The organism is Burkholderia sp. AU30280 (assembly GCF_020420125.1).
Taxonomy (GTDB): Bacteria; Pseudomonadota; Gammaproteobacteria; order Burkholderiales; family Burkholderiaceae; genus Burkholderia.
Window position 1 is genome coordinate 286,167 of sequence record NZ_JAIZRY010000004.1, and the last position, 56,557, is coordinate 342,723.

Genomic DNA, 56,557 nt, shown 5'->3' on the forward strand with positions numbered 1-56,557 from the left:
ACAGCACCGTGATCGCACAGGCGCCGAAGCTTGCGCCGCATATCGACGGCATGCGCGCGAACATCGCGGCCGATCTCGGGCTGCCGCTCGACCGCGTGAACGTGAAGGCGAAAACCAACGAGAAGCTCGGCTATCTCGGCCGCGGCGAGGGCATCGAGGCGCAGGCCGCCGCGCTGCTGGTCAGGCAGGGCGGCTGACGCCCGGCGGTTGCGGCGCGCGGTTCGCTCCGCGCGCCGTGCTGCGGAAATGAAAAATGCCACGCTGGTGCGTGGCATTTTCGTTTGGAGCGACGGCCGCGCCGGTATGGCTGCCGGTCGCGCGGCGAGACCGCTCGAGCAGCCGTTTACTCGCCTTCGGCGGCGATCACCTGCGCGGCGGCGTTGATCACCGACGCGATGCGGCCGACGTCGCGCAGCTGCGTGACGGTCATCCCTTGCTCGTTCTTCAGCAGCGCATAGTGCGACTTCACGCAGAAGTGGCACTTGCCGACGATCGACGCGGCGAGCGCGTACATCTCGAACTTGCGCTTGTCGACGCCACCGTGCGTGGCATACGCACCCATCCGCAGCTCGGCGCGTTGCGTCTTCAGGTCGGCATCGTCGGCCATCTCGACATACGGATACCAGGTGTTGTTCATCCCCATCAGCGCGGCTGCCGTCAGCACGGCGTTCGTCTCTTCGGGCGACAGGACGCCGGCTTCGCGGATCGTCTTGATGAGCACCGTGCTCTTCGCCGCGATTGCCGCCGCCAGCGCGACGCCGACCGCGTCGGTGCCTTCGAGCGACGAGCGCGAGATCGTGCCGTCGAGGTTCAGGCGAATGTCCTTCGCGTAGTCGGGAATACGTGCCTTAATCGAGTCGATGAATTCCATTGATATCTCCTATGGGTTGGCCGTTAAAAAAGCCCGCAGGCAGGACGTGCGCCGCGGGCTTCGTGCATCGATGCGCTTACAGCGTTGCGCCGCCGACTGCACGGTTGCACGGGCACAGTTCGTCCGTTTGCAGGCCGTCCAGAATCCGCAGGACTTCTTCCGGGCTGCGGCCGACGTTCAGGTTGTTTACCGAAACGTGCTGGATCGTGTTGTCCGGATCGACGATGAACGTTGCACGCAGCGCCACGCCGGCTTCCTTGTCGCGCACGCCGAGCTGGTCGATCAGCTCGCCCTTGACGTCGCCGAACGAGTAGTGGTTCAGCTTGTCGAGGTCCTTGTGCTCACGGCGCCATGCGAGCTTGACGAATTCGTTGTCCGAGCTGCCGCCCAGCAGGATGGCATCGCGCTCTTCGAACTGCTTCGTGAGCTTCGCGAACTCGACGATTTCCGTCGGGCACACGAACGTGAAATCCTTCGGATAGAAGTAGATGATCTTCCACTTGCCCGGGAACGATGCTTCGGTGACGGTCTCGAATGCCGACTGCCCGTTTTCTTCGTGATGGTTGAAGCCCGGCTTCGCGGCTACGACGGTGAAAGCTTCGAGTTTATCGCCCACGGTTTTCATGCGGATACTCCTGTATGAGTTGGGAAGAAGACTGAGTCAAGCTACCTCGGTGCTGCAACGATGATGTGACAGCCTGGGCAAACTATAACACTATTAGTAAGGCGCTTCAATAGATTTTAGCTAACGATCTTCATAGTTTTTTTCAACCGGATCGATAGTGTGCAGCGCAAGAAGCGTGCGCGAGCGCGTCACGCAGTCGCACGCGCCTTGCCGGCGCCGGGGAATTCGAGCGTGACTTCGAGGCCTGCTTCGGGGTTGCGGTTGCGCAGGCGCAGCGCGCCGCGGTAGCGGCCGACGAGGCGCAGCACGATCGCCATCCCGAGGCCCGTGCCGTCCGCCTTGGTGCGGGCGGTGTCGACGCGGTAGAACGGCCGCATCACGAGCGGCAGTTGATCCTCGGGGATGCCGGGGCCTTCGTCGCTCACCGACAGCTCGACGCGGGCGTGCGACACGCGTGTCTCGAGCGTGATGTGCGACACGCCGTCCTGCTTGCTCTGGCCGTACTTGCGCGCGTTCTCGACGAGGTTGCCGATCACGCGGCGCATGTCGGTCTCGTCGGCTTCGATCACCGCGCTCGGCGCGAGCCGCGTGCGGATCTCGACGCCATCCTCGCCTGCTACGCGCGCGGCGACTTCCTGCGCGATCGACGACAGGTCGACGGGTTCCGGCTTGCGTTGCGACGGGCGCGCATAGTCGATGAAGGCCGCGATGATGCGGTCCATCTGTTCGATGTCGTCGACCATCGCGTCCTTGGTCGCCTGATCGGACGGGCTCATCTCGGTTTCGAGCCGCAGCCGCGCGAGCGGCGTGCGCAGGTCGTGCGAGATGCCCGCGAGCATCAGCGCGCGATCGGCCTCGAGCTGCTCGAGGTCGCGCACCATCTGGTTGAAGCTGCGGTTGGTGTCGGCTGCGACGCCCATCCCGCGCTCGGGCAGCAGTTCGGGCCTCTGGCCCGAGCCGATCTGGCGCGCGGCGAGCGCGAGCCGCGAGAACGGCCGGTTCACGAGGCTCGTGATGAACGCGGAGCCGAACAGCGACAACGCGAGCGCGAACAGGCCCCAGCCGGCCCACTGCAAGCCCGTGACGTTGTCGAGCTGGTCGCGGTCGAGCGCGACCCAGTAATCGTCGTCGTCGATCTTGAAGCTGATCCACACACCGGGAATGTCGTTGACCGACTGAGCGATCACGGTATCGTCGCCGAGGCGGCTGCGGATGTCGTGTTCGATCAGGCGGTTCAGCGATTCGTCGGGCTGCAGCTTGAACTTGTCGGTCTTCTCGCGCGGGTAAACGCGCACGCCCTCGTTGCTCTCGAGATCCTGCAGCAGCGCGCGCCGCAGATCGGGATCGGAATAGAGCAGGGCGGTGCGCGTGAGCTTCACGACCGCGACGAGCTGCAGCGCGACGCGCTGCGCCCGCGGCTCACGTTCGATCACGCGAAAGCTCTGGAACCACGCGGCGAGACTGACCGAGATCAGCAGCGCGATCAGCAGGAAGGTGCGCCAGAACAGCCCGCCGAACGCGAGCTGCAGGAGGCGCCGGTCGATACGCATGGGACGGGCCGTGGGCGGGCGAAACCGGGAAGGAGAAAGGTCAGGCGGCGCCGTCCGGGATGAACACGTAGCCGAGGCCCCAGACGGTCTGGATGAAACGCGGGCTGCCCGGATCCGGTTCGATCAGCTTGCGCAGGCGCGAAATCTGCACGTCGAGGCTGCGGTCGAACACTTCGTATTCACGGCCGCGCGCGAGTTCCATCAGCTTCTCCCGCGACAGCGGCTGGCGCGGATGACGCGCGAACACCTTCAGCACCGAGAATTCGCCGGTGGTGAGCGGAATTTCCTGGCCGGACTTCGTCAGCGTGCGCGTGGCGAGGTTCAGCGAGAACTCGCCGAACTCGAACACCTCGGTGGTTTCCGACGGGGCGCCCGGCAGTTCGGCCGGCGCCTGGCGACGCAGCACCGCATGAATGCGCGCAACGAGTTCGCGCGGGTTGAACGGTTTCGGCAGGTAATCGTCGGCGCCCATCTCGAGGCCGACGATGCGGTCCACATCCTCGCCCTTCGCGGTGAGCATGATGATCGGCGTGCGGTCGTTGCTGCCGCGCAGGCGGCGGCAGATCGACAGGCCGTCTTCGCCCGGGAGCATCAGGTCGAGCACGAGCAGGTCGAAACGCTCGCGGACCCAGAGCTTGTTCATTGCGGTCGCGTTTTCGGCGACGTAGACATTGAAACCCTGCTCGCCGAGATAGCGGCGCAGCAGATCGCGCAAGCGCGGGTCGTCGTCGACGACGAGAATCTTGGAGGGGTTTTTCGTTTCCATGATCGGCATCTTATCGCGAATGGGAATTGACGCACGGCCGCGTATTTTCGGGCGTTACAGTCGGTTACAAAATTTACCCGTAGTGTCGCGCGGAGTAAAGGCAGGCTATAGAGATTCCTTTACTCGAAGCCGAAATTCGGTAGATACTCCCCTGCACTCCATCTTTCATCTTTGCACACCCGAATTCCGCAGGGTTTTTCAAGTACCAGAGGTAACCGGTTGCCGCGTGACGAAGGGAACAAATCGACCAAAGAAGCGAGGACGGTCATGCGATCTGCCCGGATTGCACTGATGCTGACGATCGCGCTTGCCGGTCCGTATGCGTCGAACTTCGCGTATGCGCAGCGCCCCGAGCAGGGCGCATCGTCGCGCAAGCTGCCGCGCGGCAAGGCGCCGCAGGCCGATCGTACCGCCGAGATGACGGCCCGTTCCGCCGTGCCTCCCGATCTCGAACAGCGCCGCCGCGACGGGCACATGACGCCCGAGGAGCGCCACCTTTTGCGCCAGCACATCGAGGACGCCGTTCGCGAGCTGTACAAGCGCTGACGCGCTGTCTTTCGCCCTGCGCGAAATCCTTCGCGCTGAAAAGATTCGTAGCAATTTTCCCGTCAACTTTCGCCTGCCGATTGCCGTTGTACCGGCATCCGCACCGCCGGTGCGCTCCGGGAGTCCATGACGATGAAAGCGAACGCTGCCGCACCGGCGCCGTCGCCCGCCATGCAGTCGCCGCTCGACGCCGACGATGCATTGTTTTTCCTGAGTCGTACCGGCTTCTCTCCCGCGCCCGCCGATGTTGCGCGCGTCGTCGGCATGACGCGCGCGCAGGTCGTGGCCGATACGCTCGGCAACGTTCGCCTCGACCCCGTCACGACGTGGCCCGACTGGATCGCCGAGCTGCCGCCGACGCGCGCGCAGCGCCAGGCGCTGACCCCCGACATGCGGCGCGACGAGCAGCGCGAGCGCAACGTTCGGTACGATGCGTTGCGCGCGGCATGGGTCAACGAGATGGTCGTCACGCCGTCGCCGCTGACCGAGCGCATGACGCTGTTCTGGCACGGGCACTTCACGTCGGGGCAGGACAAGGTGCCATACCCGCAGACGATGGCCGCGCAGAACGCGCTGTTTCGCCGCGAGGCGCTCGGCAACTTTGGCACGCTGCTGCACGCGGTCGCGAAGGATCCGGCGATGCTGCAGTATCTCGACGGCGCGAGCAATCGCAAGGGGCGCCCGAACGAGAATTTCGCGCGCGAGGTGATGGAGTTGTTCACGCTCGGCGAAGGGCATTACACGCAATACGACGTGACCGAAGCCGCGCGGGCGATGACGGGCTGGACGGTCGATCCCGATACGCTGCGCTTCGCGGTGCGGCCGGATTGGCACGATGCGGGCGACAAGACGATTCTCGGCGAAACGGGGCCGTTCGACGGCGACGGGTTTCTCGACATCCTGCTGAAGCGGCCGGGCACCGCGCGCTTCATCGCCGCCAAGCTGTGGCGCGAGTTCGTGTCCGATACGCCCGACCCGGGTGCGCTCGACGCGGTGGCCGAACGGTTTCGATCGAGTGGTTATGACATTCGCGCGGCGCTCGCCGCGCTGTGGTCGACCGACGCCTTCTGGGATCCGCGCAACCGCGGCGTGCTCGTCAAGTCGCCGGCGGAATTCGTCGTCGGGTCGGTGCGGCTGTTCGACGTTTCATACGGCGATCCGCAGATGCTCGCGAACACCGTGCGCACGCTCGGGCAGAACCTGTTTTACCCGCCGAACGTGAAGGGCTGGCCGGGCGGCGCGCTGTGGATCAACAGCACCACGCTGCTCGCGCGCAAGCAGTTCGTCGAGCAACTGTTCCGCGCGACGGAGACGGCCGGCATGCACCCGCCGGCGCATCCGATGGTGCCGCCGCCGAATGGCCGCGCGCATGCGATGCCGGTGGTCGAGACGGCGTCGGCAGCCGGCATGCGTGGAGCGCCAGCCAAGTCCGCACGCGCCGGCCTGCGTTTCGACCTCGAACGCTGGCTTGCACAATATCGCGCACGGCCGCAGGCAACCGCGGGTTTGTCGACCGAGCTTCAGTTGCAGCACGCGGTGCTGCAGTTGTCGCCGGTCGCGGCGATCGACACGGATTCCACCGGCAGCGCGTATCTCGAAGCGCTGCTGATGGATCCGGCCTATCAACTGAAATGATTCGAACGACGATGAAGCGGGGAGCCGGTGTGGCAAAGGTGCCGGGCGGCGAACCAAAGGATGCGCGATGAACCGACGTGATTTTCTGACGCTGACGGGCGCTGCGGCCGCGGCCGGCGTGTCGATGTGGCAGGCGCCTGCGATGGCGGCTTCCGTGGCGCAGGCGGCGCACCAGCCGGCGGCCGGGTATGCGAACGTGCTGATCCTCGTCGAGCTGAAGGGCGGCAACGACGGCCTCAACACGGTGGTGCCGTATGCGGACCCGCTGTATTACCAGTTCCGGCGCAGCATCGGCATCAAGCGCGAGCAGGTGCTGCAACTCGACGCGCACACGGGGCTGCATCCGTCGCTTGCGCCGCTGATGCCGCTGTGGCGCGACGGGCAGGTCGCGGTCGTGCAGGGCGTCGGCTATCCGCAGCCGAACCTGTCGCATTTCCGCTCGATCGAGATCTGGGATACGGCGTCGCGTTCGGACCAGTACCTGCACGAAGGCTGGCTCACGCGCACGTTTGCGCAGGCGCCCGTGCCGCCCGGTTTCGCGGCGGACGGCGTCGTGCTCGGCAGCGCCGAGATGGGGCCGCTCTCGAACGGTGCACGTGCGATCGCGCTCGTCAATCCCGCGCAGTTCATTCGTGCGGCCCGGCTTGCCGAGCCGTCGTCGCTGCGTGAACAGAACCCCGCGCTCGCGCACATCATCGACGTCGAGAACGACATCGTGAAGGCGGCCGACCGGCTGCGCCCGCGCGGCGGGATGCGTGAATTCCGGACGGCGTTTCCGGCCGGCGCGTTCGGCACGTCGGTCAAGACCGCGATGCAGGTGCTGGCCGCGTGCGAGACGTCCGGGCCCGGCGCGCAGGACGGCGTCGCGGTGCTGCGCCTGACGCTCAACGGCTTCGATACGCACCAGAACCAGCCGGGGCAGCAAGCCGCGCTGCTCAAGCAGTTCGCGGAAGGGATGAGCGCGATGCGCGGCGCGTTGATCGAACTCGGCCGCTGGAACCAGACGCTCGTGATGACGTATGCGGAATTCGGGCGGCGCGTGCGGGAGAACCAGAGCAACGGCACCGATCACGGCACGGCCGCGCCGCATTTCGTGATGGGCGGGCGCGTGGCCGGCGGGCTGTATGGTGCGCCGCCGGCGCTCGGGCGGCTCGACGGCAACGGCAACCTGCCGGTCGCGGTCGATTTCCGCCAGCTCTACGCGACCGTGCTCGGGCCGTGGTGGGGGCTCGATGCGACGCGCGTGCTGCAGCAGCGCTTCGACACGTTGCCGTTGTTGAAGGCGTGAGGCGCCCGGGTCAGCGTCGGCGCGCGGTGCGCCACGCGACCCACAGCTTGCGGATCGGCGTCAGCGCGATGCGCTGGTGCAGTACCTGGAAGCCGTCGCGCTCGATTTCGTCGAGCAATGAGCCGGCCAGGGCGATCTGTGCACGCAGCGTGCGCTGCGCGCGGCGTTCGGATGCGGGGATCGCTGCTTCGGCGGCCATCAGCGCTTCGCGCGCGCGGGCCGTCTGGAATTGCAGCAATTCGGTGAAGGCCGGGCTGTAGCGACGGTTCAGCAGATCGGCCGCGGTCACGTTGTAGCGCTGCAGTTCGTCGATCGGCAGGTAGATGCGGCCGTGGCGCGCATCGTTGCCGAGTTCCTGCACGAATTGCGCGAGCATCAGCGCGCGGCCGGCGTCCGCGGCCCACGGTTGCGGGTCGGCCGGGTTCGCGGCGCTGGCGCGCGCGACCAGCGACGCGAAGGTGCCGCCGACCTGGGCGATATAGCGCTGCAGGTTCGCGAAATCGAGGTAGCGGGCCTGTTCGAGATCCATCCCGTAACCGTTGACGAGCGTGCGCAATGCGTCGGCCTCGGCGGCGATCGCCGGATGATGCTGCGCGAGCGCCTTCGTGACCGGGTGCGACGGCTGCCCGTCGGCCAGCGCCGCGAGTTCCTTGTGCCACCACGCGAGCTTCGTGTGCCCGATGGTCGGGTCGCTGGTTTCCTTGACCGTTTCCTCGAGTTCGCGACGCAGCGCGAATAGCGCGGTCAGGCGCGGCTGCGAGGCGAGCGGCGCCTGGCGCAGCGCGTAGTAGACGCTGGAGCCCGCAGGGGCGGCCTTTTGCTGACAGTAGTCGTCGAAGTTCACGGGCGGAATCGGGTGGGGGCGGGTTCGGGGGACGCGCGGCGGCGCGATGCCGAAACGTCGAGCGCGGCATTCTAGCACCGCTGCACGACGGGTGTCGGCGAGGGCGAGACAACGCCGCGCGGATCGGGTAGAATCTCGCGCTCGCCTGATCGGGCGTGTCGGTTACAGGCCGGCGCGGTGTCCCGGGCGCGTGGAAACGCATCTTGCGTGCCGCGTGGTCAGGCGACGGAAAATCCGCGTGAGTGGCGAAATTGGTAGACGCACCAGGTTTAGGTCCTGACGCCCGCAAGGGTGTGCCGGTTCGAGTCCGGCCTCACGCACCAGAAGTCGAACGCGCCTCCGTCAGGGGCCGTTCATCAAGAAGCGCTGTCGGTCGATTGACCGCAGCGCTTTTTTCGTTGATGTCGTCGCCTTTCCCGGCACGCGAGCCTGGGCAAGCGGTGCACGAAAATTCGTGCCGCGTGTAATGTCGTGTTCACTTCCCATATAAGAAACGCAATTACGCCGAAGACCACCGATGAAAAACACCGTCCGCATTCCGATGTCCGTACTGGCGCTGATGCTGGTCGCGCCGGCTTTTGCCAATACGCCTGCCGAGAACATTGCATGGAGTGCCAGGCCCGCGCAGACGGTTTCATCGTCGTCGGCGTGCTCTGCGTACTCGGGGCGGGTGATGACGAGCGGCGAGACGTTCTCCACGGAAAACGTACTGAAAGCCCTCGGCACGTCGCTGGCCGGTGCCGCGCTCGGCATCGTCACCGGCGGATATCAGGGCGCAGTCTCCAATCCGTGCCCGCGCCCGGGCCTGTGACCGGCCCTCAGGCGAACCGCGGAGATCTCCGCCTCATCTGAAACAAGCACGACACCCAGCGCCGCGCGTCGCCCGACCCGCGGCGCTTCGTCGTTTCAGGCGCGCTTATTCCCAGAAACTCCGGATCGCTACCGCCACGATCACCGGCACCGAGAAGACCAGCGGTATCGCGAAATACTGCGCTTCGCGATCGACCACCCAGCTATAGATCACCCACGCCGCGCCGATCGCGAACGTGATGAGGCCGACCGTCACGGCGGCGATGTTCAGGACCAGCTTCGAGGGCTGGCGGCGCGTCTTGGCATCGTCATTGTTGTCGCGCGGGGACGGTTTCATCGGAAGAGTGCGGCTTCGGGCCGGAACGGGGATAAAAGCACAGGAAACCCCATCCGCACCGATCGCGCAAGAGGGCCGGCGCAGGCCGGCCCTCGTCGCGTCTACCAGCGCGTGCTACAACCCGAACGACACCGCCAGTTCATCGAGCAGTTCGCGCTGGAACGCGACGAACCGCTCGCCAGGCTGCTGCGCGATCGCGAGGTCGAGCATCGGATCGGCGACGTCGGTGCGAATGCCGGCCAGCTCCTCGGCGATCGCGAGCCCGCAGAACGGCACGTACGCTTCCGAATAGCCGCCTTCGTGAACGATCGCGAGCCGCCCGCCGCAATGGCGTTGCGCGGCATCCTTCACCGCGCGCGTCATGAACCGGTAGCTGTCGGTATGCAGTTGCATGCGCGCGAGCGGGTCGACTGCGCTGGCGTCGAGGCCGCTGGCGACCACGATCAGCTCGGGCCGGAAACGCTCCAGCGCCGGCAGCACGATCCGTTCGAACGCGTAGCGATACGCATCGTCGCCGCCGCCCGCGAGCAGCGGCACGTTCAGGTTCGCGCCGACGCCCGCGCCCTGGCCGCGATCGTCCGCGCCGCTGTAGCCGGGCGGGAAGCAGCGGTCCTGGTGCAGCGAGATCGTCAGCGTGTCCGGATCGTCGTAGTAGATCGACTGCGTGCCGTTGCCGTGATGCACGTCCCAGTCGATCACCGCGACCCGCTCGATGCCGTGTTTCGCGCGGGCAGCCTCGATCGCGATCGGGATGTTCGCCAGCAGGCAGAAGCCCATCGGGCGATCGCGCAGGCAGTGGTGGCCGGGCGGCCGCGACAGCGAGAACGCGTTCGCCGCACGGTCGCCGACGACCGTATCGACAGCCGCGATCGCGAGGCCGGCCGACAGTGCAGCAATCTCGTAGCTACCCTTGCCGAACGGCGCGAGATCGCCGAGGTCGCCGCCGTTTGCGTCGCTGAGTGCGCGGAACGCGTCGAGATAGTGCGCGGGATGAATGCGCAGCAGGTCGGCGGTCGAGGCCGGTTCGGCGCCGCGCAGGTCGAGCTGAGCGGCCAGACCCGAGGCCTGCACCAGCGACAGGAAACGGCGCTTCGAATCGGGCGATTCCGCGTAGCCTGCGCTCGACGGCGGCTGGACCCAGCCGCCGACCGGGAAGAACAGCGCATGCGTGCCGCCGGTATGCCAGAAAGTGCGTTCGTCGGTGAAGAAGGCAGTGCGATTCATGGATGTGCGTGACCTGTCACGGTTGGGAGGAAACGGAAGGGCGCGTGCGCCGATCGATGCGGCGCAGCGCGGCGAAAGACACGATCGCGACGGCCGTCGCGGCCGCGAACAGCGCGTGCATCGTGCCGCCGGCGTCGAGCATCAGCCCGGCCAGCAGCGGGCCGGCCGCGAGGCCCGCGCCGATCACGAAATTGAGCGTGGCGACGAGGCGGCCCGATGTGTCGATCTGCGCGACGGTCGCGAGGATGAACGGCAGCACGAACGTCCACGCGAACTTGAATGCGAAGATCGCCGCGCTGTAGCCGCCGGCGTGTCGCATCACCGCGAGCGCGACGAGCGAGGCGGCCAGCAGCGCGTAACCGGCCGCGAGCATCGCGCGCCGGGCGAGCCGGCCGCCTGCGCACGACGCGAGCGCCGCGCCGGCAATGCCCATCACGCTCGCGATCGCGAGTACGTTGCCGGTCGACTGCGGATCGAGTCCGGCTTCGTTCGCGGCACGGCTTGCGAACGTCCACACGCTGCCGATCGCGAGATAGAACGTCAGTACCGCGCCGATCGCGAGCACGACGAAACTATGCGGCGTATGTGCCGCCGCGCCGCGCGTGTTTTGCGCAGGCGCGGTTCGCGCGCCCAGCGATGACGGAAAGCCGCGCGACAGCGGCGCCGCGAGCAGCGCGAGCGCGGCGAGCGCGACATACAGCGCGCGCAGCCCGAACGCCGCGAACACGTGCGGCAGCGCGAACAGGCCGATTGCACCCGCGATCAACTGGCCGACGACCCACAGGCCGTACACACGGTCGTTGTTCTCGCTCGTCGCGGCGCTCGTCATACAGAGCACCATCAGTGAGCCGCCGCCGAGCGCGGTGACGGCGCGCAGCGCGAGCAGCGCGACGAAGCCCGGCATCCACAGCGCGGTCAGCAGGTTGCCCGCGCCGAACAGCGCGATGGCGAACGCCGCGACGCGGCGCGCGTCGACCCGGCCGAGCCACAGGTACGACGGCACGGTCGCGAGGCTGAACGCGCCGAGTTCGACGAAGAAGTAGGTGCCGATCTGCGACGCGGACAACCCGAGCTGCGTCGCGAGCTGGCCGGCGACGGCGGGCGCCACGAGCAGCAGCAGTGGCGTGATGGCCGCGAACACGACGAGCGCGACGAGCGTCGAGCGCGCGAAGGTCGGCGCGCCGCTGTCGGGCGGGAGTGCGGCATCCGTAGAAAGGGTTTTCATGGCGGGATCTCGTGGGGGGAATCAGAACAGGTGATAGATGCCGACCATCGCGCCGAACTGCGATGCGCCGGCGAGCGGCGTCGGGTCGTATTCGTAGACGGTCTGCGAACTCTGGCCGCGGTTGCGCGCGTAGCCGAGGTTCACATAGGCGACGGTGCGTTTCGACAGCGCGTACGTGGTGCTCGCGATGAACAGCGTCGGGTGGCCGATCGCCGGCGTGCGCGAGTCGGTGTGGTAGACACCCGCGTTCAGGCCAATCTCGCTCGACATCTGATAGCGCGCACCGCCCCAGACGATCGTGCGCGCCGCGTCGAGGTCGCCGGTCAGGCGTTCGACGCCCACATAGACGGTGAGCGGCAGTGTGGCGAACGCATAGCGCGCGGCGAGCGTGCCGAGTTCGCGGCGGCGCGCCGACGTGTCGTCGGCCGCGGAAACGTCGCCGTGCGCCTGATGCAGCACCGCGCTGACCGACAGGCCGTTGCTCGTGTACTGGCCGCCGAGTTCGAGCACGCGTCCGGCACGCGTATTGCCGGCGACGCCGGACGTCGCGGCAAGCGCCTCCACGTCGAAGCCGGCGAACGTCGGTGACTGGTACTTGACCGCGTTGTCGATGAAGTTCGCGTTGATCGGCACGATGACGCCCTGGCCGCTGTACGACGCGTACCAGAGCGGGTCATAGAACAGCGTCTTGTCGAACAGCACGCTGAACTGCCGCCCGAGCGTGACGGTGCCGACCGGCCCCGAGATGCCGACGTACGCGCCGCGGAAGAACGCATAGCCGGGCACGGTTGCGGTGCCGTCGTTGAGGTTGAGGCCCTGTTCGAGCTTGAACAGCGCTCGCCAGCCGCCACCGAGATCCTCGTGGCCTTTCAGCCCGATCTGCGAAGGCAGGATGCCGTAGTTCTGCAACTGCACGGCCGAGTGGCGCCCGTCGGCATGCGTCAGGTATTGCACGCCGGCATCGAGCGCGCCGTACAGCGTGAGACTCGACTGCGCGTGCGCGGCAGCGCTGCACGCGGCAAGTGTCGCGACGGCCGCGGCCGTACGGATGAAGCGGGTTTTCGTCACGTTGGGTTCTCCATACCGTCCTGCATCGGTTTGTCGTTGGTGTTGTCGCGACGCAGTGTCCGCAGCGGGAAAACCTTCGAACAGTCGTACAGATGAACGGTGTGGAAAACCCGTGGTGCACGGCATGCACGCGGCGGGCTGCGGTGGCGCGGCGTGCTGCGGGGCAGCAACGTGCCGTGCACCGTTCAAATGGATGGGGTTGACGCCCGTTCCGATGCCGTGGCCTGTCAAAAAAGCCGGTCGCTATAATCGACCGGTGTCGTTGCGTGCATCAGCAGCCCGATCGGGCAGGGGAGCGGAAGGTGAGGATCACGACGGATTTCGGGCAGGATCTCGATGCGCTGCGCGACGTGCCGGCAGCCATCGTGCTCGACGACTTCGCGTGGCCGCCGCTGCCGCCCCGGCGTGCCGATTTCGACGGCGTTACGCACGGCGACGCATCGCAGCGCGAACTCGGGCTGATGCTGCTCGACCTGTACGCGGTTGCCGCCCGGTCCGGCATCGGCGAATTCGAATACCGCTTCTTTTCGCTGCTGCAGGCGCTCATTCCATTCGACGCCGCATGGACAGGCGTCGCGACCCATGTGCCGACCGGCCCGGTGATGCACAACAGCTTCCTGTACCGTCTGCCGCACGCGTTCTTCAGCGACTGGAAGCGCGTGCGCGATTGCGACCCGCTTGCGCACCGCACGCTGCGCGGCGCGCACGGCCACGCGGTGCGTTTGTCGGTCGTCGAGCCGGGGCTCGATGCCCGGTTTCGCGATTGGTGCGTGAAGTACGGGCTCGCGCAGCTGATGTGCGTGTGCACGCTCGATCGCCGGTTCGGCCTGACGACGTTCATGTCGATCTATCGCCAAGGCCTGAATCGCCCGTTCGGCGACGACGATGCGCGCCGTTTCGAGGAAGTGATTCCGCATCTCGCGGCGGCGCTGACGATCAATCGCGCCGCGCAGCTCACGCGCGAGCGCGGCGATACGGTCGCGCCGGCGGCGCGCGCACTGTGCGACAACTTCGGCGTGCTCCACCATGCCGATCACGGTTTCGACGACGTGCTGCGCACCGAATGGCCGGCGTGGGTCGGCGCGCGCGTGCCGGAGCCGCTCGTCGCGCACCTGCGGCGCCAGTCGGGCCAGCCGTTCGTCGGCGACGCGCTGCGAATCCAGTGCGTGCCGGTTGCGGGGCTGTTCCAGATCGAGGCGCGGCCGCGCTCGCTGCTCGACCGGCTGAGCCCGCGCGAACTCGCGGCGATCCGCTATTACGGCGCAGGGCGCTCGCACAAGGAAGTCGCGCAACAGATGGCGATTTCGCCGACGACCGTGCGCCACTACCTGCGCTGCGCGTACCGCAAGCTCGGCATGCACGACAAGAGCCAGATCGCCGGCGTGCTCGGCGCGCCGGGCGGCACGGCCGACGACGAGCCGGTGGAAGCCGGTGACGAGCGGCGCTGAATCGCGCTGAGTCGCACGACCGCCGCGCATTGCACGCGCTCGCGCGAATGGTTGTGCCCGCAACCATTGCGCGTTATGCTCGTCAGCTCCCAGCAGACGGAATTCCATCATGAACGACACGAATTCAGGGTCGGTGCGCGCGGCGGTGGTCGGGGTCGGCGCGATCGGCGGGTTGCTCGCGGCCGCGTTGTCGCGGGCCGGCATGACCGTGAGCGCGTATGCGCGCGGCGCGACGCTCGACGCGTTGAACACCCACGGCGTGCGCGTGATCGACGAGGCGGGCGTGACATCGTCGGTTCCGATGCGAGCGAGCGACGATGCGGCCGCGCTCGGCGTGCAGGACTACGTGGTGATCGCGCTGAAGGCGCAGGCGCTGCCGGCGCTGGCCGCGCGCATTGCGCCGCTGGTTGGGTCGGACACCGTGATCGTCGCGGCTATGAACGGGCTGCCGTGGTGGTTCACGCACGGGCTCGAAGGGGCGCTTGACGGCGTGCCGCTCGATGCGGTCGATCCGGCCGGCGCGGTGTCGGCGGCGTTGCCGCCCGCGCAGGCGATCGGTTGCGTCGTGCATCTGTCGTCGAGTACCGACGCGCCGGGCGTCGTGCGCCGCGGGCGCGGCAACCGGCTGATCGTCGGTGCACCCGATGCGCGGCTCGACGCGGCTACCGCCCGGTTTGCCGCGGCGCTCGCGGCGGGTGGCTTCGACGTCGAGTCGACGCCCGCGATCCGGACCGAGATCTGGACGAAGCTGTGGGGCAACATGAACATGAATCCGCTGAGCGCGCTGACGGGGTCGACGGCCGAGCAGTTGCTCGACGATCCGTTCACGCAGGATCTCGCGTTGCGGATGATGGAGGAGGCGGCCGCGATCGGCGCGAAGCTCGGCCTGTCGACGGGGATGAGCGGGCCCGAGCGGATCGCGGTCACGCGCAAGCTCGGCGCGTTCAAGACGTCGATGCTGCAGGATTTCGAAGCGGGGCGCGCGCTCGAGATCGGGCCGATCCTCGGCGTGTTTCCCGAACTCGGGCGCAAGCTCGGCGTGCCGACCCCGTATTGCGACGCGGTGCTCGGGCTGCTCCGGCAGCGCGCGACGAACAGCGGGTTGTAGTGCGGGCGGGGCCGCGGCATGCGCGACGCCGGTGACGCGAAACGTTGCGATCCGCTTGCAAGTGCGCAGCGCATGACGCAAAGCGGGCCGCCCGCGTCGCTGGTGAGGCGACCGGGGCAGCCCGTCGAAATCATCGGATCAATACAATGCTGCGGGCGCGTTGCCCGTGTTGCCGCTCAGTCGTCCCGCTCGGTCGCGTGCGCGACCACCTTGTCGAGCAGCCGCTCGAACGTCTGGCGTTCGCTGTCGGACAAGCACGCGAGCAAGCCGTCGTTCCACTTGCGTACGATCGGCATGATCTTGCGATGCAGCGCGCGGCCGTCGGCGGTCAGTGCGATCAGCACGATCCGGCCATCTTCCTCGCTTGCACTGCGTTCGAGCAGCCCCTGGCGCAGCAGCGCCTCGGCTGCCCGGCTCGCCTGGCTCTTGTCGAGATTGGTGTGGCGCGCGAGATCCATGATCGAGAACGGGCCGAAGGCGCCGACGGCGGCGATCACGCGCGCCTCGGGCAGCGAGATGTCGAGCTTGTGCCGGTACACCTCGCCGATCCCGCGGTCGGATCGCTTCGTGAGCGCGTGGAGGCGATAGGTCAGAAACTGATCGAGCCCGGCTTGACGGCCTTTCATGTCGAATCCTGAAGAAAAAGGGCGGGCCCGATTGTTCCTGTATCGCGCGCTCGGGTCAACGGTCAGTGTGCGCCGTACTTCAGGCGTGTCAATTGCTCCGCTTCGTTCGCGAGCAGGCTGGCCGCGTCGCGGATCGCGACGTCGAGCGTGATCGGCCCGGGAGCCGGCGAGAAGCAGCCGGAAAAATGTTCGGACAGGCGGGGCAGCGCGGCCGGGTCGATTGCGCCGGACAGCAGCGACGCGGGCACGCCGGCAGCCTGCGCATGGCGGCACGCGATGAACGGCGCTTTCCCGTGCAGCGTCTGCACGTCGGAGCGGCCTTCGCCGGTGATCAGCCAGTCCGCACCCGCGAGCGCCGCGTCGAGCCCGACCTGACGCGCGACCACTTCGGCGCCGGCTTCGAACTGCGCGCCGAGCATGTGCAGCGCGAAACCGAGGCCACCAGCGGCACCGGCGCCCGGCAGGTCGCGGCTGCGATGGTCGAGCGCGGCTTCGAGCAGGTCGGCGAAGCGGGCGAGGGCCGCGTCAAGGGTCGCAACCTGCTCGGGCGTCACGCCCTTTTGCGGGCCGAACACGGCGGTCGCGCCGTGCGCGCCCGTCAGCGGGTTGTCGACGTCGGACATGCCGATGAATTCGGTTTCCTTCAGGCGCGGGTCGAGCCCCGACGCGTCGATGCGTGCGATGTCGGCGAGCCGCGACGGAACCGGCTCGACCGGCTGGCCGCCGGCGTCGAAGCATTGGAGGCCGAGGCCCGCGAGCAGCCCGGCGCCCGCGTCGTTGGTGCTGCTGCCGCCGAGCGCGACGAAGAAGCGGCGCACGCCTTCGTCGAGCAGCGTGCGGATCGCTTCGCCCATCCCGCGCGTGCTGCGCGCGTCGACGGGCACGCTCATGCCGACCGGATCCGTGATGCCGACGATTTCGGCTGTCTCGACGATCGCGGTGTGCGCGTCGATCACGCCGACCGCCGCGTCGCGTGCCGCGAGCGATGCGCCTGCCACCCGCAGCGCGCGCCGCGTGCCGCCGCCTGCCAGCATCGCGTCGAGCGTGCCTTCGCCGCCATCGGCCATCGGGCAGCGGCGCACGACAGCGTCGGGCCGGGCGCGGCGAATGCCGGTGGCGATCGCGTCCGCGACCTGTTCGGCGGAAAGCGAACCTTTGAACGAATCGGGCGCGATGACGACGACAGGCGCGGACGGGTGATGCGGCATGGTGTCTCCGGACGGCGTGATTGGTGTGAGGAATAATTGGGGCCGCGACGGCGGCGCACCCTTAGTTGGAGCTTACAGGATGGCGGGCCCGTGGAGGATACGGCGTTCGGCATAGCGGCGATCCGCGTGCATTGCCGTGCGAAGGGCTGTTGGCGCGGCGCAGACGCATGCGCGTCGCGCCGATCTGGCGGTGTGATGAAAATTGTTTGCTAGAATAGTCGATTCTTCCGGCCAAAGCCGTGCTCCGAGCCGCTTGCGCTAGCCATCCGGCGCGTGCAGGGATGGCGTGGCGCTCCGGCGCGGCGAGTGGATGTGACGCACATCACGCCGCAGGCAGGCACGGCAAGGAAAACCCGATTTGCTCGAATAATTTTAGGACGATTGAAGCCATGGCTAACGTTGTTGAGAACCTCGGCAAGCTTGAACGCCGTGTGACGATTTCCCTGCCGAAAGACACCGTGCAGAAGGAAATCGACGCCCGTATCCAGAAACTCGCGAAGAACGTGCGCATGCCGGGTTTCCGCCCGGGCAAGGTGCCGCTGAAGATGGTCGCGCAACAGTACGCGGGTCAGGTCGAAGCGGAAGTGCTGAGCGACAAGATCGGCCAGGAATTCTTCACGATCAGCCGCGCGGAAAACCTGCGCGTCGCTGGCCAGCCGAGCTTCGAGCCGAAGCAGGAGCAGGCTGAAGATGCATACGCGTTCGACGCGACGTTCGAGGTCTACCCGGAAGTGAAGATCGGCGATCTGGCGACGGCTGAAGTCGAACGCTCGACGACGTCGATCGGCGACGCTGAAATCGACCGCACGCTGGACATCCTGCGCAAGCAGCGCGTGCACTACCACGCACGTGGCGAAGCCGGCGAGCACGGCGACGGCGGCGCGGACACCGCAGCGAAGAACGGCGACCGCGTGACGGTCGACTTCGTCGGCAAGATCGACGGCGTCGCGTTCCAGGGCGGCACGGCCGAAGATTTCCCGTTCGTGCTCGGCGAAGGCCGCATGCTGCCGGAATTCGAAACCGCGGCGCTGGGCCTGAAGGCCGGCGAATCGCGCACGTTCGACCTCGCGTTCCCGGAGGACTACCACGGCAAGGACGTCGCGGGCAAGACGGCGCAATTCACGGTCACGATGAAGAAGATCGAGTGGCCGCACCTGCCGGAAATCGACGCCGAATTCGCGAAGTCGCTCGGCATCGAAGACGGCGACCTGACGAAGATGCGCGCCGAGATCAAGGAAAACCTCGAGCGTGAAGCGAAGCGCCGCACGCAGTCGATCGTCAAGAACCAGGTGATGGACGCGCTGCTGAAGATCTCCGAACTCGACGTGCCGAAGGCGCTGATCGAGCAGGATCAGCAACGTCTCGTCGAAATGGCTCGCCAGGATCTGGCGCAGCGCGGCGTGCCGAACGCGAAGGACGCACCGATCCCGGCCGAGATGTTCGCCGAGCAGGCCGAGCGTCGCGTGAAGCTGGGCCTCGTGCTGGCCGAGCTCGTGAAGTCGAACGGCCTCGAAGCGAAGCCGGAACAGATCCGTGCGGAAGTCGACGAGTTCGCGAAAAGCTACGAAGACCCGAAGGAAGTGGTCCGCTGGTATTATTCCAACCAGCAGCGCCTCGCCGAGATGGAAGCGTTCGTCGTTGAGAGCAACGTCGTCGATTTCGTGCTGGGCAAGGCAAAGGTGACGGACAAGGAAGTGAGCTTCGAGGCACTCGCGAGCGCATCGGCGCAAGCGTAAGTGTCGCTCTAGCGGCGTGCCGGCTGTCGGAGCGACGGCCCGCACGCCGTTTTCACGTCAAGCGCACGGTTGCCATTAATATGGCGATTGAGCGGGCGGCTTCCCTCCGTTCAATTTTCCAATCGAACAAGGTTCATTGAATGATCACTCGCGCTGAATTGCTGGACATGCTTGCTTCGAACGCGCCGCAGGGTTTCGAGGCGCAAGCGCTGGGGCTGGTGCCGATCGTCGTCGAAACGAGCGGCCGCGGCGAGCGTTCGTACGATATCTACTCGCGTCTCCTGAAGGAGCGCCTGGTGTTCATGGTCGGCGAAGTGAACGACCAGACCGCGAACCTCGTGGTCGCGCAGTTGCTGTTCCTCGAGAGCGAGAATCCCGACAAGGACATCAGCCTGTACATCAACAGCCCGGGCGGGTCGGTGTCGGCCGGCATGGCGATCTACGACACGATGCAGTTCATCAAGCCGGACGTGTCGACGCTGTGCATGGGCCTCGCGGCCAGCATGGGCGCGTTCCTGCTGGCGTCGGGCGCGAAGGGCAAGCGCTTCGCGCTGCCGAACTCGCGCGTGATGATCCACCAGCCGCTCGGCGGCGCACGCGGCCAGGCGTCCGACATCGAGATCCAGGCGCGCGAAATCCTCTACCTGAAGGAGCGGCTGAACCAGTTGCTCGCGCAGCACACGGGTCAGGACGTCGAGCGCATCGCGCGCGATACCGACCGTGATAACTTCATGTCCAGCGAAGACGCGAAGGCGTACGGACTGATCGATCAGGTGCTGCTGAAGCGCCCGTAAACTTAAGTGGGGTGCCGCCCCGATTCACGCGGCGCCCCTGCTATGTTCCGCACGCCCTGAGCCTCTGCGGCAAGCGCATCCGGCCGGCTCCGGTCGCGCCCTAGGCGCGGCGTTCGGAGCATTCGGCGTATCATGTCATTTACCTGTCCGGAGGCTCTACATTCATGGCGGACAAAAAAGGTTCGAACAGCGAGAAGCTGTTGTATTGCTCGTTTTGCGGGAAGAGCCAGCATGAGGTGAAAAAACTCATCGCGGGCCCGTCGGTGTTCATCTGCGATGAATGTATCGACCTCTGCAACGAAATCATTCGCGACGAGGCGGCTGCCGCCGGCGTCGAGGCCAGCCTGTCGCGGTCGGATCTGCCGAGCCCGCAGGAAATTCGCGACATCCTCGATCAGTACGTGATCGGCCAGGAGCGCGCGAAGAAGATCCTCGCGGTGGCGGTGTACAACCACTACAAGCGCCTGAAGCATCTCGACAAGAAGGACGACGTCGAGCTGTCGAAGAGCAACATCCTGCTGATCGGCCCGACGGGCTCCGGCAAGACGCTGCTCGCACAGACGCTCGCGCGGTTGCTCAACGTGCCGTTCGTGATCGCCGATGCGACGACGCTGACCGAAGCCGGCTACGTCGGCGAGGACGTCGAGAACATCATTCAGAAGCTGTTGCAGAACTGCAACTACGAGGTCGACAAGGCCCAGCGCGGGATCGTCTACATCGACGAAATCGACAAGATCAGCCGCAAGTCGGACAACCCGTCGATCACGCGCGACGTGTCGGGCGAGGGCGTCCAGCAGGCACTGCTGAAGCTCGTCGAGGGCACGATGGCGTCGGTGCCGCCGCAGGGCGGCCGCAAGCACCCGAACCAGGATTTCATCCAGGTCGACACGACCAACATCCTGTTCATCTGCGGTGGGGCATTCGACGGCCTCGAAAAGGTGATCACCGATCGCACCGAGAAAACCGGCATCGGCTTTGGTGCGACGGTCAAGAGCAAGCAGGAGCGCGACGCGGGCGAAGTGCTGCGCGAAACGGAACCGGAAGACCTGATCAAATTCGGTCTGATCCCCGAATTGATCGGCCGCCTGCCGGTGGTCGCGACGCTCGGCAAGCTCGATGAAGCCGCGCTGATGAAGATCCTGGTCGAGCCGAAGAACGCGCTCGTCAAGCAGTATCACAAGCTGTTCGCGATGGAGCGCGTCGAGCTGGAGATCCGGCCGGGCGCACTGCAGGCAGTCGCCCGCAAGGCGATCCGCCGCAAGACCGGCGCGCGCGGTTTGCGTTCGATTATCGAACAGGCATTGCTCGACGTGATGTACGAACTGCCGACAATGAAAGGGGTCAGCAAAGTCATCATCGACGAGAACGTCATCGATGGCGACGGCAAGCCTTTGCTGATCTACGAGGACACGCCGAAGGTGGCGGGTTCGAACTGACCGGCTTGCCGACGATGTTCTGCGAAAAAGGCCGTTCATGAGACCGTGGGCGGCTTTTTTTCGTTTATCTTGTGGGTAACTCTGACTCGACACGCGGTGGTTACTTTTTTACCGAATATTTCCCGCACTTGAAGGCTTGCAATTCGTTGTGGCGGCCTCAATTACCGAACAATTGATTCCACTCATGGGGAAATGAAATGTCAGGCACCCAACTTCTTCCGCCGGAACGCATCACGCTCCCGCTGCTGCCGCTGCGGGATGTCGTCGTTTTCCCGCACATGGTGATTCCGCTCTTCGTGGGCCGGCCGAAATCGATCAAGGCCCTCGAAGCAGCGATGGAAGGCGGCAAGCACATCATGCTCGTCGCCCAGAAAACCGCGGCCAAGGACGAACCGACCGAAAAGGACATGTACGAGGTCGGTTGTATCGCCAACATCCTGCAGATGCTGAAGCTGCCGGACGGCACCGTGAAGGTGCTCGTCGAAGGCCTGCAGCGCGCGAAGGCGTTGTCGATCGAAGAGCAGGAAACGCAATTCTCCTGCGAAGTGATGCCGCTCGAGCCCGATCACGCCGACAGCGCTGAAACGGAAGCGCTGCGCCGTGCGATCGTGTCGCAGTTCGACCAGTACGTGAAGCTGAACAAGAAGATCCCGCCGGAGATCCTCACGTCGCTGTCGGGCATCGATGAAGCAGGCCGCCTCGCCGACATGATCGCCGAGCGCCTGCCGCTGAAGCTCGACCAGAAGCAGCACATCCTCGAGATGTTCCCGGTCATCGAGCGCCTCGAGCACCTGCTTGCGCAGCTCGAAGCCGAGATCGACATCCTGCAGGTCGAGAAGCGCATCCGCGGGCGCGTGAAGCGTCAGATGGAAAAGAGCCAGCGCGAGTACTACCTGAACGAACAGGTCAAGGCGATCCAGAAGGAACTGGGCGAAGGCGAAGAGGGTGCCGATCTCGAGGAACTCGAGAAGCGCATCAACGCCGCGCGCATGCCGAAGGAAGCCAAGAAGAAGGCCGATGCCGAGCTGAAGAAGCTGAAGCTGATGTCGCCGATGTCGGCGGAAGCCACCGTCGTGCGCAACTACATCGACACGCTGATCGGCTTGCCGTGGCGCAAGAAGAGCAAGGTCAACAACGACCTGTCGAACGCCGAGCAGGTGCTCGACGAGGACCACTTCGGCCTCGAGAAGGTGAAGGAACGGATCCTCGAGTATCTCGCGGTGCAACAGCGCGTCGACAAGGTCAAGGCGCCGATCCTGTGTCTCGTCGGGCCCCCGGGCGTCGGCAAGACCTCGCTCGGCCAGTCGATCGCCCGTGCGACGAACCGCAAGTTCGTCCGGATGGCGCTCGGCGGCGTGCGTGACGAAGCCGAGATCCGCGGCCACCGCCGTACGTACATCGGTTCGATGCCGGGCAAGATCCTGCAGAGCCTCACGAAGGTCGGCGTGCGCAATCCGCTCTTCCTGCTCGACGAAGTCGACAAGATGGGTATGGATTTCCGCGGCGATCCGTCGTCGGCGCTGCTCGAAGTGCTCGATCCGGAACAGAACCACACGTTCGCCGACCACTACATCGAAGTCGACTTCGACCTGTCGGACGTGATGTTCGTCGCGACGTCGAACTCGCTGAACATCCCGCCGCCGCTGCTCGACCGGATGGAAGTGATCCGTCTGTCGGGTTACACGGAAGACGAGAAGGTCAGCATCGCGCAGCGTTACCTGTTGCCGAAGCAGAAGAAGAACAACGGCCTGAAGGAAGGCGAGATCGAGGTCACCGAGCAGGCGATCCGCGACATCATCCGCTACTACACGCGCGAAGCCGGTGTGCGTTCGCTCGAGCGGGAAGTGTCGAAGATCTGCCGCAAGGTCGTGAAGATGCTGCTGCTGAAGAAGGCATCGGGCGCGATCAAGGTCGACGGCGAAAACCTCGATACGTTCCTCGGCGTACGCAAGTACGACTTCGGCCTTGCCGCGAAGGAAAACCAGGTCGGTCAGGTGACGGGCCTCGCGTGGACGGAAGTCGGTGGCGATCTGCTGACGATCGAAGCCGCGGTGATGCCGGGCAAGGGCAACGTGATCCGTACGGGTTCGCTCGGCGACGTGATGAAGGAGTCGGTCGAAGCGGCACGTTCGGTCGTGCGCTCGCGTTCGCGTCGTCTGGGCATCAAGGACGAAGCGTTCGAGAAGCAGGACATCCACATCCACGTGCCGGAAGGCGCGACGCCGAAGGACGGTCCGTCCGCCGGCGGTGCAATGACGACCGCACTGGTATCGGTGCTGACGGGTATCCCCGTGCGTGCCGATGTCGCGATGACGGGCGAAATCACGCTGCGTGGTGAAGTCCTGCCGATCGGCGGCCTGAAGGAGAAGCTGCTTGCAGCGCATCGCGGCGGCATCAAGCTCGTGCTGATCCCGGAAGAGAACGTGAAGGATCTCGCCGAGATTCCGGACAACGTGAAGAACGCGATCGAGATCGTGCCGGTCCGCTGGATCGACAAGGTGCTGGAACTCGCGCTCGAGCGTTCGCCTACCCCGCTGCCGCCTGAAGAAGAGGCGAAGGCGGCGGCACCGGTCGCCGATGCAGCGAAGGATGCCGGCTCGACGGAATTCGTCAAGCACTAAGCGTTGGGACGCCGTCCTTTCTGACGGTTGTTCACGAAACCCGCGGCTTGGCCGCGGGTTTTTTTATGCGTAGCCGAATCGCGTGCGCGAACGCTAAAAAATTCGCGTCAGGGCTTTGCAAAATGATCGGGGATGAATTAAACTTGCGGGCTCGCTGGTTGTTGATGCCGAAACGCAGATCGCAGCCAGAACGAATCGGAAACGGGTGCTTAGCTCAGCTGGTAGAGCGGCGCCCTTACAAGGCGTAGGTCGGGGGTTCGAACCCCTCAGCACCCACCAGTTTCCCGATTCAGCCAGACCAAGGAGCGGTAGTTCAGTCGGTTAGAATACCGGCCTGTCACGCCGGGGGTCGCGGGTTCGAGTCCCGTCCGCTCCGCCAGAAAATGAAAAAGCCCGCCATGCGCGGGCTTTTTCATTTGCGTTTCCGGTTGCGTCCGCTCGCGTGACTGCGGGGACGGAGGAAGCCGCCTGCGCAGCTTTCGGTGGGACTCGAAGGGCTGCGCTCGCAAGTGCAGCCGCGGCCTGCGGGATGCAGGCGACCCGTCCGGTTGCGCGATGCGCAACACGACTCCGCCAAACAAACGACGATGCCCGCCTTGCGCGGGCTTTTTCATTTTGCGCGCCCGATTGTCGCGTGGCACTCGCCACCAACACGTCTGCTTTTCTCCCGTCCCACCCCGTATGTTGTAATATCGGACGTTTTGTCCAATTTTCCCGTCACGCATGCTCGATTTCTTCCGTAATCACCAGCGCCTGATGATGGCGCTCCTGCTCCTGATCGTGTTGCCGGGGCTGGGTTTCGTCGGGATCCAAGGCTTCCGCGGCTTCTTCGACGATAGCGCGAACGTCGCGGCAGTCAACGGGCACAAGATCACGCGGGTCGAATTCGACGGCGCGTTCCGCCAGCAGATCGACCAGGCGCGTCAGGCGCTCGGCGGGCAGTTCGACATCAAGATGTTCGATACGCCCGAGCACCGCAAGCAGGTGCTCGACGGCCTGATCCAGCAACGCGTGCTGGCCGACGAGACTCAGCGTCTGCACCTGACCGCCTCCGACAACGCCGTGCGCGAAGCGCTGATGAGCGACCCGATGATCGCGTCGCTGAAGAAGCCCGACGGTTCGATCGACGTCGAACGCTATGCGCAGTTACTCGCGTTCCAGGGGATGACGCCTGAGCAGTATCAGGAACGCGTGCGCTACAGCCTCGCGCTGCAGCAGATTCCGGCCAGCATCGTGTCGAGCGCATTCACGCCGAAGAGCCTCGCGCAACGCCTGTCCGAACTCGCCGCGCAGCAGCGCGAAGTGCAGGCGCTCGTGCTGAAGACGAGCGACTTCGCAGCGAAGGTCCAGCCGACCGATGCGCAGCTCGCCGCGTACTATGACGCGCACAAGCAGAGCTTCGCGACGCCGGAAACCGCGACGATCCAGTACCTCGTCTATTCGCCGGCCGCAGCGGCCGCGAGCGCGCAGCCGACCGATGCGGACATCAAGAAGTTCTACGACGACAACCCGACACACTTCCGCACCGAAGCGCAAGTGCGCGTGAGTCACATCTTCATCGCTGCGCCGGGCAGCGCCAGCGCAGCCGACAAGGCAGCCGCAAAGGCGAAGGCCGAGCAACTGCTGGCCGATGTGAAGGCGCATCCGGACCAGTTCGCGCAGATCGCGCAGAAGAACTCGCAGGACGCACCGTCGGCCGCGAAGGGCGGCGATCTCGGCTTCATCACGCGCGGCTCGACGGCGGGCGGCAAGGCGTTCGACGATGCTGCGTTCGCGCTGAAGCAGGGCGACGTGAGCGGCATCGTGCAGTCGGATCTGGGCTTCCACATCCTGAAGGCAACGGAAGTGAAGCCGGCGGCCGTCAAGCCGTTCGCGGAAGTGAAGGACCAGATCGCGGCCGACCTGAAGCAGCAGTACGCGTCGAAGGCATTCACGGACAACGCGGAAGGCTTCACGTCCACCGTCTACGAAAAGGCGAAGACGCTTCAGCCGGCCGCGGACAAGTACAAGCTGACGATCCAGACGGCCACCGTCACGCCGACGCCGAATCCGCAACTGCCGCCGACGAGCCCGCTGAACAATCCGAAGTTCCTGGCCGCCGTGTTCGCCAACGACTCGGTGAAGAGCCAGAACAACACGCAGGCGATCGACGTCGGCAACAACACGCTGATCTCGGCGCGCGTGACCGACTACAAGCCGGCCGCCGTGCCCGCGCTCGATGCGATCAAGGACGTCGTGCGCCAGAAGGTCGTCGCCGAGCAGGCCGCGGAACTCGCGAAGAAGGACGGTGCGGCGAAGCTCGCCGAACTGCAGAAGTCGAAGTCGACCGACGGGTTCTCGGCCGCGCAGAAGGTGTCGCGCACGCAGTCGCAGGGCCTGACGCCGGCTGCACTGAGCGCCGTCTACAAGGTCGACGCGAAGACGCTGCCGGCTTACGTCGGTGTCGATCTCGGTGCGGATGGCTATGCGATCTACCGCGTGAACGCGGTGATCCCGGGTTCGGCGGTCGACCCGCAGCAGCTGGCCGCCGCGCAGCAGCAGATGGCGCAGGTCGACGCGCAAAGCGAAGGCGAAGCGTATCTCGCCGCGCTGCGCGATCGTTCGAAGGTGAAGCTGTACGGCTCGACGGCCAGCCAGTCGCAGGATGGCGACAACTGAGCGTCGTTTCGCACGCAACAAAAAAGAGCCCCGCTTCATGCGGGGCTTTTTGTTTTCCGGCGGGACGGCGTCAGCCGTGCGGCTTGCCGAGCAGCGGCTTCAGCGCCGGCCAGACGTTGTCGAGCAGAATGCCCTGCGCCTGCCGCGCGGGATGCATCTGGTCGGCCTGGAACATCTCCGGCTTGTTCTCGATGCCGGCCAGCAGGAACGGTACGAGCGGCACGCCGAGATCCTTCGACAGCCGCGTGTAGACCGCGTGGAACTTCTGCGTGTAGTCGGGGCCGTAGTTGGGTGGCACATACATGCCGACCAGTACGACCTTGGCCTGTGCCTGCCGCGCGCCGGCGATGATGTCGCGCAGGTTCTGCTCGGTCGTTGCGAGCGGCACGCCGCGCAGCGCATCGTTCGAACCGAGTTCGACGACGACGACCGACGGCTTGAGCCGCTGCAGCACCGCGGGCAGCCGCGCGCGGCCGCCGCTCGTGGTGTCGCCGCTGACGCTGGCGTTCGCGACGCTATAATCGATTCGCTCGGTCGTGAGGCGTTGCCGCAGCAACGCCACCCAGCCGGTGTCGCGCGGCAGCCCGTATTCGGCCGACAGGCTGTCGCCGAGCACGACGATCACGGGCTGTCCCGATGTCGCGGCCGGTGTCGTCGCGGCGCGTGCCGGGACGGTGGTGGCCAGCAGGGTGCCCAGCAGCGCGGCGATTGCCGCGCATCCTTTCCAGCGAAATGTCGTGTCCATGTTCAAGATTACCGATCCGATCATCGAAGTCCATGACGTGTGCAAGCGGGTCGCCGACGCAACGGGCGAGCTGACGATCCTCGACGGCATCACGCTCGCCGTGGCACCGGGCAGCAGCCTCGCGATCGTCGGCGCGTCGGGGTCGGGTAAATCGACGCTGCTCGGCCTGCTTGCAGGGTTGGACAGCGCGACGAGCGGCACGGTTCGCCTGCTCGGTCGCCCGCTCGACCAGCTCGACGAGGATGCGCGCGCGGCGCTGCGCAACGGCGCTGTCGGGTTCGTGTTCCAGTCGTTCCAGTTGATGCCGCACCTGACGGCGCTCGAGAACGTGATGCTGCCGCTCGAGCTGCAGGGGGGCATCAGCGCGCGTGAAGCAGCCGATCGTGCCCGGGCGCTGCTCGTGCAGGTCGGTCTCGGCGAACGCACCGCGCATTATCCGAAGCTGTTGTCCGGGGGCGAGCAGCAGCGTGTCGCGCTCGCGCGCGCATTCGTCACGCGCCCGGCGATCCTGTTCGCCGACGAGCCGACCGGTAGCCTCGATGCGGCCACGGGCCATGCGGTCATCGACCTGATGTTCGAGCTGAACCGCACGCATGGCGCCACGCTCGTGCTCGTCACGCACGATGTCGAACTCGCACGCCGCTGCGCGACGACCGTGACGCTCGACGCCGGACGCATCGTCGCACCGCAAGCCGCGCAGCGCGGCGCCTGAATTTTTAGGCCGGCCGTGCAGCCGGGGCTGCGTGGCCGGCATCGGTAAGACGCCGATACCTCAGCGCTTCAGCGCCGCACGGGCGCGCTCGATCAGCGCGGTGGTCGACGAATCGTGCTTCGCTGGATCGAGCGACTCGGCCGACAAGTCGGCTTCCACCACCTTGCCGAGGATCTTGCCGAGCTCGACGCCCCACTGGTCGAACGGATTGATGTCCCACACCGTTGCCTGCACGAGCACCTTGTGTTCGTACAGCGCGATCAGCGCGCCGAGCGTGCGCGGCGTCAGCGCGTCGACCAGCAGCGTCGTCGTCGGGCGGTTGCCCGGGAACGTCAGGTGCGGCGCGAGCGCCTCCTTGCCCGGTCCTGCGACCTCGCGGGCTTCGTCGAGCGTGCGGCCGAGCATCAGGGCCTCGCTCTGCGCAAAGCAGTTCGCCAGCAGCTTCGGATGATGGCTCGCGAGCGGATGCTCGGGCGTCAGCACCGCGATGAAGTCGATCGGCACGATCGTCGGCCCTTGATGCAGCATCTGGAAGAACGCATGCTGGCCGTTGGTGCCCGGCTCGCCCCATGTGACGGCCGACGTCGGGTAGTCGACGAAGGTGCCGTCCAGGCGCGCGGATTTGCCGTTGCTCTCCATTTCGAGCTGTTGCAGGTATGACGGCAGGTAGTGCAGCGCTTCCGAATACGGTGCGACGAGATAGCTCTGCGAACCGAAGAAATTCCTGTACCAGATGCCGATCAGGCCGAGCAGCACGGGCAGGTTGCGCTCGAGCGGCGCTTCGCGGAAATGACGGTCCATGTCGTTCGCGCCCGCCAGCAACTCGTCGAACTGCTCGGGGCCGATCGCGATCATGATCGACAGGCCGACGGCCGACCACAGCGAATAGCGGCCGCCGACCCAGTCCCACATTTCGAATACGTTGTCTGCGGCGATGCCGAACTTCACGACTTCGGCCGGATTCGCCGACACGCCGACGAAGTGCTTCGCGAGCGCGTCCTCGGGGCAGCCGCGCGCGACGAACCAGTCGCGCAGCGAGCGTGCGTTCGTCATCGTTTCGAGCGTCGTGAAGGTCTTCGACACGATGATCGCGAGCGTTTCCTCGGGGTCGACCTGTTCGAGCACGCGCGCCAGATCGGCACCGTCGACGTTCGACACGAAGTGCGTGGAGATTTCAGGCGTCGCAACGTGGTGCAGCGCATGCACGACCATCTTCGGCCCGAGATCGGAGCCGCCGATGCCGATGTTGATCACGTGGCGGATGCGCTTGCCGGTGTAGCCCGTCCACGTGCCGCTGCGCACGGCGCGCGCGAAGGTCGCCATCTTCGCGCGCTCGGCGCTGATCTGTGCGTGGAACGGCGCCTGCGGATCGGTCGCGCGCAGCGCGGTGTGCAGCGCGGCACGGCCTTCGGTCGGGTTGACGATCTCGCCCGCGAACATCGCGTCGCGGCGGGCTTCGACGCCCGCGTCGCGCGCGAGCTGTACGAGCAGGCGCAGCGTATCGTCGTTGATGCGGTTCTTCGAGAAATCGGCAGCGAGGCCGCCGCCCGCGAGCGTGAAGCGTTCGGCACGCGTCGGCGTGCGGTCGTTTTCCGGCGCGAACCAGTCGCGCAGGCGAGCATGGCGGATTTGCTCGAAGTGGGATTGAAGGGCAGTCCAGGCGGGGAGCGAATTCAGCGTCATGGCGGTTCGAGTGAAGCGTGAATCGGGAGGAATGCCGCGCCGGCTCATCGGGATCGTACGGCCGGCGGACGAGAGGGCCCGCCGTGCGGCGGGGCAGTCAGTATAGCGGCCTTATGCGTCGGCGCGCGGCGGCGCATAAAAAAGGCGATTGATCAGCGTGCGCACCATCGGCGCGAGTTCGCCGGCCGCGAGTCCGGCGGGGCCCGTGCCGTGTGCGGTCAGCGTGTCGGCCGCGAGGCCGTGCAGGTAGACGCCCGCGAGCGCCGCTTCGTACGGGGCGACGCGCTGCGCGAGCAACGCGCCGATCAGGCCGCCGAGCACATCGCCGGTGCCGCCCGTGGCGAGCGCGGCGTTGCCGGTCGGATTGATCGTCACGCGGCCGTCGGGCGCCGCAATCACCGTGCCCGAGCCTTTCAGCACGATGTTCGCCACATAACGAGCCGCGAGCGCCTGCGCGGCGGCCACGCGGTCGCGCTGGATCGTCGCCGTGTCGCTGCCGAGCAACCGGGCGGCTTCGAGCGGATGCGGCGTCAGCACGCACGGATTGCCGCGCGTACCGCGCGTGGCGACGGCTGTCGCGAGATCGGCATGTGTCGCGACGAGGTTCAGCGCATCGGCATCGAGCAGCGTCGCGGCATCGTGTGCGAGCACGTCGCGCACGAGCGTCGCCGCAGCCTCGCGCGTGCCGAGCCCGCAGCCGGCCGCGATTGCGGTCATCGCGCCGAGATCGAGGCCGTCGGCCGGATGCAGCATCAGTTCGGGGAACGGCGGGTCGTACGGCGGCGCGCCGGCGCAGAGAAAGCCGACGTGAACCTTGCCGGCGCCGGCGAACAGCGCGGCGCGGGCGGCCAGGATCGGCGCACCGCACATGCCCGTGTCGCCGCCGAGCACCGCGAGACTGCCGAACGTGCCCTTGTGGGACGCGAATGCGCGCGCGGGCAGGGCGGCGGAGAATCGGGCGGGCGCGTTCAGCACGATGGCCGGCGCGGTGGGCGGCGCGACGTCGAGCGATGCGACGTCGATCTCGCCGGCGAGATCGCGGCCTTCGCCGGTGTAGAGGCCAGGCTTCGCGGCGATGAAGGTGAGCGTATGGGTGGCGGCGACAGCGACGCCCGCGCCGACGATCTGGCCCGTATCGCTGTCGAGCCCGCTCGGCACATCGAGCGCAAGCACGTGGCCGCCGCTGCGCGCATGCGCGGCGATGCGCGCGGCCTGCTCGGCGAACGCGCCGTCGAGCGCGCGGCCGAGACCGATGCCGAACAGCCCGTCGACGACCCACGCATAGCCGTCCAGCGACGCGGGTGGCGTGGCCGACAGCGGCACGCCGGCCGCGCGCGAGAGGCCGAGCGCCCATTGCGCATCGTCCGGCTTCACCGGCATCGGCATCCACGCTTGGGTCGCGACGCCAAGCTGCTGGAGGTGGGCGGCGGCAACGAGCGCGTCGCCGCCGTTGTTGCCCGGGCCGACCGCGAACCATACGGGACGGTCATCGCCGGCCACGCGCGCCGACAACCAGTGTGCGGCGGCGGCGCCGGCGCGGCCCATCAGCGTATGCGGCGGCAGCGCCGCCGCGGCGTCGGCTTCGGCCGTGCGCAGGTCGGCGACGCGCAGCAGCGCGATCGGATCGGAATCGGGGAGTGGGCGGGTAACGGTCATCGCGGGGTCGTGGCGGCTGGCAAGGAGGCCGCCGGGGACGGGCCCGCGGCGGTCAGGTCGTGAAGCGCGCGGCGCGCAGCGCGGCGAGCGTGTCGGCGGGCCAGTGCTGCACGTCGCCGCCCAGATAGTCGGTCACCACTTTAGCAGACCCGCACGCGAGCCCCCAGCCGGCCGGGCCGTGCCCGAAATTGACGAACACGCGCGGATGCGGGGTCGGACCGACGACAGGCAGGCCGTCCGGCGACAGCAACTGCGTGCCTTGCCACGACAACGCGGCCGAGATCCGCGCGGCGCCGGGTACCCAATCGTGGACGGCCTGCCCGAGCAGCGCGAGCGCGGCCTCGGACAGCGGCTCGGCGAGCGGCTTCGCGGTGTCGGGCAGGCTCTGCAGCACGGCGCCGCCGCCGACGCGCAGCCGCTGGTGGGTGCGCGTGATCGAGATCCGCTTGATCGAATCGATGACGTTCAGGTGCGGTGCGTGTTCTTCATAGGCGACCGGCGCAGTGAGCGTATGGACGCGCACCGGGTGCAGCGGCAGGCGCCAGCCGAGCCGGTCGAGCAGCGGCAGGCTGCCGGCGCCGGCGGCGACCACGATCGCATCGGCGGAAATCACGTCGACCTCGCGTGCGTTCGACGCGCGCCGGTCGCCGGTCGGGGCGAGCTCGACTGCGGCGCGGCCGGTGTCGGCGCGGATCGCGGCGACTTCCGCGCCGAAGCGGAACTGCACGCCATGCTCGTCGAGCGTCTGCTTGACCAGTTTCGCGAACAGCGGGCAATTGCCGGTGCGTTCGGTCTCGAGCAGCACGCCGCTGGCGAAGCCGGGTTCGGCCGGCACCGACGGCTCGAGCACCGCGCATTCGTCGGCGGAGAGCAGGCGGTACGGCTGGTCGTGCGTGCGCAGCAGCTCGAGCGCGGGCTGCATCGCTTCCCAGTCGCGCGGGTCGCGCACCACGTGCAGGATGCCGGGCTTCTGCTCGAATTCGAGTTCGAGGCGCATCTCGATGTCGGCGAGCGTGTCGCGCGATGCATCGATCAGCGGGCGCAGCCGCGCGTACTGGGCGGCGAACGCGTCGGGCTCGCGCAGCGTGCCGAGCTGCTTGACGAAACGGCGCACGCCGCCGTTGAAGCCCGGCTTGTAGACGATGCCGCTGTCGCGCGGCTGGCGCTGGCGCATGAAGGTCGGGCCGAACCAGACGTCGAGCGGGCTCGGCAGCAGCGCGCCGCCGTCGCCGTAGGTCGCACCCTGCGCGACGGTCGCGTGGCGTTCGACCACGCACACGCGATGGCCGGCCGCGCGCAACTGGTAGGCGGTGGCGACGCCGCTGATTCCGCCGCCGATGACGATGACATCCATGGATTGCTTCGATGACGGGTGGCGCGCGTGCGCCGCCTGGTGAAATTCGCTGAGGGCTCCGGCCCGGTGAACCCGGAATGATAGCGCCAAAATCGCGGGAGCCGGCGCCGGGCGAGCACGGACCGTGCAGCCGCGCCACGGCCGCCAGCTGCCTCGCCCGCGCGGGGCGGCCGGTGCGCGGCGCGTACCGCGGCACCGTTGCGGTGCATGCGGACTGCCGATCGGCCGGTCTGGAGCGACCGACTTCCGGGTATAATTACGGCCTTCCTTTCGCCCCACGTCGCCACCTCGCGCGACTCATCGACGTCAGTCCAGCCCATGGCTCACTTCTCGTGTTTTCCCGGCGCTTCGGCCCTCTCCGATTTCCGTCAAACCCGTCTGCTCGACACGCTCAGGCAAATCGACGCCAACATTGTCGCGGTGCGCGGGCAGTTCCTGCACTTCGTCAATGCGGCCGAGCCGCTGTCGGCCGACGACAGCGCGCGCATCGACGCGCTGATGCACTACGGCGCGCCGTTCGAGCCGGCGGCCGAGAAGGGCACGGCCGAGACCTTCGTCGTGCTGCCGCGCTTCGGCACGGTCTCGCCGTGGGCGAGCAAGGCAACCGACATCGCGCAGCACTGCGGCCTCACGCACGTGCGCCGCATCGAGCGCGGCGTCGAGTTCACGGTCACGCTGAAGTCGGGCCTGCTCGGCGGCAAGAAGGCGCTGTCGGACGACGCGCGCGCGGCCGTCGCGGCCGCGCTGCATGACCGGATGACCGAAAGCGTGGTCGCGGCACGCGACGACGCGAAGCACCTGTTCGATGAACTGCCGGCCAAGCCGCTCACGCGCGTCGACGTGCTGGGCGTCGGCCGCGGCGCGCTCGAGCGCGCGAATGTCGAGCTGGGCCTCGCGCTCGCCGACGACGAGATCGACTATCTGGTCGACGCATTCCGCAAGCTCGAACGCAACCCGACCGACGTGGAGCTGATGATGTTCGCGCAGGCGAACAGCGAGCACTGCCGCCACAAGATCTTCAACGCGCAGTGGACGATCGACGGCGAAGCGCAGGACATGTCGCTGTTCGCGATGATCCGCAACACCGAGAAGCTGAGCCCGCAGGGCACGATCGTCGCGTATTCGGACAACTCGTCGATCATGGTCGGCGCCGAAGCGGAGCGCTGGTTCCCGCGCAACACGGGCGCGGCCGGCGAGCCGGGCGAGCGTTATGGCCGCCACACCGAGCTCACGCACACGCTGATGAAGGTCGAGACGCACAACCACCCGACGGCGATCTCGCCGTTCCCGGGTGCGGCGACCGGCGCGGGCGGCGAGATCCGCGACGAAGGCGCGACGGGCCGCGGCGCGCGCCCGAAGGCCGGCCTCACGGGCTTCACCGTGTCGAACCTCGATCTGCCCGACGCACGCCAGTCGTGGGAAAACGCGCGCGACGCGGCGCAGCCGGTCGGCGAACGCAACCCGAACGAGGTGCACGGCCCGTACGGCCGCCCGGACCGCATCGCGTCGCCGCTGCAGATCATGATCGACGGCCCGATCGGCGGCGCCGCGTTCAACAACGAATTCGGCCGCCCGAACCTCGGCGGCTATTTCCGCGTGTACGAGCAGAACGTCGGCGGCCAGGTGCGCGGCTATCACAAGCCGATCATGATCGCGGGCGGCCTCGGCAACATCGCGGATCAGCATACGCACAAGCACGACGTGCCGGCCGGCTCGCTGCTGATCCAGATCGGCGGCCCCGGCATGCGGATCGGCATGGGCGGCGGCGCCGCGAGCTCGATGGCGACCGGCGCGAACACGGCCGAGCTCGACTTCGACTCGGTGCAGCGCGGCAACCCCGAAATCGAGCGTCGCGCCCAGGAAGTGATCAACGGCTGCTGGCAGCTCGGCGCGGAAAACCCGATCCTGAGCATCCACGACGTCGGCGCGGGCGGCCTGTCGAACGCGTTCCCTGAGATCGTCGACGGGGCGGGCAAGGGCGCGCGCTTCGAGCTGCGCAAGGTCGCGCTCGAGGAATCGGGCCTGTCGCCGCGCGAAATCTGGTCGAACGAAGCGCAAGAGCGCTACGTGCTGGCGATCGCGCCGGCCGATCTGCCGCGCTTCGAGGCGATCTGCGCACGTGAGCGCTGCCCGTTCGCGGTGGTCGGCGTCGCGACCGACGAACGCCAATTGAAGCTCGTCGACGACGAAGCGACGGGCGCCGATGAATACCCGGTCGACATGCCGATGGAAGTGCTGCTCGGCAAGCCGCCGCGCATGCATCGCGACGTCACGCGCGTGGCGACCGAGCGCGCGCCGGTCGACATGACGGGCATCGCGCTGTCGGCAGTCGCCGTCGATGTGCTGAAGCACCCGACGGTCGGCAGCAAGTCGTTCCTGATCACGATCGGCGACCGCTCGGTCGGCGGCACGTCGGTGCGCGACCAGATGGTCGGCCCGTGGCAGGTGCCGGTGGCCGATTGCGCGATCACCGCGCTCGACTATGCGGGCTTCAAGGGCGAGGCGATGACGATGGCCGAGCGCACGCCGCTCGCCGTGATCGACGCGCCCGCATCGGGCCGCATGGCGGTCGGCGAGGCGATCACGAACATCGCGAGCGCGCCGATCGCGTCGCTCGACAAGCTGAAGCTGTCGGCGAACTGGATGGCCGCGTGCGGCACGGCCGGCGAGGACGCCGCGTTGTTCGACACGGTCAAGGCGATCGGCATGGAGCTGTGCCCGGCGCTCGGGATCGGCATCCCGGTCGGCAAGGATTCGCTGTCGATGAAGACGAAGTGGGACGAGCAGGGCGTCGCGAAGGAAGTGGTGTCGCCGGTGTCGCTGATCATCTCCGCGTTCGCGCCGGTCGAGGACGTGCGCCGTCACCTGACGCCGCAACTGCGCCGTATCGCCGACGCGGGCGACAGCGTGCTGATCGCGATCGATCTCGGCCGCGGCAAGAACCGGATGGGCGGCAGCATCTTCGCGCAGGTCACGCAGCAGGTCGGCGACACGACGCCGGACGTCGACGATGCGGAAGACCTGAAGCGCTTCTTCAACGCAATCCAGTCGCTCAATGCGCAAGACAAGCTGCTCGCGTACCACGATCGCTCGGACGGCGGCCTGTGGGCAACGGTGTGCGAAATGGCGTTCGCGGGCCACGCGGGCGTGTCGCTGAATGTCGACATGCTGACGCTGGACCCGAATCACGAATCCGACTACGGCGATGCGAAGGACTGGGCGAAGCAGACGAGCGGCCGTCGCGAAGACCGCACGCTGCGCGCGCTGTTCTCCGAGGAACTCGGTGCCGTCGTGCAGGTGCGTGCGACCGACCGTGACGCGGTGCTCGGCGCGCTGCGCGAGTTCGGCCTGTCGGCGTGCTCGCACGTGATCGGCTCGGTCAACGATCGTGACGTGATCGAGGTGTACCGCGACGCGAAGAAGATCTTCGACGCACCGCGCACCGAGCTCCATCGCGCATGGAGCGAAGTGAGCTGGCGCATCGCACGCCTGCGCGACAACCCCGCGTGCGCCGATGCCGAATACGACACGCTGCTCGACGCGGCCGATCCCGGCATCTCGCCGGTGCTGAGCTTCGATCCGGCCGACGACATCGCTGCGCCGTTCATCGCGACGGGCGCACGACCGCGCGTCGCGATCCTGCGCGAGCAGGGCGTGAACTCGCATCTGGAAACGGCCTACGCGTTCGATCGCGCGGGCTTCGATGCACACGACGTGCACATGAGCGACCTGCTCGCCGGCCGTGCAACGCTCGCCGATTTCGCAGGTGCGGTCGCATGTGGCGGCTTCTCGTACGGCGACGTGCTGGGCGCGGGCGAAGGCTGGGCGAAGACGGTCCGCTTCAACGCGAACCTTGCCGACATGTTCTCGGCGTTCTTCGCGCGTCCCGACACGTTCGCGCTCGGCATCTGCAACGGCTGCCAGATGCTGTCGAGCCTCGCGTCGATGATTCCGGGCGCAGAAGCGTGGCCGAAGTTCACGCGCAACAAGTCCGAGCAGTTCGAGGCGCGCTTCTCGTTCGTCGAAGTGCAGAAGTCGCCGTCGATCTTCTTCGCGGGAATGGAAGGTTCGCGGATTCCGGTCGCGGTCGCGCACGGCGAGGGCTACGCGGACTTCTCGCAGCAGGGCGACATCGATCGCGTCGCGGTCGCGATGCGTTACATCGACCACCGCGGCGAAGCGACCGAGCGCTATCCGTTCAACCCGAACGGCTCGCCGGCCGGCATCACGTCGGTCACGACGGCCGACGGCCGCTTCTCGGTGCTGATGCCGCACATGGAGCGTGTGCATCGTACGGTCGCGATGAGCTGGCACCCGGAAAGCTGGGGTGAAGCGAGCCCGTGGATGCGTGTGTTCCGTAACGCGCGCCGCTGGATCGGCTGATCGGGATGATGTTCGACCCGAACGCGCCGGTCGAGGTCGTCACGCTGCGCGACGAGCGTGCGGGCGACGGCGACGCGATCGGCCGCGTGATCGTCGCCGCGTTCGCGGGCGAGCGGGAAGGCGGGCAGTTCGAGCGGCGGATCGTCGACACGCTGCGTGCGGACGGTGCGCTGAGCGTCTCGCTCGTCGCGGAGCGCGACGGCCGCCTGATCGGGCACGTCGCGTTCTCGCCGGTGTCGATCGGCGGTGAACCGTCGGGCAGCCAGCGCTGGTACGGGCTGGCGCCGCTCGCGGTACTGCCCGACTGCCGGCGACAGAGCATCGGTGCAGGGCTGGTGCGCACGGGGCTCGACGCGTTGCGCCGGCTTGGCGCGCGCGGTTGCGTCCTGCTCGGCGACCCCGCGTACTACGCGCGGTTCGGCTTTGCGCCATCCGGCGACATCGTGTTCCCGGGCGTGCCGCCCGAGTATGTCCTCGCGCTGTCGCTCGACGATTCGGTGCCGCGGCCGTCGGGTGACGTTCGCTATCAGGACGTGTTCCATCCCGCGTAGCCTGCACTTGCGGTGCGCGCGAATCCGGCACGGAAAAGGCCGCTCTTTGGAGCGGCCTGTTTCTTTTCGCCGGGCGGCAAGCGCATCGTGACGCGCCCGCAGGCAGTGCGCGGGCAATGAAAAAGCCGCTCCGAAGAGCGGCTTTTCGATGCATGGGCGACGAGCGCCGGCGTTACTGGATCTTTGCCTGCTGGCGCAGACCTTCCTCGAACGCCTGCAGCTTCTGCTGCACGAGCTGCTGCGCGATCTGCGCCTTCACTTGGTCGAACGGCGGCGGCGCGATGTCGCGGATGTCGTCGACGCGGATGATGTGCCAGCCGAACTGCGTCTTCACCGGCGTGTCGGTCATCTGGCCTTTCTGCAGCTTCTGCGCAGCCGCTGCGAATTCCGGCACGTATGCCTTCGGGTCGGACCAGTCGAGGTCGCCGCCGTTCTTGCCCGAGCCCGGATCCTTCGAGTACTGCTTCGCGAGATCCTCGAACTTCGCGCCGGCCTTGATCTTCGCGATCAGGTCCTTCGCCTGCTGCTCGTTGTCGACGAGGATGTGGTGCAGGTGATATTCGCGGTTGCCGCCGGCGCCCTTGACGAGGTCGTCGTAGCGGGCCTTCACTTCGGCGTCGGTCGGCTGGTTCTTCTTCAGGAAGCTCTCGATCATCGAACGCAGCACGACGGTCTGCTGCGCGACGGCGACTTGCGCCTTCACGTCCGGACGGTTCGGGATGCCTTCGCGGATGGCTTCCTGCATCAGGATTTCGCGGTTCACGAGTTCCTGGCGCACGGCCTGCTGCAGTTGCGGGCTGTCGGTCTGGCCTTGCTGGACGAGCTGAGCAACCATCGCGTCGGCGCGCGACTTCGGAATCGGCGTGCCGTTGACGACGGCGATGTTCTGGGCAAATGCCGGTGCCGCTGCAAAGGCAGCCGCCGCGACCCACAGGCGGGGGGATTTCAGGATCATCGGGAATTCCTAATGAGACTAGATTGAAGATTCGTTGAACTCTTCGGGCGTGTAAGCCACGATCGCGAGCGCGTGAATGCCGCGCTGCATCGCATCAGCGAGCGCATCATACACCAGCCGGTGCCGCGCGACGCGCGGCTTGCCCGCGAAGGCGGCCGACACGATCGTGACCGTGAAGTGGCCGCCGGCGGACGCGCCGGCGTGGCCCGCGTGCTGCGCGCTGTCGTCGCGCACGGTGAGCGACAGCGGGGCGAGCGCTGCGGTGAGGCGCGCTTCGATCAGCGCGATGCGTTCGTCGGGCGACGCGTGGAGAAAGGCGTCCGTCATGTCACTCGTCCTTCAGGTATTTCGTGAGCCACAGGCTCTGCAGGATGATGAATACGACCATCGCGCCCGTCGTGCCGAACAGCTTGAAGTTCACCCATTGCGATTCGGTGAAGTTGTGCACCACGTACAGGTTCGCGACACCGAGCACCGCGAAGAACAGCGCCCAGGCGACGTTCAGCTTGTCCCACACGGGGTGCGGCAGCGTGAGCTGCTTGCCCATCATCTTCTCGATCAGGTTGTTGCCGAACACATAGCGCGCGGCGAGCAGCCCGATCGCAAACAGCCAGTACAGCACAGTCGGTTTCCATTGAATGAATTTCTCGTCATGCAGGACGAGGGTGGCGCCACCGAAAACGACGATCACGCCGAGGCTGACCCACAGCATCGTGTCGACCTTCCGGTGCCGGAAGGCAACCCATGCAACCTGGGCCAGCGTCGCGACGATCGCGACGGCGGTAGCGGTAAAGATGCCCCAGACCTTGAAGGCGGCAAAAAACAGGATGATCGGAAACAGATCGAACAGGAATTTCATGGCGCTCGCAGCTGCGTGAAAGGCCGCTTGCGCGGCCTTTCACCGTTGTAGGGACCCGCCAGGCGCCACCGTCGCGGATCGGGGCGGCCAACCCGGAGGCAGGCCGCCCGGGCGAGGGTCGCCTCGCCGATCCGTCCGGCGCCGCTCATTCGTTTTCGGGTCGGGACTCGAAGTTTAACGCAGCTGAATTGATGCAGTACCGCAAACCGGTCTTGTCGCGCGGGCCGTCTTCGAAGACGTGGCCGAGATGCGCGCCGCAGTGATTGCAGCGCACCTCGACGCGCACCATCCCGTGCGAGTAATCGACCTTTTCGTCGATCACCTCGCCGTTGAGCGGCTTGAAGTAGCTGGGCCAGCCGCAGCCCGAGTGGAATTTGGCGCCGGATTCGAACAGCGGGGTGCTGCAGACGACGCATTTGTAGATACCGTCGTCTTCCGTGTCGGTGTATTCGCCGGTGAACGCACGCTCGGTCGCCGCATGCTGCGTGACTTCGTACTGCATCGGCGTGAGCCGGCGGCGCAGCTCGGCGTCGTCCTTCTCGTACGGGAAGGTCTTGTCGTCGGAATCGTGGGACATGTGGGGTTCTCCTGATCGGTCGGTCGATACGCGCGGGTTGGGGCTCAGGACGAGCAGCTCACTTCGAGCGACCCGGCCCAGTCGGGCGGCAACGCCGCGTATGCTTCATGCTCCGGTTGTTCGTCGAACGGCCGGCGCAGGATCTGCGCGAGTCGCTCGACTTCCGAGAAATCCTTTTCCTTCGCGCGCCGGATCGCGACTTCGGCCAGATGGTTGCGCAGGACGTATTTCGGGTTCGCGCGGTTCATCGCGGCTGCACGTGCCGCGTCGTCGCGCGTTTCCTCGGACAGCCGCGCGCGGTAGAGGTTCGCCCACGCATCGAACGCGTCGCGGTCGATGAACAGGTCGCGCACGGGCGCGTCGCGGCTCGCGTCGTGCTTCGAGATCTGCGCGAGCCGGCGGAACGTCAGCGTGAAATCCGCGTGGCTCGCATGCATCGTCTCGAGCAGCTTGTTGGCGAGTTCGGCATCGTTCTCGCGCTCGAGCTCGAGGCCGAGCTTCGCGCGCATCGCGCGTTCGAGCGCGGGGCCGAAACGTTCCGGAAACTTCGCGAGCACGGCCTGCGCGTCGTCCACCGCGCGCTCGGCGCGTGCATCGTCATCCGCAATGCCGTGCTGCAGCCCGATCAGCGGCAGCAGCGCCTGCGCGAGGCAATAGCAGTTCCAGTGCGCAATGCGCGGCTGCATCCGGTACGCGTAGCGGCCGCCGTTATCGGAGTGGTTGCAGATGTGGTTCGCGTCGAACGCGTCGACGAAGCCGAACGGGCCGTAGTCGATCGTCACGCCGAGGATCGACATGTTGTCGGTGTTCATCACGCCGTGGCAGAAGCCGACGGCCTGCCACTGCGCGACGAGGTCGGCCGTGCGCAGCGTCGCGGCTTCGAGCAGCGCGAGGTACGGATCGTCGGCGCGGCGGCAATCCGGGTAGAAGCGGTCGATCACGTGATCGGCGAGCTGGCGCAGCAGGTCGGGGCGATCGTTCGAGAAGAAGTGCTCGAAGTGGCCGAAGCGCACGAAGCTTTCCGACACGCGCGTGACGACGGCCGATGTCTCGATCTCCTCGCGCACCACCGGCTGGTCGGAACCGATCACCGTCAGCGCGCGCGTGGTCGGGATGCCGAGGTGATGCATCGCCTCCGAGCACAGGAATTCGCGGATCGACGAGCGCAGCACCGCGCGGCCATCGCCCATCCGCGAGTACGGCGTACGGCCGCTGCCTTTCAGTTGCAGCTCGTAGCGGCGGCCGTCGGTGCCGGTGCGCTCGCCGATCGTCAGCGCGCGGCCGTCGCCGAGCTGGCCGGCCCACACGCCGAACTGATGGCCGGAATACACCGAAGCGTACGGCATCGCGGTTGCGGGCCAGTCGCGCGTCGGGTTGCCGGCGAACAGCTCGGCGAAGCCAGGCTGCGCGGCGATCGACGCCGGCAGGTCGAGCAGTTGCGCGACCTCGTCGGAAAAGCCGACGACGTACGGCGCGGCAAGCGGCGCGGCCGGCAGCCGCGTATGAAACGCGTCGCCGAGCCGGACGAACGCGCCTTCGGCGGGTGCGCCGAGCGTGGCGGCGAGGTCGGGAAGGGTGTCAGCCGCATCGGCTGCGCTTCGGGAAAACGACATGTTGAGCGCCTCTGGGTAAGCCGATATTGTAAGGCGGCGCCGCGCCGCCCGCATGGTGGCCCGCGCACCGTGCGCCACGCCCGCCCGGGGCCGCGGACGGACGCGCTGCAGAGGCACCGATTCGCATCCACACGGAGAACAAGACGATGGGCAAGCCGTTGCTGGGCCAGATGATGGACATGCCGTTGCTGGTTTCCTCGCTGATTTCTCATGCCGCGCGGCACGCCGGCGACACGGAGATCGTGTCGAAGCGCGTGGAAGGCGATCTGCATCGCTACACGTACCGCGATTGCGAGCGCCGCGCGAAGCAACTGGCGCAGGCGCTCGCGCGGCTCGGCGTCGAAACCGGCGATCGCGTCGGCACGCTGGCGTGGAACGGCTACCGGCATCTGGAAGCGTATTACGGGATTGGCGGCATGGGGGCCGTGTGCCACACGATCAACCCGCGCCTGTTCCCCGAGCAGATCGCGTACATCGTCAATCACGCGGAAGACCGCTACGTCTTCTTCGATATCAATTTCGCACCGCTCGTCGAGGCCATCGCACCGCAATGCCCGCACGTGAAGGGCTGGGTCGCGATGACGGACGCCGCGCACCTGCCGTCCGGCACGACGCCGTTCCTCTGTTATGAAACGCTCGTCGAAGCGGAGGATGGCCGCTACGAGTGGCCGCGCCTCGACGAGCAGCAGGCGTCGGGGCTCTGCTACACGTCGGGCACGACCGGCAACCCGAAGGGCGTGCTGTATTCGAACCGCTCGACCGTGCTGCACGCGTACGGCGCCGCGCTGCCCGACGCGATGAACCTGTCCGCGATGGACGCCGTGCTGCCCGTCGTGCCGATGTTCCACGTCAACGCATGGGGCCTGCCGTACGCGGTGCCGCTCACGGGCGGCAAGCTCGTGCTGCCCGGCAAGGATCTCGACGGGAAATCGCTTTACGAGCTGATGGAAGCCGAGCGCGTGACCTTTTCCGCGGGCGTGCCGACCGTGTGGCTCGGCCTGCTCAACTACATGCGCGAGGCCGGCGTGCGCTTCTCGACGCTGAACCGCACGGTGATCGGCGGCTCCGCGTGCCCGCCCGCGATGCTGCGCACCTTCGAGGACGAATACGGCGTGCGCGTGATCCACGCATGGGGGATGACCGAGCTGTCGCCGCTCGGCACGCTCGCGAAGCTCAACTGGGCGCAGTCGCAGCGGCCGCTCGACGCGCAGCGCAAGCTGCTCGAGAAGCAGGGGCGCGTGATCTGCGGCGTCGACATGCGCATCGTCGGCGAGGACGGCCACGAACTGCCGTGGGACGGCGTCGCATTTGGCGAACTGCAGGTGCGCGGGCCTTGGGTGATCGACCACTACTTTCGCGGCGATACGTCGCCGTTGTCGGACGGCTGGTTCCCGACCGGCGACGTCGCGACGATCGACCCCGACGGCTTCCTGCAGATCACCGACCGCAGCAAGGACGTGATCAAGTCGGGCGGCGAGTGGATCAGCTCGATCGACATCGAGAACGTCGCGATTGCGCACCCGGGCGTGGCCGAGGCGGCCTGCATCGCCTGTGCGCACCCGAAATGGACCGAGCGCCCGCTGCTCGTCGTGGTGCCGCGTGAAGGGGCGAACCTGAGCCGCGACGCGCTGCTCGCGTTCTACGAAGGCAAGGTCGCGAAATGGTGGATTCCCGACGACGTCGTATTCGTCGAATCGCTGCCGCACACCGCGACCGGCAAGCTGCAGAAGCTGAAGCTGCGCGAGACGTTCCGCGATTACGTGTTGCCGACGGCGGTCTGCGAGCCGTAACGCCGGGCGCGGTCCGGACGCGGCTCGTGACGCGGTTGCCCGATCCGTCCCCGGATCGGGAACAAAATTCAAATTGAACGACCGTGCTTTTTCGTTGTATGCTGCCTCCGTTCATCCGGACATGCGGCTGTTCGACCGCGCACAATGAAGCGCAGCCACCCCGGCGCGCGATGCATGGAGGCAGGCAGATGGCAGTGGATTACTCGACTCGCGACGGCGTGGCCGTCCTTACGCTCAACAATCCGCCCGTCAACGGGCTGGGTCTGTCGACCCGTCAGGGTGTCATGGACGCGCTCGATCGCGCCGCGCAGGATCCGTCGGTCACGGCCATCGTGCTGACCGGCGCGGGGCGCGCCTTCTCGGGCGGCGCCGACATCACCGAATTCAATACACCGAAGGCGTTGCAGGAGCCGACGCTGCACACTGTGATCCGCGCGGTGGAGGCGAGCGCGAAGCCCGTCGTCGCGGCGCTGCACAGCGTCGTGATGGGCGGCGGCCTCGAGCTCGCGCTCGGCGCGCACTACCGCGTCGCGGCGCCCGGCGCGCAGGTCGCGCTGCCCGAAGTGAAGCTCGGCCTGCTGCCGGGCGCGGGCGGTACGCAGCGCCTGCCGCGCGCGGTGGGGCTCGAAACCGCGCTGAACATGATCGTGTCGGGCGCGCCCGTGCCGTCGGAGCAGCTCGCGAAGAGCGGGCTGTTCGACGAAATGGCCGACGGCGACCTGCTCGACGCGGCCGTCACGTTCGCCCGCAAGGTCGGTGCGCAGAAGGGGCCGCATCCGCGCGTGCGCGATCGCAAGATCGTCCACGCGAACGCAGCGGGCTTCATCCAGTTCGCGCGCAATTCGGCCCGGGCCGCCGCACCGAATTTCCCCGCGCCGCACAAGTGCATCGACGCGATCGAGGCCGGCGTGCTGCACGGCTTCGACAAGGGCAGCGTCGCCGAGCGCGAGGGTTTCGTCGCGTTGATGATGACGCCGGAAAGCCGCGCGCTGCGGCATGCGTTCTTCGGCGAGCGCGCGGCGAGCAAGATTCCCGACGTGCCGGCCGATACGCCGTTGCGCGAGATCCGCCGCGTCGGCGTGATCGGCGCGGGCACGATGGGCGGCGGGATCGCGATGAACTTCGTCAACGCAGGCCTGCCCGTCACGCTGCTCGAGACGAAACAGGACGCGCTCGAGCGCGGCGTCGCGACGATCCGCAAGAACTACGACGCGCAGGTGAAGAAGGGCAAGCTCACGCAGGAGAAGCTCGACGCGCGCATGGCGCTGATCACGCCGACGCTGTCCTACGACGACCTGAAGGACGCCGACCTGATCGTCGAGGCCGTATTCGAGGAACTCGGCGTGAAGGAGCAGGTGTTCAAGAAGCTCGACGAAGTCGCGAAGGCGGGCGCGATCCTCGCGTCGAACACGTCGACGCTTGACGTCGACAAGATCGCCGCGTTCACGAAGCGTCCGCAGGACGTGGTCGGCATGCACTTCTTCAGCCCGGCGAACGTGATGAAGCTGCTCGAGGTCGTGCGCGGCGCGCAGACCGCGAAGGACGTGCTCGCCACCGTGATGGCGGTGGCGAAGAAGATCCGCAAGACGGCGGTCGTGTCGGGCGTGTGCGACGGCTTCATCGGCAACCGGATGATCGAGCAGTACATTCGTCAGGCGCTGTTCATGCTCGAGGAAGGCGCGCTGCCCGCGCAGGTCGACCGGGCGATCGAGAAATTCGGTTTCGCGATGGGCCCGTTCCGGATGAGCGACCTCGCCGGCAACGACATCGGCTGGGCGATCCGCAAGCGCCGCTACGTCGAGCAGCCCGATCTCCAGTACTCGAAGATCGCCGACCGCCTCTGCGAGCAGGGCCGCTTCGGCCAGAAGACGGGGGCCGGCTGGTACGACTACGTGCCGGGCGATCGCAAGGCAAAGCCGTCGTCGCTCGTCGACGAGATGGTCGTCGCGTATTCGAAGGAGCGCGGTGTCGAGCGGCGCAAGATCGGCGACGACGAGATCGTCGAGCGGCTCGTGTTCGCGCTCGTCAACGAAGGCGCGAAGATCCTCGAGGAGAAGATCGCGTCGAAGGCGTCCGACATCGACATGGTCTACCTGACCGGCTATGGCTTCCCGCTGTGGCGCGGCGGCCCGATGCTGTACGCGGACATGGTTGGCCTCTACAACGTCGAGCGCGCGATTCGCCGCTACGCGGCTGCACCGAACGGCGACGCCTGGCAGCTCGCGCCGTCGATCGCGGCGCTCGCGAAGGCCGGCCGCGGGTTCAACGGCTGACGCGCCGGATCGCGGCGCGACGAACACCCGGAGAAATGCAATGAAACGCACCGACGACGTATTGCTCGTGATCGACGTGCAATACGACTTCATGCCGGGCGGCGCGCTCGCGGTGCCCGACGGCGACGCGGTCGTGCCGGTAATCAACGCGCTCGCGCAACGCTTCGACCAGGTCGTGCTGACGCAGGACTGGCACCCGCGCGAGCACGTGTCGTTCGCGGCGAACCATCCGGGCCGCGAACCGTTCTCCACGCTCGCGCTGCCGTATGGCGAGCAGGTGCTGTGGCCCGTGCACTGCGTGCAGGACACCGACGGCGCGGCGCTGCATCGCGACCTCGACATCCCGCATGCGCGGCTCGTGATCCGCAAGGGCGGCGACGCACAGGTCGACAGCTATTCCGCGTTCGTCGAAGCCGATCGCACGACGCGCACCGGGCTTGCGGGCTATCTGCGCGAGCTCGGCGCGAAACGCGTGTGGTGCTGCGGGCTCGCGACCGACTACTGCGTCGCGTGGTCGGCGCTCGATGCGCGCGCGGCGGGTTTCGAAGCCGCGGTGATCAACGATGCGTGCCGCGCGATCGACCTGAACGGGTCGCTCGCCCGCGCATGGCAGCAGATGCAGGCAGCGGGCGTCGCGCATGTGACGTCCGCGGGCGCGCGCCCGGCGGCGTAGCGCATTCCCCCATCCGATTCAGGACATGAAGCAGGACCGAAGGAGACTCGCATGACCGAAGCCGTAATCGTATCGACCGCCCGCACGCCGTTGGCGAAATCCTGGCGCGGTGCTTTCAACATGACGCACGGCGCGACGCTCGGCGGCCACGTGGTCGCGGCCGCGCTCGAACGCGCGAAGCTCGACCCCGCACGCGTCGAGGACGTGATCATGGGTTGCGCGAACCCCGAAGGCGCGACCGGCGCGAACATCGCGCGGCAGATCGCACTGCGCGCGGGGCTGCCCGTGACGGTGCCGGGGATGACGGTGAACCGCTTCTGCTCGTCCGGGCTGCAGACCATCGCGCTGGCCGCGCAGCGGATCATCGCGGGCGAAGGCGAAGTGTATGTGGCGGGCGGTGTCGAATCGATCTCGTGCGTGCAGAACGAGATGAACCATCACATGATCCAGGAAGGCTGGCTCGTCCAGCACAAGCCGGAGATCTACTGGAACATGCTGCAGACGGCCGAGAACGTCGCGAAGCGCTACGGCATCTCGAAGGAGCGGCAGGACGAGTACGGCGTACAGTCGCAATTGCGGGCGGCGGCCGCGCAGGAAGCCGGGCGTTTTCGCGACGAGATCGTGCCGATCACCGTGCTCGCGGGCATCGCCGACAAGGCGACGGGCCGCTTGTTCACGAAGGAGGTGACGGTGTCGGCCGACGAAGGGATTCGCCCCGACACGACGCTCGAAGGCGTGTCGAAGATCCGCTCGGCCGTGCCGGGTGGCGTGATCACCGCCGGCAACGCGAGCCAGTTCTCGGACGGTGCATCGGCCTGCGTCGTGATGAGCGCCGACGCCGCGCAGCGCGAAGGGCTGCAGCCGCTCGGCGTATTCCGCGGTTTCGCGGTGGCGGGTTGCGAGCCGGACGAGATGGGCATCGGCCCCGTGTTCGCGGTACCCAAGCTGCTGAAGCAGGCGGGGCTGAAGGTCGCCGATATCGGCCTGTGGGAATTGAACGAAGCGTTCGCCGTGCAGGTGCTGTACTGCCGCGACACGCTCGGGATTCCTGAGGATCGCTTGAACGTGAACGGCGGCGCGATCGCGGTCGGCCATCCGTACGGCGTATCGGGCGCACGCCTGACGGGCCATGCGCTGATCGAGGGCAAGCGGCGCGGCGTGAAGTACGTGGTCGTCACGATGTGCATCGGCGGCGGGCAGGGCGCAGCCGGGCTGTTCGAAATCCTCTGATCTTTGACACCGCGCGGCCGCGGTTTCGCTTCGGCGAGGCAGGCGGCCGCGGCGTGAATCGGCGCGACTGATCCGCTATTCGAAACAATCGGGAAGCAAACGGCATGCGCCCGGCAATGCCGTTTCCCCTTACTTGTCAAACGAATTGCCCCACCTATACTTGCTCTGACATTTGCCTTTCGGCACGATGGGCCAGATCGTGCGTCGTGCGATCCGTGCCGCGAAGGTTAGAACCAACGCAGCAGACCGACCGGGGACCGAATGAGTACGACCTATGCAGCCGGGGAACCGCCGCGCGTCGTCAGCGCGGCCGCGAGGCTCTACGCGAAATGCCTGCTGGTCGGATTCGCGTTGCTGCCCGCCTATCTGATCGCCTATCTGTGGTTCTTCAGCGACCCGCGCGTCGTGTTCGAGAACCACGCGTTCCATGAAATCGCGATCGCCGCCGCGACCCTCGAAGGCGCGTTCGTCACCTACGTGACGTGGGTGTGCTACCGGTCATCCGGCGAGCCGCTGCTGCGCTGGCTGACCCTTGGCTTTCTCGGCTTCGCGATGATCTATGCGCTGCATGGCGCGTTCACCGGGATGGCGCATCACAACATCTGGCTTTTCCTGCTATACGGGCCCGCGTCGCGGCTCGTGATGTCGATCCTGCTGCTCACGGGCCTGCTGTCGTATTCGCGACCGCCCGATCGCATCGAGAAGCGCACGAGCATGCGCACGTGGCTGCCGTGGATCGTGTTCTTCGTGATCGTCAACGTGGCCGTGGCGTACATTGCGTATTCGCCGGTCGCGGGCGCGCCGGGTACGCGGCTGTCGATGGAAGGCGGCGCGCTCGTGTTCTCGCTGCTGAACGTCGCTTTGCTGCTCGCGCGGCGGATCCGCTCGCCGCTGATGATGATCTACGGCGTGTCGATCATGGCGTTTGCGCTGTCGTCGCTCGCGTTCATTCTCGGCAAGCCGTGGAATCACATGTGGTGGCTCGCGCACGCGATTTTCGCGGGCGGCTTCTTCCTGCTCAGCTACGGCGTCGTGCAGGCGCTGCAGACGACGCGCTCGTTCTCGGCGATCTACAGCCAGGAGGACCTGATGAGCCGGCTGTCGGAATCGATGGCGCGTACCGAGAGCGCGCTGCAGGAACTGCGACGCACGAACCAGAAGCTCGAGTACATCGCCGCGACCGATCCGATGACGGGCGCGTCGAACCGCAGGCAGTTCATCGCGCAGGTCGAGCGCGAGATGGCGCGGGCCGAGCGTGACGGCACACCGTTCTGCCTGCTCGCGCTCGATCTCGACAATTTCAAGAACATCAACGATGCATACGGGCACCAGATCGGCGACGAGGTGCTGCGTGGCGTCGTGCGCCAGTGCCTCGATGCGATCCGGCCGGCCGGCGGGCTCGCGCGGGTCGGCGGCGAGGAGTTCATGGCGCTGCTGCCGGAAATGCCGCTCGAAGGTGCGCGGATGACCGCCGAGCGCGTGCGCTCGTCGATCGCGAGTTCGCCGTTCGGGCTCGATTTCAAGCGCGTGCAGGTGACGGTCAGCGTCGGCGTCGCGCAATACGGGGCCGACGGCAGCACGGTCGATGCGTTGCTGCGCGTGGTCGGCGAACGCCTGTACCAGGCGAAACGGGAAGGGCGGAACCGGGTCGTTTCGCGGTGACATGGGTTTGCGCGGCACGCGGGCACGGGTGATCGGGCGCGCGACGTTCGGCAATGCGGCCGTGCGGAAGAGGTGTCGATCGCTTCAATGCCTGCCGAAGCCCCGGTGGCGGTAACGCCTCCGGGGCTTGTGCATGCCAGGTCGGCATGCGTCCGGCGCTGCGTTACCGCGATGCCAGGGCCGCGGCGCGCTTCGTCGGCTGAGCATCCTGCATCCGCTGCGACGCCTGCCACCAGTACTTGCCCGCACGCTGCTGCGGATCACGGATCGCGAGATACGTCGTACTCCAGAGCTGTGCCGCGTTCGCCTCGGTGGCGTCCGCGCTGCGCGTGCCGAATGCATCGGTCTGGTACTTGCCGTTCACGTAGGACCACGTCCACATCTCCGACGTGCGCATGTCGCGTCCGTTCGAGATCACCTGCCAGATCGTCTGCCGCGCTTGCGTGAGCAGCGTGCGTGTCGCGGCTGACAGGTCCTGGCGCGCGAGCTGGCGATCGAGCCCGGCCACCCACATCGCCTGCTGCCACGACCAGATTACCGTGCCGTGATACGCGGAACTGGTGAACTTCGGCCACAGCGCCTGGCTTGCATACGCAGGATTCGCGATCAGCATCCCGGCATCGGTCACGAGCCCGGTCGGGAACGGCCGCGTGACGTCGGCGACGATCCGCTGCAGCTCGTCGTCCGGCGGCGTGCCGAACAGCAGCGCGAAGCCGCCATCCGAATTCATCACCGGGATCGGATTGCCCTGCTGATCGAGCGACAGCGCGTAGAACGCCAGCGGCATGCCCGGTGCGGCGCCGGCCGGCACGCCGGCGGACGGCGCATAGGCCGACACGTCGGTGGCCGCCTGCGCGGCCGGCACGCTGACCTGGAACAGCGGAGGTGCCTGCGTTTCCCACGTGGCCGCCTGGTTCGCCGTGTTGGCGAGCGTCGCGCGCTGTCCGGCATCCAGATACGGATCGAGCAGGCCGCGCGTGAGGAATGCGTTCGCCGCGCGCAGCGCGGCCGGCACGAGCACCGCGTTCACGTCGTACGGGTAGACGCCGCCGCCGAGCCCGTCGGTGCTGTCGCGCCAGTTGCCGACGATCTCGCCGGGCCGCAGGTGGATCAGGTTCGCGACCGACGGCTGCTGCGCGAACGGCTGCGCGGTCGTCGCGACGTGCAGCAGGTTGACGACCAGGCGGCTGCCGTTGGTCTGCCCGTCGCTGCCGCGCTGCGCGAGATACGCGGCCGCGCGGGCCTGGCCGCGCGTATCGTCGATCAGCCACGCGGCAGCGATCGGCGCGAGCAGGTAGTCACTGTCGATCATCTTGTAGTCGTAGGTCGGCGTCGAATCGTTCGGCCGCCCGTTCTTCTGGTTGTCGACGAGGGCGAATTCGCCGATACCTTCCTCGTGCGCGACCTTGCCGTCGGTCGACAGCCGGCTCAGCACCGACGACAGGCCGGCCTCGATCGCCGCGGGTTCGAGCACGGGCATCAGCATGCGCACCGAGATCAGCGTGTCGCGACCGAAGTAGGTGTCGTACTGCCACGAGCCGGCCAGCAGCTTGTCGTGGAAGCTCAGGAACTCAAGCACGTTCTGGCTCACCGGGTCGGGGTTGACGGACGGCGCGAGCAGGTCGGCACGCGTGATCGGCGACAACGGCGTCTCGCCCGACAGCGCATCGACATGCAGCCGCAGTGTGTGCGAGCCCGCCGGTGCGCTCAGGACGAGCTTGCCGCCCGCTGCCGGCACGATGCTGCCGCCGTCGCGCAGCGTGATGCGCAGCGAATAGCCGGGCGCGCCGTCGATCCGGTCGCGTTGCCATTGCGCGGCGCTGCCCTGGACCGTCGGCGCGGTGAGGATCTGCTGCGGAACCGTTGCGCCGCCGTTGAAGTCGCGCAGGAAGCGCACGTTGCTGAGCACGCCCTGGCGGATCGTCAGCGTGTTGGTGTCCACCGACACGTCGGCGCCGATACCGTACAGCGGGCGGCCGTGTGTGTCGGGCGCCGATAGCGCGGACGGCGGCGTGTCGAGGCTCCAGTTCACTGGCTGCGCGGTGTCGTCGAACCACAGCCCCGTGCCGCTGTTGCCGGCGGGGAAGACCACAAGCAGGCGCGGCTTCGTCGACGAGCGCGCGAGCAGGTGCGCGGCGACCTTGTCCTGCCGGTAGAACGCGTTGATCTGGCCACCGGTGTCCATGCGGAACGACAGCGCAGCCTGGTTCGATGGCGGGCTGGCCGGTTGGATGTCGTCGTCGTTGCAGGCGGCGAGCAGGCCGGCGCAGACGAATCCCGTGCACAGCGATTTCGCGAAGCGATGCATGTCACGTCCCTCCTGATGACTGGCGATTTTTTCGAGACTTATCGAATGAGCGGGTGCTCGGTCTGCGTCACCCGGTATTGTAGAATTCCCGGAAATTATGGAATTAATCCGGGCGTGATTCTGGGGTGAATTGAATGGGAAATAACCCGTTATCGGTTAATTCCGGAATTGAAAACAATAGGAGACGCTGCCTCGGTCAGGCATGAAAGACTGCTCTGCTGGCGTCCCGGTGCAGTGCCGCCGTTGCTGCGTACACGGCGTGAAAAACAAAACGTAAGCCGCCGTAGGGGATTCTAAAGTTCCGATAAAGTCGAAGTCAATAATGAATTGATGGTTTTCGGATAATGCACTGAAATGAGGTCGCAATTATTGCTTGCCGGATCGGTAAAATATGCAAATTCATGAGGGAGTGGAGATGCGCCGATTATCGAGTTCGGCGAAAATCGATTGGCAATCGATGCCCGTATTGGCGATTGATTTCGAACCGGGATTGAATCGTGACGGTTCGTCTGTCGCCGAGTCTCGGGCGGTGCAAACTGAAGGCGCGGAACGCGATGGATTTTGGCGATACGGAGCGGTGAGCAACCGGCGTTCCTGCGACCGGGCCGACGGGTGATCCCGAGAACCTGACTCCATGCGATCGCGCCAACCGCGTCGGCAAGTTTGGTAGGCTGGTGGCCCGCCTCTGCTTACCGAATTGACGCAGTCGATCATTGATGCGATTCGATATCCGTCATTTGCGGGGCTGACGATTTTGCGACAGAGCGACTCTTCATCGATGGTCGATGGTGGTTGACGTCGCGTTCACTCCGGAGCATGCACCGTGCTGCACGTACCCGACGATTCAGTGGTCGTATTGGTTGATTTTCAGACGCGGCTGATGCCGGTGATCCACGAAGGGGTATCCGTCGTCACGCAGGCGGTCCGACTTGCCCGTATTGCGCAGATAGTCGGGGTGCCGGTGATGGGTACCGAGCAGAGCCCCGTCCAGTTGGGCCGGAACGTACCGGACATCCAGGCGCTGTGTTCGAACACGATCGTCAAGGACCATTTCGACGCGTGCGCCGAGGGACTGGTCGATGCATTGCCGGCCGGGCGCAATAGCGTCATCGTCGCCGGTTGCGAGGCGCACGTGTGCGTGTTGCAAACGGTGTTCGGGCTGTTGCGCAGCGGCCGCCAAGTCACGGTGGTCAGCGATGCAGTGGGGTCGCGCAAGACGATCGACCGGGACGCAGGGATCGCTCGGCTCGGGGCGGCGGGGGCGCAAATCGCGACGGTCGAGATGATCGGGTTCGAGTGGCTGGGATCCAGCCGGCATCCCCATTTTCGCGATGTGCTGCGCCTGATCAAATGAGTCGCGGCGCCTCCGCGCGCTGACGGAAACAGCGTTCCTGAAGCCGGATGCGTGAATCTCGGGATACCGGCCATTGGAGCCGGCAGGTTGGGTAGGCTTGCTGGCGGTGGTCGCGGGCGGGATCCTCGCGTCGGCGGGCGACACGGAGAAAATCGGGCATCGTTGCCGCTGGTATGAATTGCCCGTTTCGAGCCCAGCCTTTCAGCGCCTGGTTGCGCGGTCCGGCACGCGAGTGAATGGCGGGGCGGCGCAACATGCGTGACCGGCCAGGGTTTCAGCGGGAATGGCGGATCAACGCGAACGGGGGCGAACGAAGCGATTAGACATTTTCAGTTGCTTGCAGTCCCGCCGATAACCCGCTTGGACCGTCTCGTGCCAGAGGTGTCCGTTTCATATTTCCCGCCCTCACGCATTCTCCCGAGGGCGGGACTCTTTGCATGTAGGGGCGTGTCCGGCAAAGCGACTTTGTTCCCAAATATTGATCAGCTATATTGAAGATGCCTCGGGGGCGAAGCACAGGACGGGCACAAAATGAAATACACGAACAATGCGAACGCAGACCCCATCTGGGGAGTTGTCGCGGGTCTTATCTTGACTGCGGTTGGGCTAGGCATGGGTATCTTTCCCAAGTTCCTGGACAGCACCGGCTCGCTTAACGATTTCGTCTCGTCCGGCGTTACGATAGTTGGAGTCTTTCTGATTGTTTACGCCATCCGCGAGACGCGGCGAAAGCATCAGCGCTGAAGGCCAAGGCTGGCGCTGCGTGTTTCGCCCTCGCGTCAACCGAATCGAAGACCTGCTTCCCTGGAACATCGAGATGCAACCTGTTCTGCAAGAGGCCGCGTGAGATGACGCGCGAAAAGCGACTTCCCGTGCATCGGGACAACTGCTGCAACTGAAAATCGCGCTGTCGAGAATTAAGCCATCGATCTGGCGCCGAGTCGTGGTGCCGGAAACGATAACGCTCGCCAAATTGCATCGAGTGATCCAAGCCCCTCTGGGCTGGACCGACAGTCACCTGCATGAGTTCGAGATTGCGGGGGAGCGCTACGGCATCCCCGATCCGGCGTTCGGGCTTCGGCGAGCCGGTGATCTCTGAAGCCCTGGCGAGGCTGGGACAATGCCTGGGCGGTGCCGCGGCACTGCGTTACCTCTACGACTTCGTCGACGACTGGGAGCACAAGATCACGGTCGAAAAGGTTCTGCCGGCAGATACCTGCCTGTATCCCTTGTACCTCGGTGGCGCCAACGCGTGCCCTCCCGAAGATGTCGGGGCGGGCCTTACGGATACGATGCGTTCGTCGAGGGGATCGCCGACTCCACGCACCCCGAGCATGAACACATGCTCGACTGGCACGGCGGGCGATTTGATCCCACCGCGATCGACCACGACCTCATTCAGGCCCGCCTTCAGCGCATCGAGCTCTGGGCGTCAAGATGATCTTCTATGGACGGTTACTTCTCACAACAGTTGGAGCCTTCACAAAACTCGGGGCGGTTCACGCCGCTCGGAACGGAAATTTCAGAGATTGGCGAGCAACCGTAACTGGTGCTGGGTCTCGGTCCCCAATACGAGTACATAGAATCGCGCTTCGCGACGCTCAGGCGCTGAAAGATTTTGTGCGTCGGAAAATGTGTTCCATTCGTCACCGTCGATGCGCTCAAGTTTGCCATGGGTCCGAGCAAAGGCAAGCAACAACCGACTCGCTTCACGTCGGATAACGATGCGGTCCATATTCAATACATAAGGTCGCCAGCCGTCCAGAAGCACAACGTAGTGAGGTACGTAACTTCGGTCGACTATCATCGTCGGCGTTGCCATTCCTCGAGATCTGGTTAGCAAATCAGACTCCTTCGAACGTCGCCATCCGCATAGGGTTTTCAACGTGGAAGAATGGTTCCGTTAGCTCTGCTCGTCGCGTTCGAGCATTGACATCGCTCGTCAACCATACTGTGACGTTAGCCATTCCTCTGCCCATTTTTTTGCGTACGCAACTGCATCGTCACGATTGTAGAAGGCAGCCAGATCGCTGCTATTGTGTACTTCTTGCTCCGTGCCGTTCATCAGTGTCGCGGTAATCCGCACGTGCGCGACATACTGGACATCGGCTCTGCGCGGTGTCGAATCGATCCGGAATCGTGTTGAATTGAAGAGCATTTTTCGTCCAAATTCTGTATTTCGGTGATCGAGTCAACGACTGACGATTTCTTCTCGTTGGCTTGCTGCTGTTGCTCGAGCGCTCGCACCATCACATGACGGTTACTGTCAGACACGCTCCCGAAGGTACTGGATGCACTTTAGTCGTAGACCTAACCGATTTGCGGGCGCACCTTGCGGGTGGGTTGTCGAGTCATATGCAGCACCAGGACGCTGTTCAGGAGGCGTGGAGCTATCCACCGGGTGGACGGACTTCGCTATCTGAAGAGCAGCATGACCTATCCAGACGCGATCGCGCCACTCGCATTTCGCTCGATGGACGATTAGCCATGCCTGCAATGATTCAACTAGCTGATGGGGCGACAGCCACTGACGAGTTTTCCGTTGGGTGACGAGTTGTAGCGCAACAAGGAAACAGAGCAGATCCACATACCTGGTTGCGACGCGCATGGTTGGTCTTCTGGCTTTCAATGTTTGTGAACGCGTCGGCGTGAGCCCATCCTCAGATACTGAGCGCCTTCTCTATTGCGGCAATCAATTTGAATGCGTCGTCCCGACCGATCAGAAAACCCCGGCTGGTGTACTCGCACCCGAATGCATAGAAGCTAGGTAACAGGGTCACCATGTCTTTCTGCTGATTGAAATCGACTTCGCATTTAGTCAGCGGGAAAAACGGAGGCGCCTCGGTCGGCATGTTGTACACGATGCCCTCCTAGTACATTTTCCGGGGCGGCAACATGCGTTTCGCACGCAAGCGCTGCCTGGCAACGGCGCTGGCTTTTTTGCGCTTGCGTTCCGTCGTGGGCTTTTCATAGCCGGTGCGGCTGCGCAACTCGCGAATCAACCCGGTTTTCTCGATGCCACGCCGGAATCGCCGGAGCGCGACATCGATCGGTTCGTTGAGCTTCAGAATAATTGTCGTCATGTAGATCCTGTTTTGAAAGATTCGAGCGTACAGCTAGCCGAGTCGTGTCATGACGGCGCTGGCTATCTCGTCGGATTCGAATTCCGAGTATCCGGCCCCGATCGATAGTGCGCGTATTGCCACGAACATTTGCAGCTCATGTGGATGGCACATCGCTGAATCGGCGATTCTGGAGGGCACGACGGTGTCGAGCCGGGTGACCTCATTTCGTCTGATCAAGCCGAGTAGTTCGTCGATGATCATTTCGCCCTCCAAACGACCGGGAGATTGTGTTGCGCTGACGAGTCGCTTCAGCGTGCGCTGGAAAAGAAACCCTGTTTTTCGCGATTGTCGTCGATGATGTTCTCGGCAAAGCGCACCGAGGCACGACGGGCGTCGCCGGCGCTGTCATATGGCGAGGTGTCGCGCAATCTGAACGTCTGGCTCTGTGTCAGCGTATCGGTGGTCCCGCGAAGGCAAATCTTGACGGCCGCGTCGAACCCGGCATCGTAGTTATGCGGGCTGCCATTCGGCGCCGGCACGTGCGGGTAAATCAATGGGTAAATCTCGAATCCACGGTAGACGTGCATGCTCATGACAAACTCCTGGCGTTCGGCCACGACGAGTCGCATGGGCGAACACATCCAGCCGGTGTCCCTGTTGCGGAGCGGGCTGGTTGGTGAAGGGGACTAC

The 56,557-nt window shown here is 66.2% G+C and carries 51 protein-coding genes, 3 tRNA genes and 1 pseudogene (1 of these 55 running past the window's edge); 28 read left to right on the forward strand and 27 right to left on the reverse strand.

From position 1 onward, the window contains the following. Nucleotides 1-197: the 3' end of a 2-C-methyl-D-erythritol 2,4-cyclodiphosphate synthase gene (ispF, locus tag LGN17_RS11545; RefSeq protein WP_175955821.1), read on the forward strand. The gene continues 289 nt to the left of window position 1, outside the view; 197 of the gene's 486 nt are visible here — the last part of the coding sequence; its start codon lies beyond the left edge, outside the window; its stop codon occupies nt 195-197. A 146-nt stretch (nt 198-343) separates the two neighbouring features. Here the strand turns inward: ispF and LGN17_RS11550 are convergent, their stop codons facing one another. The 4 genes from LGN17_RS11550 to ompR form a co-directional block, all read right to left on the reverse strand. Then, complete coding sequence (locus LGN17_RS11550; RefSeq protein WP_011352388.1) at nt 344-871, reverse strand: carboxymuconolactone decarboxylase family protein; 528 nt, start codon at nt 869-871, stop codon at nt 344-346. Nucleotides 872-947: 76 nt separating this feature from the next. Then, nucleotides 948-1,496 carry a peroxiredoxin gene (locus tag LGN17_RS11555; RefSeq protein WP_175955823.1) on the reverse strand — a complete coding sequence of 183 codons (549 nt, stop codon included), beginning with the start codon at nt 1,494-1,496 and terminating at the stop codon, nt 948-950. 188 nt (nt 1,497-1,684) lie between these two features. Beyond that, on the reverse strand, nt 1,685-3,046 hold the full coding sequence (locus LGN17_RS11560) for an ATP-binding protein (protein WP_175955824.1): 1,362 nt from the start codon (nt 3,044-3,046) through the stop codon (nt 1,685-1,687). 40 nt (nt 3,047-3,086) lie between these two features. Then, nucleotides 3,087-3,821, reverse strand: a complete 735-nt coding sequence (gene ompR, locus LGN17_RS11565) for a two-component system response regulator OmpR (RefSeq protein ID WP_006478565.1) — start codon at nt 3,819-3,821, stop codon at nt 3,087-3,089. Between the two features lie 258 nt (nt 3,822-4,079). Here ompR and LGN17_RS11570 point away from each other — a divergent pair, with 258 nt between their 5' ends. From LGN17_RS11570 to LGN17_RS11580, 3 genes are all read left to right on the forward strand, one after another. After that, nucleotides 4,080-4,358, forward strand: a complete 279-nt coding sequence (locus LGN17_RS11570) for a hypothetical protein (RefSeq protein ID WP_175969566.1) — start codon at nt 4,080-4,082, stop codon at nt 4,356-4,358. 132 nt (nt 4,359-4,490) lie between these two features. After that, complete coding sequence (locus LGN17_RS11575; RefSeq protein WP_226196847.1) at nt 4,491-5,993, forward strand: DUF1800 domain-containing protein; 1,503 nt, start codon at nt 4,491-4,493, stop codon at nt 5,991-5,993. Nucleotides 5,994-6,060: 67 nt separating this feature from the next. After that, nucleotides 6,061-7,281, forward strand: a complete 1,221-nt coding sequence (locus LGN17_RS11580; RefSeq protein ID WP_226196849.1) for a DUF1501 domain-containing protein — start codon at nt 6,061-6,063, stop codon at nt 7,279-7,281. A 10-nt stretch (nt 7,282-7,291) separates the two neighbouring features. Here the strand turns inward: LGN17_RS11580 and hpnD are convergent, their stop codons facing one another. Continuing rightward, nucleotides 7,292-8,125 (reverse strand): presqualene diphosphate synthase HpnD, encoded by an 834-nt coding sequence (gene hpnD, locus LGN17_RS11585; RefSeq protein ID WP_226196855.1) that lies wholly within the window; start codon nt 8,123-8,125, stop codon nt 7,292-7,294. 236 nt (nt 8,126-8,361) lie between these two features. On the opposite strand from hpnD, the gene LGN17_RS11590 reads away from it, so the two are divergent. Both LGN17_RS11590 and LGN17_RS11595 read left to right on the forward strand, forming a co-directional pair. Next, nucleotides 8,362-8,448 (forward strand) — tRNA-Leu (locus LGN17_RS11590). A gap of 194 nt (nt 8,449-8,642) precedes the next feature. Further along, complete coding sequence (locus tag LGN17_RS11595; protein WP_226196857.1) at nt 8,643-8,936, forward strand: hypothetical protein; 294 nt, start codon at nt 8,643-8,645, stop codon at nt 8,934-8,936. Between the two features lie 105 nt (nt 8,937-9,041). Here the strand turns inward: LGN17_RS11595 and LGN17_RS11600 are convergent, their stop codons facing one another. The 4 genes from LGN17_RS11600 to LGN17_RS11615 form a co-directional block, all read right to left on the reverse strand. Next, complete coding sequence (locus tag LGN17_RS11600) at nt 9,042-9,272, reverse strand: hypothetical protein (protein ID WP_175955831.1); 231 nt, start codon at nt 9,270-9,272, stop codon at nt 9,042-9,044. Between the two features lie 114 nt (nt 9,273-9,386). Further along, nucleotides 9,387-10,496, reverse strand: coding sequence for a class II histone deacetylase (locus LGN17_RS11605; protein ID WP_226196859.1), 1,110 nt, complete (start codon nt 10,494-10,496; stop codon nt 9,387-9,389). 16 nt (nt 10,497-10,512) lie between these two features. After that, nucleotides 10,513-11,721, reverse strand: coding sequence for an MFS transporter (locus tag LGN17_RS11610; protein ID WP_226196861.1), 1,209 nt, complete (start codon nt 11,719-11,721; stop codon nt 10,513-10,515). Nucleotides 11,722-11,742: 21 nt separating this feature from the next. Next, the gene (locus tag LGN17_RS11615) at nt 11,743-12,789 is read right to left on the reverse strand and encodes a porin (protein WP_226196863.1); all 1,047 of its coding nucleotides are present in this window, start codon (nt 12,787-12,789) and stop codon (nt 11,743-11,745) included. Nucleotides 12,790-13,091: 302 nt separating this feature from the next. Between LGN17_RS11615 and LGN17_RS11620 the strand changes: the two genes are divergently transcribed. Together LGN17_RS11620 and LGN17_RS11625 are read left to right on the forward strand one after the other, a co-directional pair. Further along, nucleotides 13,092-14,237: a helix-turn-helix transcriptional regulator gene (locus tag LGN17_RS11620; RefSeq protein ID WP_226196865.1), complete on the forward strand. Its 1,146-nt coding sequence runs from the start codon at nt 13,092-13,094 to the stop codon at nt 14,235-14,237. Between the two features lie 109 nt (nt 14,238-14,346). Next, nucleotides 14,347-15,345 carry a 2-dehydropantoate 2-reductase gene (locus tag LGN17_RS11625; RefSeq protein ID WP_226196873.1) on the forward strand — a complete coding sequence of 333 codons (999 nt, stop codon included), beginning with the start codon at nt 14,347-14,349 and terminating at the stop codon, nt 15,343-15,345. 176 nt (nt 15,346-15,521) lie between these two features. On the opposite strand, the gene LGN17_RS11630 is transcribed toward LGN17_RS11625, so the two are convergent. Then, nucleotides 15,522-15,971 (reverse strand): MarR family winged helix-turn-helix transcriptional regulator, encoded by a 450-nt coding sequence (locus LGN17_RS11630; protein WP_039367176.1) that lies wholly within the window; start codon nt 15,969-15,971, stop codon nt 15,522-15,524. A 62-nt stretch (nt 15,972-16,033) separates the two neighbouring features. Continuing rightward, on the reverse strand, nt 16,034-17,179 hold the full coding sequence (locus LGN17_RS11635; RefSeq protein ID WP_226196875.1) for a glycerate kinase: 1,146 nt from the start codon (nt 17,177-17,179) through the stop codon (nt 16,034-16,036). 389 nt (nt 17,180-17,568) lie between these two features. Between LGN17_RS11635 and tig the strand changes: the two genes are divergently transcribed. The 7 genes from tig (at nt 17,569) to LGN17_RS11670 (ending at nt 26,424) form a co-directional block, all read left to right on the forward strand. Further along, on the forward strand, nt 17,569-18,915 hold the full coding sequence (gene tig, locus LGN17_RS11640; protein ID WP_226196890.1) for a trigger factor: 1,347 nt from the start codon (nt 17,569-17,571) through the stop codon (nt 18,913-18,915). 140 nt (nt 18,916-19,055) lie between these two features. Next, nucleotides 19,056-19,709: an ATP-dependent Clp endopeptidase proteolytic subunit ClpP gene (gene clpP, locus LGN17_RS11645; protein WP_010092137.1), complete on the forward strand. Its 654-nt coding sequence runs from the start codon at nt 19,056-19,058 to the stop codon at nt 19,707-19,709. Nucleotides 19,710-19,873: 164 nt separating this feature from the next. Next, nucleotides 19,874-21,145, forward strand: a complete 1,272-nt coding sequence (gene clpX, locus LGN17_RS11650; protein ID WP_006489345.1) for an ATP-dependent Clp protease ATP-binding subunit ClpX — start codon at nt 19,874-19,876, stop codon at nt 21,143-21,145. A 197-nt stretch (nt 21,146-21,342) separates the two neighbouring features. Then, nucleotides 21,343-23,766 (forward strand): endopeptidase La, encoded by a 2,424-nt coding sequence (gene lon / locus LGN17_RS11655; RefSeq protein ID WP_011352361.1) that lies wholly within the window; start codon nt 21,343-21,345, stop codon nt 23,764-23,766. A gap of 203 nt (nt 23,767-23,969) precedes the next feature. Next, nucleotides 23,970-24,045, forward strand: a tRNA-Val gene (locus LGN17_RS11660). Between the two features lie 23 nt (nt 24,046-24,068). Continuing rightward, nucleotides 24,069-24,145, forward strand: a tRNA-Asp gene (locus LGN17_RS11665). Nucleotides 24,146-24,489: 344 nt separating this feature from the next. Next, complete coding sequence (locus tag LGN17_RS11670) at nt 24,490-26,424, forward strand: SurA N-terminal domain-containing protein (RefSeq protein WP_226196892.1); 1,935 nt, start codon at nt 24,490-24,492, stop codon at nt 26,422-26,424. Between the two features lie 70 nt (nt 26,425-26,494). On the opposite strand, the gene LGN17_RS11675 is transcribed toward LGN17_RS11670, so the two are convergent. Continuing rightward, nucleotides 26,495-27,169 (reverse strand): arylesterase, encoded by a 675-nt coding sequence (locus LGN17_RS11675; protein ID WP_226196894.1) that lies wholly within the window; start codon nt 27,167-27,169, stop codon nt 26,495-26,497. Here LGN17_RS11675 and LGN17_RS11680 point away from each other — a divergent pair. Continuing rightward, nucleotides 27,168-27,881, forward strand: a complete 714-nt coding sequence (locus LGN17_RS11680) for an ABC transporter ATP-binding protein (protein WP_226196896.1) — start codon at nt 27,168-27,170, stop codon at nt 27,879-27,881. The genes LGN17_RS11675 and LGN17_RS11680 overlap by 2 nt on opposite strands. 60 nt (nt 27,882-27,941) lie before the next feature. Here the strand turns inward: LGN17_RS11680 and pgi are convergent, their stop codons facing one another. The 3 genes from pgi to LGN17_RS11695 all read right to left on the reverse strand — a co-directional run bounded on the left by pgi (nt 27,942) and on the right by LGN17_RS11695 (nt 32,574). Beyond that, nucleotides 27,942-29,564 (reverse strand): glucose-6-phosphate isomerase, encoded by a 1,623-nt coding sequence (pgi, locus tag LGN17_RS11685; protein WP_226196897.1) that lies wholly within the window; start codon nt 29,562-29,564, stop codon nt 27,942-27,944. Between the two features lie 111 nt (nt 29,565-29,675). Continuing rightward, on the reverse strand, nt 29,676-31,220 hold the full coding sequence (locus LGN17_RS11690; RefSeq protein ID WP_226196898.1) for an NAD(P)H-hydrate dehydratase: 1,545 nt from the start codon (nt 31,218-31,220) through the stop codon (nt 29,676-29,678). 52 nt (nt 31,221-31,272) lie between these two features. Next, entirely contained in the window at nt 31,273-32,574 is a 1,302-nt protein-coding gene (locus tag LGN17_RS11695) for an FAD-dependent oxidoreductase (protein WP_226196899.1), read from the reverse strand. Nucleotides 32,575-32,892: 318 nt separating this feature from the next. On the opposite strand from LGN17_RS11695, the gene purL reads away from it, so the two are divergent. Beyond that, nucleotides 32,893-36,957, forward strand: a complete 4,065-nt coding sequence (gene purL, locus LGN17_RS11700) for a phosphoribosylformylglycinamidine synthase (protein WP_226196901.1) — start codon at nt 32,893-32,895, stop codon at nt 36,955-36,957. 5 nt (nt 36,958-36,962) lie between these two features. Then, entirely contained in the window at nt 36,963-37,508 is a 546-nt protein-coding gene (locus LGN17_RS11705) for a GNAT family N-acetyltransferase (RefSeq protein WP_226196903.1), read from the forward strand. Nucleotides 37,509-37,680: 172 nt separating this feature from the next. Here the strand turns inward: LGN17_RS11705 and LGN17_RS11710 are convergent, their stop codons facing one another. The 5 genes from LGN17_RS11710 to LGN17_RS11730 form a co-directional block, all read right to left on the reverse strand. Then, complete coding sequence (locus LGN17_RS11710; protein WP_069256899.1) at nt 37,681-38,463, reverse strand: peptidylprolyl isomerase; 783 nt, start codon at nt 38,461-38,463, stop codon at nt 37,681-37,683. Nucleotides 38,464-38,481: 18 nt separating this feature from the next. Next, entirely contained in the window at nt 38,482-38,790 is a 309-nt protein-coding gene (locus LGN17_RS11715; RefSeq protein ID WP_021163397.1) for a BolA family protein, read from the reverse strand. A 1-nt stretch (nt 38,791) separates the two neighbouring features. Then, a complete protein-coding gene (locus tag LGN17_RS11720; protein WP_175955865.1) occupies nt 38,792-39,322 on the reverse strand; it encodes a septation protein A in 531 nt (176 codons plus the stop codon). Between the two features lie 145 nt (nt 39,323-39,467). Further along, nucleotides 39,468-39,899, reverse strand: a complete 432-nt coding sequence (gene msrB, locus LGN17_RS11725) for a peptide-methionine (R)-S-oxide reductase MsrB (protein WP_046545914.1) — start codon at nt 39,897-39,899, stop codon at nt 39,468-39,470. Between the two features lie 44 nt (nt 39,900-39,943). After that, nucleotides 39,944-41,512, reverse strand: a complete 1,569-nt coding sequence (locus LGN17_RS11730) for a protein adenylyltransferase SelO (protein WP_226196905.1) — start codon at nt 41,510-41,512, stop codon at nt 39,944-39,946. A 146-nt stretch (nt 41,513-41,658) separates the two neighbouring features. On the opposite strand from LGN17_RS11730, the gene LGN17_RS11735 reads away from it, so the two are divergent. The 5 genes from LGN17_RS11735 to LGN17_RS11755 all read left to right on the forward strand — a co-directional run bounded on the left by LGN17_RS11735 (nt 41,659) and on the right by LGN17_RS11755 (nt 49,140). After that, nucleotides 41,659-43,302, forward strand: coding sequence for a 3-(methylthio)propionyl-CoA ligase (locus LGN17_RS11735; protein WP_226196907.1), 1,644 nt, complete (start codon nt 41,659-41,661; stop codon nt 43,300-43,302). Between the two features lie 188 nt (nt 43,303-43,490). Further along, nucleotides 43,491-45,575, forward strand: coding sequence for a 3-hydroxyacyl-CoA dehydrogenase NAD-binding domain-containing protein (locus tag LGN17_RS11740; RefSeq protein ID WP_226196909.1), 2,085 nt, complete (start codon nt 43,491-43,493; stop codon nt 45,573-45,575). A gap of 40 nt (nt 45,576-45,615) precedes the next feature. Beyond that, nucleotides 45,616-46,248 (forward strand): bifunctional nicotinamidase/pyrazinamidase, encoded by a 633-nt coding sequence (gene pncA / locus LGN17_RS11745; protein WP_175955875.1) that lies wholly within the window; start codon nt 45,616-45,618, stop codon nt 46,246-46,248. A 51-nt stretch (nt 46,249-46,299) separates the two neighbouring features. Then, complete coding sequence (locus LGN17_RS11750) at nt 46,300-47,478, forward strand: acetyl-CoA C-acyltransferase (RefSeq protein WP_226196911.1); 1,179 nt, start codon at nt 46,300-46,302, stop codon at nt 47,476-47,478. 261 nt (nt 47,479-47,739) lie between these two features. After that, on the forward strand, nt 47,740-49,140 hold the full coding sequence (locus LGN17_RS11755; RefSeq protein WP_226196913.1) for a GGDEF domain-containing protein: 1,401 nt from the start codon (nt 47,740-47,742) through the stop codon (nt 49,138-49,140). Nucleotides 49,141-49,303: 163 nt separating this feature from the next. On the opposite strand, the gene LGN17_RS11760 is transcribed toward LGN17_RS11755, so the two are convergent. Continuing rightward, nucleotides 49,304-51,448 carry a hypothetical protein gene (locus LGN17_RS11760; RefSeq protein ID WP_226196914.1) on the reverse strand — a complete coding sequence of 715 codons (2,145 nt, stop codon included), beginning with the start codon at nt 51,446-51,448 and terminating at the stop codon, nt 49,304-49,306. Between the two features lie 823 nt (nt 51,449-52,271). On the opposite strand from LGN17_RS11760, the gene LGN17_RS11765 reads away from it, so the two are divergent. The 5 genes and pseudogenes from LGN17_RS11765 (at nt 52,272) to LGN17_RS36480 (ending at nt 54,243) form a co-directional block, all read left to right on the forward strand. Continuing rightward, the gene (locus LGN17_RS11765) at nt 52,272-52,802 is read left to right on the forward strand and encodes an isochorismatase family protein (protein WP_226196915.1); all 531 of its coding nucleotides are present in this window, start codon (nt 52,272-52,274) and stop codon (nt 52,800-52,802) included. 531 nt (nt 52,803-53,333) lie between these two features. Beyond that, nucleotides 53,334-53,546, forward strand: coding sequence for a hypothetical protein (locus tag LGN17_RS11770; RefSeq protein ID WP_226196916.1), 213 nt, complete (start codon nt 53,334-53,336; stop codon nt 53,544-53,546). A gap of 151 nt (nt 53,547-53,697) precedes the next feature. Beyond that, a complete protein-coding gene (locus tag LGN17_RS36470; protein ID WP_264165922.1) occupies nt 53,698-53,901 on the forward strand; it encodes a plasmid pRiA4b ORF-3 family protein in 204 nt (67 codons plus the stop codon). Further along, nucleotides 53,825-54,013 (forward strand): annotated as a pseudogene (locus tag LGN17_RS36475) (IS1096 element passenger TnpR family protein); the annotation flags it as partial. The gene LGN17_RS36470 and the pseudogene LGN17_RS36475, both read left to right, overlap by 77 nt. Next, complete coding sequence (locus tag LGN17_RS36480; RefSeq protein WP_264165903.1) at nt 53,923-54,243, forward strand: plasmid pRiA4b ORF-3 family protein; 321 nt, start codon at nt 53,923-53,925, stop codon at nt 54,241-54,243. The pseudogene LGN17_RS36475 and the gene LGN17_RS36480, both read left to right, overlap by 91 nt. Before the next feature lie 81 nt (nt 54,244-54,324). On the opposite strand, the gene LGN17_RS11780 is transcribed toward LGN17_RS36480, so the two are convergent. The 6 genes from LGN17_RS11780 to LGN17_RS11805 all read right to left on the reverse strand — a co-directional run bounded on the left by LGN17_RS11780 (nt 54,325) and on the right by LGN17_RS11805 (nt 56,460). After that, a complete protein-coding gene (locus LGN17_RS11780) occupies nt 54,325-54,609 on the reverse strand; it encodes a hypothetical protein (RefSeq protein ID WP_226197150.1) in 285 nt (94 codons plus the stop codon). A 135-nt stretch (nt 54,610-54,744) separates the two neighbouring features. Further along, on the reverse strand, nt 54,745-54,960 hold the full coding sequence (locus tag LGN17_RS11785; RefSeq protein ID WP_226196918.1) for a hypothetical protein: 216 nt from the start codon (nt 54,958-54,960) through the stop codon (nt 54,745-54,747). 502 nt (nt 54,961-55,462) lie between these two features. Beyond that, nucleotides 55,463-55,654, reverse strand: a complete 192-nt coding sequence (locus tag LGN17_RS11790) for a hypothetical protein (protein WP_264165923.1) — start codon at nt 55,652-55,654, stop codon at nt 55,463-55,465. Nucleotides 55,655-55,672: 18 nt separating this feature from the next. Then, nucleotides 55,673-55,885: a 30S ribosomal protein S21 gene (rpsU, locus tag LGN17_RS11795; protein WP_175969598.1), complete on the reverse strand. Its 213-nt coding sequence runs from the start codon at nt 55,883-55,885 to the stop codon at nt 55,673-55,675. A gap of 33 nt (nt 55,886-55,918) precedes the next feature. Next, nucleotides 55,919-56,128, reverse strand: coding sequence for a hypothetical protein (locus LGN17_RS11800; protein WP_226196920.1), 210 nt, complete (start codon nt 56,126-56,128; stop codon nt 55,919-55,921). Between the two features lie 47 nt (nt 56,129-56,175). After that, nucleotides 56,176-56,460 carry a hypothetical protein gene (locus LGN17_RS11805; protein ID WP_226196922.1) on the reverse strand — a complete coding sequence of 95 codons (285 nt, stop codon included), beginning with the start codon at nt 56,458-56,460 and terminating at the stop codon, nt 56,176-56,178. Nucleotides 56,461-56,557 lie beyond the last annotated feature (97 nt).

Coding starts and splice junctions, on each gene's coding strand:
- LGN17_RS11580 (WP_226196849.1), top strand. CDS start 6,061: ATGAACCGACGTGATTTTCTGACGCTGACGGGCGCTGCGGCCGCGGCC.
- LGN17_RS11695 (WP_226196899.1), bottom strand. CDS start 32,574: ATGGATGTCATCGTCATCGGCGGCGGAATCAGCGGCGTCGCCACCGCC.
- LGN17_RS11575 (WP_226196847.1), top strand. CDS start 4,491: ATGAAAGCGAACGCTGCCGCACCGGCGCCGTCGCCCGCCATGCAGTCG.
- LGN17_RS11625 (WP_226196873.1), top strand. CDS start 14,347: ATGAACGACACGAATTCAGGGTCGGTGCGCGCGGCGGTGGTCGGGGTC.
- msrB (WP_046545914.1), bottom strand. CDS start 39,899: ATGTCCCACGATTCCGACGACAAGACCTTCCCGTACGAGAAGGACGAC.
- LGN17_RS11800 (WP_226196920.1), bottom strand. CDS start 56,128: ATGATCATCGACGAACTACTCGGCTTGATCAGACGAAATGAGGTCACC.
- tig (WP_226196890.1), top strand. CDS start 17,569: ATGGCTAACGTTGTTGAGAACCTCGGCAAGCTTGAACGCCGTGTGACG.
- LGN17_RS11785 (WP_226196918.1), bottom strand. CDS start 54,960: ATGCTCTTCAATTCAACACGATTCCGGATCGATTCGACACCGCGCAGA.
- purL (WP_226196901.1), top strand. CDS start 32,893: ATGGCTCACTTCTCGTGTTTTCCCGGCGCTTCGGCCCTCTCCGATTTC.
- lon (WP_011352361.1), top strand. CDS start 21,343: ATGTCAGGCACCCAACTTCTTCCGCCGGAACGCATCACGCTCCCGCTG.
- LGN17_RS11560 (WP_175955824.1), bottom strand. CDS start 3,046: ATGCGTATCGACCGGCGCCTCCTGCAGCTCGCGTTCGGCGGGCTGTTC.
- pgi (WP_226196897.1), bottom strand. CDS start 29,564: ATGACGCTGAATTCGCTCCCCGCCTGGACTGCCCTTCAATCCCACTTC.
- LGN17_RS11595 (WP_226196857.1), top strand. CDS start 8,643: ATGAAAAACACCGTCCGCATTCCGATGTCCGTACTGGCGCTGATGCTG.
- LGN17_RS11720 (WP_175955865.1), bottom strand. CDS start 39,322: ATGAAATTCCTGTTCGATCTGTTTCCGATCATCCTGTTTTTTGCCGCC.
- LGN17_RS11670 (WP_226196892.1), top strand. CDS start 24,490: ATGCTCGATTTCTTCCGTAATCACCAGCGCCTGATGATGGCGCTCCTG.
- LGN17_RS11760 (WP_226196914.1), bottom strand. CDS start 51,448: ATGCATCGCTTCGCGAAATCGCTGTGCACGGGATTCGTCTGCGCCGGC.
- LGN17_RS11550 (WP_011352388.1), bottom strand. CDS start 871: ATGGAATTCATCGACTCGATTAAGGCACGTATTCCCGACTACGCGAAG.
- LGN17_RS11680 (WP_226196896.1), top strand. CDS start 27,168: ATGTTCAAGATTACCGATCCGATCATCGAAGTCCATGACGTGTGCAAG.
- LGN17_RS11780 (WP_226197150.1), bottom strand. CDS start 54,609: ATGATAGTCGACCGAAGTTACGTACCTCACTACGTTGTGCTTCTGGAC.
- LGN17_RS36480 (WP_264165903.1), top strand. CDS start 53,923: ATGCCTGGGCGGTGCCGCGGCACTGCGTTACCTCTACGACTTCGTCGA.
- ompR (WP_006478565.1), bottom strand. CDS start 3,821: ATGCCGATCATGGAAACGAAAAACCCCTCCAAGATTCTCGTCGTCGAC.
- LGN17_RS11805 (WP_226196922.1), bottom strand. CDS start 56,460: ATGAGCATGCACGTCTACCGTGGATTCGAGATTTACCCATTGATTTAC.
- LGN17_RS11570 (WP_175969566.1), top strand. CDS start 4,080: ATGCGATCTGCCCGGATTGCACTGATGCTGACGATCGCGCTTGCCGGT.
- LGN17_RS11735 (WP_226196907.1), top strand. CDS start 41,659: ATGGGCAAGCCGTTGCTGGGCCAGATGATGGACATGCCGTTGCTGGTT.
- clpX (WP_006489345.1), top strand. CDS start 19,874: ATGGCGGACAAAAAAGGTTCGAACAGCGAGAAGCTGTTGTATTGCTCG.
- LGN17_RS11690 (WP_226196898.1), bottom strand. CDS start 31,220: ATGACCGTTACCCGCCCACTCCCCGATTCCGATCCGATCGCGCTGCTG.
- LGN17_RS11635 (WP_226196875.1), bottom strand. CDS start 17,179: ATGCCGCATCACCCGTCCGCGCCTGTCGTCGTCATCGCGCCCGATTCG.
- LGN17_RS11600 (WP_175955831.1), bottom strand. CDS start 9,272: ATGAAACCGTCCCCGCGCGACAACAATGACGATGCCAAGACGCGCCGC.
- LGN17_RS11790 (WP_264165923.1), bottom strand. CDS start 55,654: ATGCCGACCGAGGCGCCTCCGTTTTTCCCGCTGACTAAATGCGAAGTC.
- rpsU (WP_175969598.1), bottom strand. CDS start 55,885: ATGACGACAATTATTCTGAAGCTCAACGAACCGATCGATGTCGCGCTC.
- LGN17_RS11750 (WP_226196911.1), top strand. CDS start 46,300: ATGACCGAAGCCGTAATCGTATCGACCGCCCGCACGCCGTTGGCGAAA.
- LGN17_RS11675 (WP_226196894.1), bottom strand. CDS start 27,169: ATGGACACGACATTTCGCTGGAAAGGATGCGCGGCAATCGCCGCGCTG.
- LGN17_RS11710 (WP_069256899.1), bottom strand. CDS start 38,463: ATGATCCTGAAATCCCCCCGCCTGTGGGTCGCGGCGGCTGCCTTTGCA.
- LGN17_RS11770 (WP_226196916.1), top strand. CDS start 53,334: ATGAAATACACGAACAATGCGAACGCAGACCCCATCTGGGGAGTTGTC.
- LGN17_RS11555 (WP_175955823.1), bottom strand. CDS start 1,496: ATGAAAACCGTGGGCGATAAACTCGAAGCTTTCACCGTCGTAGCCGCG.
- pncA (WP_175955875.1), top strand. CDS start 45,616: ATGAAACGCACCGACGACGTATTGCTCGTGATCGACGTGCAATACGAC.
- clpP (WP_010092137.1), top strand. CDS start 19,056: ATGATCACTCGCGCTGAATTGCTGGACATGCTTGCTTCGAACGCGCCG.
- LGN17_RS11705 (WP_226196903.1), top strand. CDS start 36,963: ATGATGTTCGACCCGAACGCGCCGGTCGAGGTCGTCACGCTGCGCGAC.
- LGN17_RS11740 (WP_226196909.1), top strand. CDS start 43,491: ATGGCAGTGGATTACTCGACTCGCGACGGCGTGGCCGTCCTTACGCTC.
- LGN17_RS11610 (WP_226196861.1), bottom strand. CDS start 11,721: ATGAAAACCCTTTCTACGGATGCCGCACTCCCGCCCGACAGCGGCGCG.
- LGN17_RS11755 (WP_226196913.1), top strand. CDS start 47,740: ATGAGTACGACCTATGCAGCCGGGGAACCGCCGCGCGTCGTCAGCGCG.
- LGN17_RS11630 (WP_039367176.1), bottom strand. CDS start 15,971: ATGAAAGGCCGTCAAGCCGGGCTCGATCAGTTTCTGACCTATCGCCTC.
- LGN17_RS11715 (WP_021163397.1), bottom strand. CDS start 38,790: ATGACGGACGCCTTTCTCCACGCGTCGCCCGACGAACGCATCGCGCTG.
- LGN17_RS11605 (WP_226196859.1), bottom strand. CDS start 10,496: ATGAATCGCACTGCCTTCTTCACCGACGAACGCACTTTCTGGCATACC.
- LGN17_RS11730 (WP_226196905.1), bottom strand. CDS start 41,512: ATGTCGTTTTCCCGAAGCGCAGCCGATGCGGCTGACACCCTTCCCGAC.